At 69.5% G+C, this 57,671-nt stretch carries 45 protein-coding genes and 3 pseudogenes (2 of these 48 cut by a window edge); 35 read left to right on the plus strand and 13 right to left on the minus strand.

Annotated elements, in window-relative coordinates:
• The 5 genes from OOK07_RS35540 to OOK07_RS35560 form a co-directional block, all read left to right on the plus strand.
• A protein-coding gene (locus OOK07_RS35540) for an NAD(P)/FAD-dependent oxidoreductase (RefSeq protein WP_266800574.1) crosses the window boundary here: on the plus strand, nt 1-863 show its 3' end. The gene continues 973 nt to the left of window position 1, outside the view; only the last 863 of its 1,836 coding nucleotides appear in the window; its start codon lies off the left edge, out of view; its stop codon occupies nt 861-863.
• 118 nt (nt 864-981) lie between these two features.
• A complete protein-coding gene (locus OOK07_RS35545; protein WP_266800575.1) occupies nt 982-2,724 on the plus strand; it encodes an NAD(P)/FAD-dependent oxidoreductase in 1,743 nt (580 codons plus the stop codon).
• Nucleotides 2,725-2,805: 81 nt separating this feature from the next.
• Nucleotides 2,806-3,681: a thioesterase II family protein gene (locus tag OOK07_RS35550; RefSeq protein WP_266685919.1), complete on the plus strand. Its 876-nt coding sequence runs from the start codon at nt 2,806-2,808 to the stop codon at nt 3,679-3,681.
• Entirely contained in the window at nt 3,678-9,347 is a 5,670-nt protein-coding gene (locus OOK07_RS35555; protein WP_266802147.1) for a type I polyketide synthase, read from the plus strand. The genes OOK07_RS35550 and OOK07_RS35555 overlap by 4 nt, the downstream gene beginning before the upstream one ends.
• Nucleotides 9,348-9,439: 92 nt before the next feature.
• Nucleotides 9,440-9,715 (plus strand): 4Fe-4S dicluster domain-containing protein, encoded by a 276-nt coding sequence (locus OOK07_RS35560; protein WP_266685921.1) that lies wholly within the window; start codon nt 9,440-9,442, stop codon nt 9,713-9,715.
• Nucleotides 9,716-10,404: 689 nt separating this feature from the next.
• Here OOK07_RS35560 and OOK07_RS35565 read toward each other — a convergent pair.
• Nucleotides 10,405-11,031 carry a winged helix-turn-helix transcriptional regulator gene (locus tag OOK07_RS35565; RefSeq protein ID WP_266685922.1) on the minus strand — a complete coding sequence of 209 codons (627 nt, stop codon included), beginning with the start codon at nt 11,029-11,031 and terminating at the stop codon, nt 10,405-10,407.
• Between the two features lie 118 nt (nt 11,032-11,149).
• Here OOK07_RS35565 and OOK07_RS35570 point away from each other — a divergent pair, with 118 nt between their 5' ends.
• The 3 genes from OOK07_RS35570 (at nt 11,150) to OOK07_RS35580 (ending at nt 14,878) form a co-directional block, all read left to right on the plus strand.
• Nucleotides 11,150-12,007, plus strand: a complete 858-nt coding sequence (locus OOK07_RS35570; RefSeq protein ID WP_266800578.1) for an alpha/beta fold hydrolase — start codon at nt 11,150-11,152, stop codon at nt 12,005-12,007.
• Nucleotides 12,008-12,090: 83 nt separating this feature from the next.
• Entirely contained in the window at nt 12,091-12,558 is a 468-nt protein-coding gene (locus OOK07_RS35575) for a nuclear transport factor 2 family protein (RefSeq protein WP_266685924.1), read from the plus strand.
• A gap of 1,228 nt (nt 12,559-13,786) precedes the next feature.
• Nucleotides 13,787-14,878, plus strand: coding sequence for an IS110 family transposase (locus OOK07_RS35580; RefSeq protein ID WP_266800580.1), 1,092 nt, complete (start codon nt 13,787-13,789; stop codon nt 14,876-14,878).
• A gap of 66 nt (nt 14,879-14,944) precedes the next feature.
• On the opposite strand, the pseudogene OOK07_RS35585 reads toward OOK07_RS35580, so the two are convergent.
• A pseudogene (locus OOK07_RS35585) lies at nt 14,945-15,220 on the minus strand (PE-PGRS family protein); the annotation flags it as partial.
• A 187-nt stretch (nt 15,221-15,407) separates the two neighbouring features.
• On the opposite strand from OOK07_RS35585, the gene OOK07_RS35590 reads away from it, so the two are divergent.
• The 9 genes from OOK07_RS35590 to OOK07_RS35625 all read left to right on the plus strand — a co-directional run bounded on the left by OOK07_RS35590 (nt 15,408) and on the right by OOK07_RS35625 (nt 24,757).
• Nucleotides 15,408-19,130 carry an nSTAND1 domain-containing NTPase gene (locus OOK07_RS35590; protein WP_266800582.1) on the plus strand — a complete coding sequence of 1,241 codons (3,723 nt, stop codon included), beginning with the start codon at nt 15,408-15,410 and terminating at the stop codon, nt 19,128-19,130.
• 51 nt (nt 19,131-19,181) lie between these two features.
• The gene (locus OOK07_RS35595; protein ID WP_266685927.1) at nt 19,182-19,421 is read left to right on the plus strand and encodes a hypothetical protein; all 240 of its coding nucleotides are present in this window, start codon (nt 19,182-19,184) and stop codon (nt 19,419-19,421) included.
• A gap of 276 nt (nt 19,422-19,697) precedes the next feature.
• Nucleotides 19,698-19,874, plus strand: coding sequence for a hypothetical protein (locus OOK07_RS35600; protein ID WP_266685928.1), 177 nt, complete (start codon nt 19,698-19,700; stop codon nt 19,872-19,874).
• Between the two features lie 274 nt (nt 19,875-20,148).
• Entirely contained in the window at nt 20,149-20,865 is a 717-nt protein-coding gene (locus OOK07_RS35605) for a ribosome-inactivating family protein (protein ID WP_266800585.1), read from the plus strand.
• Nucleotides 20,866-21,026: 161 nt separating this feature from the next.
• Nucleotides 21,027-21,515: a tyrosine-type recombinase/integrase gene (locus OOK07_RS35610; protein ID WP_266800586.1), complete on the plus strand. Its 489-nt coding sequence runs from the start codon at nt 21,027-21,029 to the stop codon at nt 21,513-21,515.
• Nucleotides 21,460-21,879: an HNH endonuclease signature motif containing protein gene (locus tag OOK07_RS43520; protein WP_353962329.1), complete on the plus strand. Its 420-nt coding sequence runs from the start codon at nt 21,460-21,462 to the stop codon at nt 21,877-21,879. Before OOK07_RS35610 ends, OOK07_RS43520 begins: the two co-directional genes overlap by 56 nt.
• Nucleotides 21,880-21,909: 30 nt before the next feature.
• Nucleotides 21,910-23,220: a bifunctional 3-oxoadipate enol-lactonase/4-carboxymuconolactone decarboxylase PcaDC gene (pcaDC, locus tag OOK07_RS35615; RefSeq protein ID WP_266800588.1), complete on the plus strand. Its 1,311-nt coding sequence runs from the start codon at nt 21,910-21,912 to the stop codon at nt 23,218-23,220.
• A 71-nt stretch (nt 23,221-23,291) separates the two neighbouring features.
• The gene (locus OOK07_RS35620) at nt 23,292-23,927 is read left to right on the plus strand and encodes an MBL fold metallo-hydrolase (protein WP_266686228.1); all 636 of its coding nucleotides are present in this window, start codon (nt 23,292-23,294) and stop codon (nt 23,925-23,927) included.
• A gap of 50 nt (nt 23,928-23,977) precedes the next feature.
• Nucleotides 23,978-24,757: an exodeoxyribonuclease III gene (locus tag OOK07_RS35625; protein WP_266686230.1), complete on the plus strand. Its 780-nt coding sequence runs from the start codon at nt 23,978-23,980 to the stop codon at nt 24,755-24,757.
• A gap of 100 nt (nt 24,758-24,857) precedes the next feature.
• Here the strand turns inward: OOK07_RS35625 and OOK07_RS35630 are convergent, their stop codons facing one another.
• The gene (locus OOK07_RS35630; protein WP_266800591.1) at nt 24,858-26,624 is read right to left on the minus strand and encodes an SGNH/GDSL hydrolase family protein; all 1,767 of its coding nucleotides are present in this window, start codon (nt 26,622-26,624) and stop codon (nt 24,858-24,860) included.
• Nucleotides 26,625-26,789: 165 nt separating this feature from the next.
• Between OOK07_RS35630 and OOK07_RS35635 the strand changes: the two genes are divergently transcribed.
• Together OOK07_RS35635 and OOK07_RS35640 are read left to right on the plus strand one after the other, a co-directional pair.
• Nucleotides 26,790-27,197: a DUF6278 family protein gene (locus tag OOK07_RS35635; protein ID WP_266686232.1), complete on the plus strand. Its 408-nt coding sequence runs from the start codon at nt 26,790-26,792 to the stop codon at nt 27,195-27,197.
• A 142-nt stretch (nt 27,198-27,339) separates the two neighbouring features.
• Complete coding sequence (locus OOK07_RS35640) at nt 27,340-28,083, plus strand: amino acid ABC transporter ATP-binding protein (protein WP_266686234.1); 744 nt, start codon at nt 27,340-27,342, stop codon at nt 28,081-28,083.
• 36 nt (nt 28,084-28,119) lie between these two features.
• On the opposite strand, the gene OOK07_RS35645 is transcribed toward OOK07_RS35640, so the two are convergent.
• Nucleotides 28,120-29,685 (minus strand): CocE/NonD family hydrolase, encoded by a 1,566-nt coding sequence (locus tag OOK07_RS35645; RefSeq protein ID WP_266800594.1) that lies wholly within the window; start codon nt 29,683-29,685, stop codon nt 28,120-28,122.
• A gap of 116 nt (nt 29,686-29,801) precedes the next feature.
• Nucleotides 29,802-30,563 carry a hypothetical protein gene (locus OOK07_RS35650; RefSeq protein WP_266800596.1) on the minus strand — a complete coding sequence of 254 codons (762 nt, stop codon included), beginning with the start codon at nt 30,561-30,563 and terminating at the stop codon, nt 29,802-29,804.
• Nucleotides 30,564-30,668: 105 nt separating this feature from the next.
• On the opposite strand from OOK07_RS35650, the gene ggt reads away from it, so the two are divergent.
• Nucleotides 30,669-32,480, plus strand: a complete 1,812-nt coding sequence (gene ggt / locus OOK07_RS35655) for a gamma-glutamyltransferase (RefSeq protein WP_266800598.1) — start codon at nt 30,669-30,671, stop codon at nt 32,478-32,480.
• On the opposite strand, the gene OOK07_RS35660 is transcribed toward ggt, so the two are convergent.
• Nucleotides 32,481-35,015, minus strand: a complete 2,535-nt coding sequence (locus OOK07_RS35660; RefSeq protein WP_266686239.1) for an ATP-dependent Clp protease ATP-binding subunit — start codon at nt 35,013-35,015, stop codon at nt 32,481-32,483. It abuts the gene before it with no gap.
• 241 nt (nt 35,016-35,256) lie between these two features.
• Entirely contained in the window at nt 35,257-36,024 is a 768-nt protein-coding gene (map, locus tag OOK07_RS35665; protein ID WP_266800600.1) for a type I methionyl aminopeptidase, read from the minus strand.
• A gap of 32 nt (nt 36,025-36,056) precedes the next feature.
• On the opposite strand from map, the gene OOK07_RS35670 reads away from it, so the two are divergent.
• The 9 genes from OOK07_RS35670 (at nt 36,057) to OOK07_RS35710 (ending at nt 47,100) form a co-directional block, all read left to right on the plus strand.
• The gene (locus OOK07_RS35670; RefSeq protein WP_266686242.1) at nt 36,057-36,308 is read left to right on the plus strand and encodes a helix-turn-helix domain-containing protein; all 252 of its coding nucleotides are present in this window, start codon (nt 36,057-36,059) and stop codon (nt 36,306-36,308) included.
• Between the two features lie 126 nt (nt 36,309-36,434).
• On the plus strand, nt 36,435-38,048 hold the full coding sequence (locus tag OOK07_RS35675) for a hypothetical protein (protein WP_266800603.1): 1,614 nt from the start codon (nt 36,435-36,437) through the stop codon (nt 38,046-38,048).
• Between the two features lie 191 nt (nt 38,049-38,239).
• Nucleotides 38,240-39,082 carry a nitrilase-related carbon-nitrogen hydrolase gene (locus tag OOK07_RS35680; RefSeq protein ID WP_266686244.1) on the plus strand — a complete coding sequence of 281 codons (843 nt, stop codon included), beginning with the start codon at nt 38,240-38,242 and terminating at the stop codon, nt 39,080-39,082.
• Nucleotides 39,079-40,362 carry an aspartate aminotransferase family protein gene (locus OOK07_RS35685; protein ID WP_266686245.1) on the plus strand — a complete coding sequence of 428 codons (1,284 nt, stop codon included), beginning with the start codon at nt 39,079-39,081 and terminating at the stop codon, nt 40,360-40,362. The genes OOK07_RS35680 and OOK07_RS35685 overlap by 4 nt, the downstream gene beginning before the upstream one ends.
• 27 nt (nt 40,363-40,389) lie before the next feature.
• A complete protein-coding gene (locus OOK07_RS35690) occupies nt 40,390-41,955 on the plus strand; it encodes a PucR family transcriptional regulator (RefSeq protein WP_266800606.1) in 1,566 nt (521 codons plus the stop codon).
• 188 nt (nt 41,956-42,143) lie between these two features.
• Entirely contained in the window at nt 42,144-42,986 is an 843-nt protein-coding gene (locus tag OOK07_RS35695; protein ID WP_266686248.1) for a nitrilase-related carbon-nitrogen hydrolase, read from the plus strand.
• A 31-nt stretch (nt 42,987-43,017) separates the two neighbouring features.
• Entirely contained in the window at nt 43,018-44,421 is a 1,404-nt protein-coding gene (hydA, locus tag OOK07_RS35700) for a dihydropyrimidinase (RefSeq protein WP_266686249.1), read from the plus strand.
• Nucleotides 44,422-44,432: 11 nt separating this feature from the next.
• A complete protein-coding gene (locus OOK07_RS35705; RefSeq protein ID WP_266686251.1) occupies nt 44,433-45,455 on the plus strand; it encodes a TIGR03842 family LLM class F420-dependent oxidoreductase in 1,023 nt (340 codons plus the stop codon).
• 118 nt (nt 45,456-45,573) lie between these two features.
• Nucleotides 45,574-47,100 (plus strand): NCS1 family nucleobase:cation symporter-1, encoded by a 1,527-nt coding sequence (locus tag OOK07_RS35710; RefSeq protein ID WP_266686252.1) that lies wholly within the window; start codon nt 45,574-45,576, stop codon nt 47,098-47,100.
• Nucleotides 47,101-47,128: 28 nt separating this feature from the next.
• Here the strand turns inward: OOK07_RS35710 and OOK07_RS35715 are convergent, their stop codons facing one another.
• Nucleotides 47,129-47,794, minus strand: coding sequence for a hypothetical protein (locus tag OOK07_RS35715; RefSeq protein WP_266800610.1), 666 nt, complete (start codon nt 47,792-47,794; stop codon nt 47,129-47,131).
• Between the two features lie 253 nt (nt 47,795-48,047).
• On the opposite strand from OOK07_RS35715, the gene OOK07_RS35720 reads away from it, so the two are divergent.
• Both OOK07_RS35720 and OOK07_RS35725 read left to right on the plus strand, forming a co-directional pair.
• A complete protein-coding gene (locus OOK07_RS35720) occupies nt 48,048-49,016 on the plus strand; it encodes a sigma-70 family RNA polymerase sigma factor (RefSeq protein WP_406313403.1) in 969 nt (322 codons plus the stop codon).
• A 56-nt stretch (nt 49,017-49,072) separates the two neighbouring features.
• On the plus strand, nt 49,073-49,669 hold the full coding sequence (locus OOK07_RS35725; protein ID WP_266800613.1) for a dihydrofolate reductase family protein: 597 nt from the start codon (nt 49,073-49,075) through the stop codon (nt 49,667-49,669).
• A gap of 305 nt (nt 49,670-49,974) precedes the next feature.
• Here the strand turns inward: OOK07_RS35725 and OOK07_RS35730 are convergent, their stop codons facing one another.
• Complete coding sequence (locus tag OOK07_RS35730) at nt 49,975-50,178, minus strand: cold-shock protein (RefSeq protein WP_266686256.1); 204 nt, start codon at nt 50,176-50,178, stop codon at nt 49,975-49,977.
• A 718-nt stretch (nt 50,179-50,896) separates the two neighbouring features.
• On the opposite strand from OOK07_RS35730, the gene OOK07_RS35735 reads away from it, so the two are divergent.
• On the plus strand, nt 50,897-52,783 hold the full coding sequence (locus OOK07_RS35735; protein WP_266800616.1) for a gamma-glutamyltransferase family protein: 1,887 nt from the start codon (nt 50,897-50,899) through the stop codon (nt 52,781-52,783).
• Between the two features lie 57 nt (nt 52,784-52,840).
• Here OOK07_RS35735 and OOK07_RS43815 read toward each other — a convergent pair.
• A pseudogene (locus OOK07_RS43815) lies at nt 52,841-52,936 on the minus strand (inositol monophosphatase family protein); the annotation flags it as partial.
• Here OOK07_RS43815 and OOK07_RS43820 point away from each other — a divergent pair.
• From OOK07_RS43820 to OOK07_RS35745, 3 genes and pseudogenes are all read left to right on the plus strand, one after another.
• A pseudogene (locus OOK07_RS43820) lies at nt 52,929-53,084 on the plus strand (inositol monophosphatase family protein); the annotation flags it as partial. The pseudogenes OOK07_RS43815 and OOK07_RS43820 overlap by 8 nt on opposite strands.
• Nucleotides 53,085-53,174: 90 nt before the next feature.
• Nucleotides 53,175-54,584 (plus strand): phytoene desaturase family protein, encoded by a 1,410-nt coding sequence (locus OOK07_RS35740; RefSeq protein ID WP_266686258.1) that lies wholly within the window; start codon nt 53,175-53,177, stop codon nt 54,582-54,584.
• On the plus strand, nt 54,581-55,093 hold the full coding sequence (locus tag OOK07_RS35745; protein ID WP_266686259.1) for an O-acetyl-ADP-ribose deacetylase: 513 nt from the start codon (nt 54,581-54,583) through the stop codon (nt 55,091-55,093). The genes OOK07_RS35740 and OOK07_RS35745 overlap by 4 nt, the downstream gene beginning before the upstream one ends.
• A 10-nt stretch (nt 55,094-55,103) precedes the next feature.
• Here OOK07_RS35745 and OOK07_RS35750 read toward each other — a convergent pair whose 3' ends face one another.
• The 3 genes from OOK07_RS35750 to OOK07_RS35760 form a co-directional block, all read right to left on the minus strand.
• Nucleotides 55,104-56,147, minus strand: coding sequence for a LacI family DNA-binding transcriptional regulator (locus OOK07_RS35750; protein ID WP_266686261.1), 1,044 nt, complete (start codon nt 56,145-56,147; stop codon nt 55,104-55,106).
• 84 nt (nt 56,148-56,231) lie between these two features.
• On the minus strand, nt 56,232-57,077 hold the full coding sequence (locus OOK07_RS35755; RefSeq protein ID WP_266686262.1) for an ATP-binding cassette domain-containing protein: 846 nt from the start codon (nt 57,075-57,077) through the stop codon (nt 56,232-56,234).
• Nucleotides 57,074-57,671: the 3' portion of an ABC transporter permease gene (locus OOK07_RS35760; protein ID WP_266800619.1), read on the minus strand. 416 nt of this gene lie beyond the right edge of the window; 598 of the gene's 1,014 nt are visible here — the last part of the coding sequence; the start codon falls outside the window, past its right edge — the gene reads right to left on this strand; it ends in the stop codon at nt 57,074-57,076. Before OOK07_RS35760 ends, OOK07_RS35755 begins: the two co-directional genes overlap by 4 nt.

Below are 57,671 nucleotides of genomic sequence, written 5' to 3' on the forward strand. Positions count from 1 at the left end.
TCCAGGACTTCCGGGTGATGCGCAACTATTCCTACGGCTGTGAACAGGTCTTCTCGGGCGAGCAGCGATGGTGTCTCACCGGTGAGTCCGGTGTTTTCCTCGACCCGCTCTACTCGCCGGGCCTCGATCTGATCGCTATCGGCAACGGGTTGGTGGTCGACCTGGTCACCCGTTCGCTGGCTGGGGAGGACGTCGCCGCCCTGGGCGCGATCCACGACAGCCTGTTCCGCAGCGTCACCAGCATCTGGCTGGCGATCTACGAAAAGCAGTACAGCCTTATGGGAAACCCGCAGGTGATGACGTCGAAAGTCATCTGGGACACCGCATTCTACTGGGGCGTCTTCGGCCTGCTGTTCTTCCACGACAAGTTTCGCACCGCGGCCACCATCCCGTCGGTGGCCGCCGACCTGGGGCGTCTGACCCAGATCAGCAACCGGGTCCAGCAGTTCTTCCGTGAGTGGGCATCGATCGACAACTCCGAGCTGAGTCCACAGTTCGTCGACCTGTACGCACCGCTGAACTTCATGGTCAAGCTGCATGCCGGCATGGCCGATGAGCTGACCGCCGCGGAGTTCCAGACGCGGTTCAGCGAGAACACCCGTCTGTTCGCTCAGCTCGCCGGACAACTGGTCAGCACGGTCATCGCCACCTACGCCGAGCGGACCTACGACGACGATGTCGTCACCCGCATCCAGAACTGGCAGCGCGACCCGATCATCGCGGATCTGCTGGCCGCCTACCGGCGCGAACGACACCGCAACCCGACCAGCCCGCAGTGGATGACGATCGGGCGGCCTGACGCCGGACAGCCGGGACCCGCCACGCACGCGATCAACGCACTCGAGAGCCCGACCCCTAGGTAGGCAACATGTTCGAAGTCTTCCGTCCCGGCAATCGCCGGAGCACCACTTCCCAGCTGGCGCCCGGGTCCGTCCGCGGCACAGTGATGACCATGCCGATCGAGACGGCCCGGAGCCCGCGATGAACCGATCGTCGAACGACCCTGCCGGGGAGCAGGCAACCGAAACCGTTGATGTGGCCATCCTGGGGGGCGGCATCGCCGGACTCACCCTGGCCCTCCAGCTGAAGCAGTCCATGCCCGACCTCGCCGTAACCGTGATCGAGCGACAGGCGCACCCGGTTGCCGAGGCCGCCCACAAAGTCGGTGAGTCCAGCGTCGAGATGCAGGCCCACTACCTGCGCGACGTCCTCGGTCTGAAAGACCACCTCGAAAGCGAGCAGCTGCGCAAGTTCGGGCTGCGGATGTTCTTCCCCCACAACGGCAATCACGACATCGCGCGCCGGGTGGAGTTCGGGCAGATCGAAGAGGCGCCTCTGCCCACCTATCAGCTCGACCGCGGCCGCCTCGAGAACCACCTGGGCACCCGAGCCATCGCCGAGGGAGTACGGTTCCTTGACAACCATCGAGTCATTCGGGTCGACCTGCGCGGCGGCGAAGAGCAGCACCTGATCGAGGTGAGCGGCGGCAGCAAGCACCAGTTCATCCAAGCGCGTTGGGTGGTGGACGCGTCCGGGCGCGCGAGCCTGCTCAAGCGGCAACAGCAACTCGCCAAACCGAGTTCCCACCACGCGAACTCGTCCTGGCTGCGGGTGGCGCATCCAATCGACATCGGATCCTGGTCCAACGCCCCCGACTGGCGAGCACGCACTGAAGTCGAGCGCGGCCCCTACGGCCGCCGGGGCGGCGCCCGCCGGCTGTCGACGAACCACCTGATGGGCCACGGCTACTGGGTGTGGCTGATCCCACTCGCGTCGGGATCGACCAGCATCGGCATCGTCGCCGACGCCGATATCCATCCGTACGACGGATTCAACACGCTCGATCGTGCGCTCGAATGGCTCCGCAACCATGAACCGCAATGCGCGGCGGCCGTAGACGCGCACCGCGACAAGATCCAGGACTTCCGGGTCATGCGTGACTACGCCTACGGCTGCAAGCAGGTGTACTCGGAGGACCGGTGGTGCCTCACCGGTGAGGCCGGCGTCTCGATCGACCCGCTGTACTCGTCCGGCGGCGACCTCATGGGGATCAGTAACGGGCTGATCGTGGATCTGATCGAACGTGACCGCGCCGGTGACGACATCCGGGAGAAGGCCGTCGCGCACAATCAGGTCTACCTCGTGCTCAGCGAGATTTGGCTGGCTGCCTACGAGCAGCAGTACCCGCTGATGGGCAACCCGCAGGTGATGGTGGCCAAGGTCATCTGGGACACCATCATGTACTGGTCGGTGCCGGGCCTGCTGTTCTTCCACGGCAAGTTCCCACGGCTCGGTGACAGCCCCCAATCTCTGGCCAATCTGTTCCGCGCCTGGAAGATCCACAACCGGGTGCAGCAGTTCGCGCGCGAGTGGCACGCGGTGGACGATCGGCCGGCCGAGGGGGTCTTCGCCGATCCTTACACCCTGTTGCCCTTCATCGTCGACCTCCACGAAGGGATGGCTGCCGGGTTGCCGGACGACCAGCTGGACGAGCAATTCGCCAAGAACGTCACGCTGCTCGAGCAGGTCGCCGGACAGCTCGTCACCACCGTCATTGACCAACTGCGGGAGACACCGGAGCTGTCGGCCGGACCGCAGATCGAAGCCTGGCTCGCCGACCCCTTGCTGACCGAACTGCGCGCGAGGCACCAGCAGATGCAGGAAGCCAACCCGATCGACAGCGCGTGGATCACGTTGGGCCGACAGAGCCCCTCGATGGCCTGAGCGGGGAGACAGGGACATGAACCCAGCGATCCGATCGGCCGCCACGGTCGAGGACGAAGTCGCCCGGATACAGGACCGCCGATGACGGGACCGATCGGCACCGAACAGCGCCTCCGAGCACGACTTGCGGATCTGCCGCCCGAACGACGCGCCCGACTTGTCGAACGCCTGCGCCAAGGACGGGCGCAAACCCCGGGAGCCCCGGCGTGGTTCGTCCGGCATGGGAGCGCCGATCCGGCATTGCGGCTGTTCTGCTTCTCTTACGCCGGCGGCGGCACCACGGTCTTCCATGCCTGGAGCGGCCACCTGCCCGACCAGGTCGAGGTGTGCGCGATCCAATTGCCGGGGCGCGAGTCCCGGGCAGCCGAGCCCTCCTACCGGCGGCTGGCTCCGCTGGTGGCCGACCTCCACACGGCCATCACACCGTTGCTCGACCGGCCGTTCGCGCTGTTCGGGCACAGCATGGGTGCGCTCGTGGCATTCGAACTGGCCCGGCAGCTGCGGCGGGCCGGTGCACCGCAGCCAGAACGAATGCTCCTGGCCGCGTTCCGTGCGCCGCAGCTTCCCAACCCCAATATCAAGATCCATCATCTGCCCGATGAGGTGCTCAAAACGGTCCTCGCCAAGGAAGGCACGCCACAGAACGTGCTCGACAACGACGAGCTCATGCGAGCCTTGCTGCCGACGCTTCGCGCCGACTTCGAACTGTGCGACACCTACGAGTACGTGGCCGAAGCCCCGCTGTCCGTGCCGGTGTCGGTCTTCGGCGGCCGACACGACGTCCGGGTCGGGCGCGCGGACCTCGAGCAATGGAAAGTCCAGGCAGACAACGAGTTCGACCTCACCATGCTGCCCGGCTCGCACTTCTTCATCCACTCAAGCCAGGACCTGCTTTTGGCCCAGCTCGCCGCCGAACTCCAGTCCACGATGATCTCCGAGGGGGACGTACCCGCATGAGCGATCGACAGTACGGGCCTCCCGGGCGCGAACCCCTCGCGATCGTCGGGATCGGATGCCACTTCCCAGGCGGAGCCGTTACCCCCGACGCCTATTGGGACCTGCTCTGCTCAGGGGTGGACGCCACCCGCGAACTCCCGCAGGACCGCTGGGAGATCGGCAAATTCTACGATCCCGACCCCGCCAAACTCGGCAAGATGAGCACCTTTCGAGGCGGATTCCTCGATCGGGTCGACCAGTTCGACGCCCAGTTCTTCGGCATCTCACCGCGAGAGGCGATCTGGCTCGACCCCCAGCAGCGCCTGCTGCTGCGGGCCACCTGGGAAGCCCTCGAAGACGCCGGCCAGGACGCGGATCGTCTCGCCGGCAGCGACACCGGGGTATTCGTCGGCGGTTTCACCCTGGACTACAAGCTCTTGCAGAACTACGGGGTGCACAGCCGCTACGAACTCCAAGCGCACTCCGCTACGGGCATGATGATGACGATGCTGGCCAACCGGCTGTCGCACGCGTTCGACTTCCGCGGCCCCAGCCTCGCCGTGGACACCGCCTGCTCCGGATCGCTGGTGGCGCTTCACCTTGCGACGCAGGCCATCTGGAACGGCGAGTGCTCGCAAGCCGTGGTCGGCGGCGCCAATGTGATGCTGGCGCCGAACATGACGATCGCCGAATCCAAGGGCGGGTTCCTGAGCCCTGACGGCCGCTGCAAGACGTTCGACGCGTCGGCGAACGGGTACGCGCGCGGCGAAGGCGCAGGCGTGGTCCTGTTGAAGCCACTCGCCCAGGCGCAGGCCGACCGCGACTCGATCTACGCGCTCGTTCGTGGGACCGCCGTCAGGCAGGACGGCCGTACCAACGGCATCACTGTCCCCAACGGCGCCTCTCAAGAGGCCGCCATGCGCGCCGCCTACGCGTCGGCCGGGGTGTCACCCCACGAGGTGCAGTACGTCGAGGCACACGGAACGGGCACACCGGTCGGAGACCCGATCGAGGCCGCCGCGATCGGTCGGGTCCTGTCGACGAACCGGCCCGACAACGAGCCCATCTTCGTCGGGTCGGTCAAGACCAACATCGGACACCTCGAAGCCGCCGCCGGTGTGGCCGGATTGATCAAGGCGGCACTTTCCCTCAAGCACGGGCGCATTCCCGGCCACCTGCACCTCAAGGACCCCAACCCCGCCATCCCGTTCGCCGCCTACGGGCTGCGCGTGCCCACCCAGCTGATCGACTGGCCCACGAGCAACCGTCCCCGATACGCCGGGGTGAACTCCTTCGGCTTCGGCGGAACCAATGCCCACGCAGTGCTCCAGGAGCCGCCAGCCGAGGCCGCCGTTTCGACCCGCGGTGACGACCGGCGCCACGTCGTCACGTTGTCGGCTCGCAGCGCCGACGCACTGCACGACCTGGCCGAGTCGATGTGTACCATCCTCGACGAAACCGACCACGCCTTCTCCGATGTCGCGTACTCGTGCAACCTCCGCCGCACCCATCACGATCACCGCCTCGCCGTGATCGCGCAGAACTCGGACGAGGCTCGCGCGCGGCTGCGCGCCCACCTTGACGAGGAGAAAGCGGCCGGCGTGGTCGGAGGCCGAGCCCAGCCGGGAGGCAAGCCCAAGCTCGCGTTCGTCTTCTCCGGCATGGGCCCGCAATGGTGGGGCATGGGAAGGCAACTTTTTGCGACCGAGCCGGTATTCCGTGCAGCCGTCGAAGCCTGTGCCGCAGAACTGCGCAAGCACACCGGCTGGTCGCTCGTGGAGGAACTCCTCGCGGACGAGGACCGGTCACGGATGGCGGAGACCGAGGTGGCCCAACCGGCCAACTTCGCCCTGCAGGTTGGCCTCGCCGAACTCTGGCGCTCGTGGGGCATCGAACCCGACGCGATCATCGGTCACAGCGCCGGCGAGGTCGCCGCGCAATACGTGGCAGGGGTACTGACTCTGGCCGAGGCGGCCAAGGTCATCCACTACCGCAGCAGTCTGCAACAGCGCACGTCGGGCAGCGGCCGTATGCTTGCCGTCGGTATGACACCGGAAACCCTCAATCAGGCGGTCGCTGACGCAGGACCCCAGGTGTCGGTGGCGGCGATCAACAGCCCGAGCGCGGTAACGCTGTCCGGCGACGCCCAGATCCTGGAGAGCATGGCCGCGCAGCTGAAGACGTTCGGCGTCTTCCACCGCTTCCTGCCGGTCAAGGTTCCGTACCACAGCCACCTTATGGATCCGCTGCGGGCGGACCTGGAGACCGGTCTGGCCAACCTGAGCCCGAGCGCAGCCAAGCTGCCCCTGTACTCGACGGTCACCGGCAGTCGTATCGACGGCCGCGGAGCCGACGCCCACTACTGGTGGCAGAACGTGCGGGCCACAGTCCTATTCTCGGCAGCCTTCAGCGAGATGGTCGACGACGGCTGCACCCACTTCGTTGAACTCGCCCCACACCCGGTCCTGGCAAGCTCGATGCGGGAACTGCTCACCCAGCACGAGCGAGAAGGTCTGGTCGTCCCCTCGCTTCGGCGCGACGAACCCGACGACGAACTCCTGCTGCGGACCTTGGGCTCGCTGCACAGCCACGGCCACCCGGTGAAGTGGGAGACCTTCCATTCGGCCGACGCCAGGTTCGTCAAGCTGCCGAACTACCCGTGGCAGCTCAAGACCTATTGGAACGAATCGGCCGAGGCGCGCGAGGACCGCCACTACGAGCAGGTACACCCGTTGCTGGGGCAGCGCATGAACGCCCCACACCCCACCTGGGAGGTGGAACTGAACACCGGTCACCTGGCGTATCTGGTCGACCACCGCATTCAGGAGAACACATTGATGCCAGGTGCGGCGCTCATCGAGATGGCGTTGGCGGCTGCCCACCAGGTGTACGGCTCCGACCACTACAGCGTCGACGGTCTGCAGCTGCGCAAGGCGCTGGTTCTCTCACCGGTGTCGGACGCGCGGTTGCGGACGACGCTGTACCAGGAGCAGGCACGGGTCGAGATCGCCAGTTACCTGGCGCTGCCCAGCGGGGAAAGGCAGTGGACGGTCCACGCGACCGCTCAACTCGGTACGAGTGCCGCAGCGCCGGCACCGCGTGATGTCGCCGGCACGCGCGCCGGGTGCGGCAACCACATCTCCCAGGACGAGTTCTACACGCAGACGCGCGGCATGGGGTTTGAGTACGGGCCCGCGTTCCAGGGCGTCCGCAACATCGCCACCGGCGACCGAGTGGCAGTCGGCGCCGTCGCGATTCCCGACGAGATCCGTGCCGGTGTCGGCGACTACCTGTTCCATCCATGTCTGGTCGACGCCGCGTTCCAAGTCCTGCTGATCGCGGCCACCCCGCCCGACACGGATCAGGAGCGCGTCACACCGTATCTCCCGGTCCGGATCGACCGGATCCGCGTGCTGGCGCCGCCCACAGCGGAGATGGTCGTCGTCGCACATGTGGTGGCAGCCGATCGTGCGCAGATCGTCAGCGATATCGCCCTGTGCAACAGCACGGGGCGGGTTCTGGTGGAGATCGAAGGGTTCAGGGCACAGTCGCTCGCAGCTGCGGCAAGCCTGTCCCCAGAGCGCATCGACCGCGGCCTGTACGAGCTGGAGTGGCAGGAGACGCCCCGAAAGCCCACATTCACCGACGACGATGCGGCAGCGGAGGTCCCGGCACTCGGCGCGACCGGCACTGACGCCGCGTGGGTGATCTTCACCGACGCGACGGGCGTCGGCGCCGAAGCGGCGACCATCCTGCGAGCCGAAGGGCGTCGCGTCTTTTGTGTGACGCACGCCGACGTCGGGGAATTCGTCGACGGCAGCAACGACGCATACACAATCGACCCCGCCAACCAGGCACACTACCTGGAGTTGATACGAAGGCTGCGTGACCACGAGATAGGCAAAGTGGTGCACCTGTGGAGCCTCGACATCGACCTCGACGAAACCAGCTCGGCCGACGACCTGCAGGGTTCCCAGGAGATCGGTGTGCTGTCGGTCATGAGACTGATGCAGGCCCTGTCGGCCGAGCTCTCCCAGGTGCCGAAGGTGTGGCTGGCCACCAGCGGAGCGCAATCCCTCGGCGCAGACAACCACCGGCCGAACATCGCGCAGGCTCCCCTGTGGGGACTGGGCCGCGTCATCGGACACCAGGAATTCGCGACGCTCTGGGGTGGTCTGTGCGACCTCGACCCGCAGCATAGCGACTCCGAGCAAGCCCGCCTGCTGGTCGACGAGATCACCGGGGCCGATGTCGAGGACCAGATTGCGATGCGGGGGAGCGGACGCTACGTCGCCCGTCTCGCCGAGAGCACCGAACTCACGCCGCCGTTCCCGGCCCGCATGCGTGACGCCGGCAGCTACCTGGTCACCGGTGGCCTCGGCTCGCTCGGACTGCTCGTCGCGCAGTTCCTGGCCGAGCGAGGCGCGCGGGACGTAGTCCTGATGGGCCGCACGCCGGTCCCTCCCCGGCAGTCCTGGGACGAGCTGCCTGACGACCACCCACAGCTGGGCCTCGTCGGCAAGCTGCGTGAGCTCGAATCGTTCGGCGCCAGACTTCACCTCGCCGCCGTCGACGTGACCGATCCCGACCAAATGCGGCAATGGCTGAACGCGCACCACGAACAGGGCCTGCCGCCGATCGCCGGCGTGGTCCACACCGCCGGTGTCGTCGACGACGAACTCCTTGTACGGATGGACCAGGCGACATTCACGAAGGTTCTGCGGCCCAAACTGGTCGGCGGCTGGCTGCTGCATCGTCTTTTCCGGGATACAGCCCTGGACTTCTTCGTGCTGTTCTCGTCCACCGGCTCGGTGATCGCCTCTCCGGGCCAAGGCAACTACGCGGCCGGCAACGCCTTCCTGGACGCGCTGGCGGTCTACCGGCAAAGGCTCGGGCTGCCCGCACTCAGCATCGGGTGGGGGCCGTGGTCGGTCGGCATGGTCGAACAGCTCGATCTCGAGCAGATGTACGCCCGTCGCGGCATCGAGCTCATCACCCCCGAAGCCGGTATGCAGATCCTGGGCCGCGTTCTGCACCAACGCCCAGCCCACCTGGTGGCAATCACCGTCGACTGGGTGACGGCACGGGAGACCTCGCTGGCGGGCCAATTGCCACCGATGTTCACCCAACTCGAGGTCCGCGACCAGGGTGACCAGCCCGAAGGCGGCGGCGCAGACGTCCAATCTGTGCTCGCGGCTCTGCGGCAGGCCGCCGAAGGCGAGCGTGCCGCAGTTCTGGTCGGCCACCTGCGCGACGTGGCAGCACGGGTGCTTGGTCTGGAAGCCGAGAAAACCAGCACCGAAGAAACGCTCAGCAACCTCGGGCTGGACTCCATGATGGCGATCGAGATGAAACACCGCATCGAGGCCGTCCTTCAGATCGATGTCTCGGTCCTCGACCTGCTACAGGGCGCCACCATCTCCGGGCTCGCGGAAGGGCTGGTCGCACGGCTCGAACTCGGCGGAGCCGACACTGCTGCCGACGCGGACGAGTCGGTGCCCGCCGGGACCGGCAACGTCGACGATCAGCTCGATGAACTCGAACGGCTGCTCGCCGACACCGCTCCTGACGAACTTGAGGCGCTGCTGGGGGAGTTGGACGCCGGCCCGCTCGCCGACCACGAACACGATCAAGACAGCGCCTCGGTGGTCTCGTCGCCGGACGCGAAACACGGCGAGGGTGCCTGACCTGTCCGTACACGGTGTCCGCCGGGCCATACGAGTGGTCGCCGATCGGCGGAGATATCGATGTCTTGCCCACAGATCCCAAGGAGATGTGTATGCCGTACGTGATCACCGAGCCGTGCGTCGACAGCAAGGACTCGTCGTGCTACGACGTGTGCCCGGTCGATGCGATCCAGCCCTCGCCCGATGGGCCGGACTTCGACAAGCATGACCAGCTGTTCATCGACCCGGTGGCCTGTATCGACTGCGGTGCGTGCGAGGCGGTCTGCCCGGTCGAGGCGATTTACAGCGAAGACGATGTTCCGGAACAGTGGCGGTCGGCGATTGCGGCCAACAGGCAGTTCTTCGTTGACCAGGAGGCGCCGACGTAGTGGCCGACGTCCGCTGGCGACCGACCGTGAATGCTGGGCCGTCGTTGCGAAGGACCGCTGTGGCCCGGCCCCCTGGGGGCTTCGTAGGCCACGGTGCGTCTTTGACACGGCCGAGGCCAACGAGGAGCTATGTATCCCTCGGCGAACGGGCGGCTGCCCAGTCTGCCGCCGAGATCCTGGCCGCCGCGATCACGCTGCGGGCCCTGCATGGATTGTCGGACTTCGAGACGGTCCAGGAACTGCGGTGCGGCCTGTGGCGGAAAGCTGCGTGCGGAGTGCACCAAAGCCAGGACGGGGCGCATCCTGACCGTCTGCCCGCACCACCACCCTCAAGCGGCAGGCCGCCCCCAGGCTGCCACCAATCCCAACTGGCAAGCTGGCTATGGCCGTTGGTGGCTCAGTCCGAGTGCGCTGTACCTTGGCTCGTTGGCCACGGCACCCGAAAGCTCCACTGCCCTGTCACCATCACGAACGACACCTGGCCCCATACCCGCGCAGCCGCCCTCAACCTCCGCGGACTGCAACCTCGGTCTCACCCGCATCGAGGGCGCCCGGCAGTTCACCCTGACCCGCATGTGACCGAAGGGGCCGCCCGGCCTGACCGCCGTATCGGCCCTCCCCGAGACCTTCATCGGCCATCCAGGGGTGGTCGACATTCCGATGCTCAGGGGGATATGCATCCCTTCGGATCAGCTGCGCCCGAACGCGAGGGCGAGATCCTTTTCCTGTCCCTGCAGATCACCCCCGGATATGGCCTGCTCGACCGTCAGCATGCCCGATGCCAAGCCCAACACGACCGCAGGATCGCCGCGAAACACCGTCGCCGGTGCCTCTCCACGGCAGAGTTCGACGTGCACGCCTGTTTCTTCGACGCGCACCGTGACGATGGCGTCGTCGACGGCCAGCCCCACCGTCGTCGGCTCGTCGGATCGCATGTCCTTCAGCAGCGAATCCAGCGCCACCACCAGCCAATGCCCCCGGAAGCTATCGCCCTGCGGACCCGAGATCATCAGGGGAGTGCTCCAGTTCACCAGGGCGGCGACGGCGGGGCGAAGCTCGCTGCCCCATGGGGTGAGCATGTACGCGACGCTGTTGTTGTCGGTGTCGAGCGTGCGCTGGATGACGCCGGCTTCTTCCAGTTCTCGCAGGCGGTCGATGAGCAGGTTGGTGGCGATGCCCGGCAGCCCGGCCAGGAGTTCGCTGTAGCGAGCCGGGCCAACGAGCAGTTCCCGGACGATCAGCAGACTCCAGCGCCCGCCGATAACGTCGAGCGAACGGGCAAGACCGCAATATTGACCATAAGACCGTTTCGGCATTGCTCTCCTCGGCCCACTTGTGCTTGACTTTCTCATAGTAACTTGAGTATATGTCACCCGTAGCGAGGAGGCCCAGCAAGTGCCGACCCAGCAACCTGTAGGCACGCGCCCGTCTTGGGTGGACGACGACCTGTATCCCTTCAAGAGCCGCTTCGTCGAGCTGGATGGGCACGTCGTGCACTACATCGACGAGGGCTCGGGGCCGATCTTGCTGATGTTGCATGGCAACCCGACGTGGTCGTTCGTGTACCGGGACGTAATCGCCGGCCTGCGTGACCGGTTCCGCTGCATCGCCTTGGACTATCCCGGGTTCGGGCTCTCGGTCGCGGCGCCCGATTACGGCTACCAGCCTGACGACCACGCCGCAGTGGTTGTGGCGTTCCTCGATCACATGGAACTGTCGAACCTCACTCTGGTCGCACACGACTGGGGAGGTCCGATCGGCCTGTACGCAGCCGAGCAGCGGCCGGACAAGTTCGAGCGGCTCGTGTTGGCGAATACCTGGGCATGGCCGGTGAACGGCGAATTGCGCGCCGAAATGGCGTCGAGGGTGATGGGCGGCCCCATCGGACGTGAATTGATCAGGCGGGCCAACCTGTTTGTGAACGCGCTGATCCCCGCAGGTCACCGGCGCCGCAAGGTCTCCCAGCTTGAGATGACGCACTACAGGGAGGCGCTGGCAACGCGGGAACGTCGCAACGCCTGCGCGATCCTGCCGGGCGCCATTACCGGCAGCCGCGAGTTTCTCGCCGACATCGAGGAGCACTTGACGCTGATCGACCAGCTCCCGACGCTCATCGTATGGGCGGACGCCGACGTGGCCTTCGGCGACAAAGACCGTGCGCGCCTGGGGGAGAAGTTCCCGAACTCCACCACCGAGGTGGTTCATGGCGCCGGCCACTTCGTGCAGTCCGACGCCGCCGACGAGATGAGCGAAGCCATCCAGACCTGGTGGGGCAGTTCGGCGGCCAAGTAGCCACCGAACCCCCTGCGCTGGCAACGATTTCGAGGAAGCCGTACCCGGCTCTACCTGACGTCTCATAACTGGGGGTGCCCTTGATGGAGGAACTTGACGTTGCGTCCGAAGACGTTGGCGCTGAAGAGATGGCCACCGGCGACTTGGTGGCTCGATTCTGTGCCGCGGTTTCGGCTGGTGATGTGGACGCCGTGATCGAAACGATGGCCGAGGACGCCGAAATGGTGACCCCGCTGTCCAGCCGCACGGTGATCCGGGGCCACGATGATCTGCGCGTCGTGTTCGCTGCTTTTCTGCCGACTTTGTCGCGGGACCTGCACTGGCGTCTTCGAGTCGGAAATGCTGACACGACCGTCGCAGTGGCCGAAGCTCGACTCGGAGGCGTGCGCGTCGAGGACGCGATGCTGATCGAACAGGACGCAGACGGCCGCATCCGTCGAGTGACACCGCACGTCCGTCCGTGGCTGGGATTGACGGTATCCGCGTTCGTTCTGGGGCCCAAGCTGCTACGGCATCCTGGGGTCATGCGCCGTGCTATGCGACGCAAATGACGATCGGCGCAGCCACCCGAGCAGGGTCGAACTCTCGGTGATCGCGCTCTGGCTCGGACGCGTGTCCGCCCCATCGAAACGACTGGTGCTGCCCAGGCGGTGATCGCGGCAACCCGTACCGTACGAGTGGGCTCGTGTCGCAGCACCAGCCAGGGCCAGAAGGCGGCGTCGGTGGGGGAGTCGGCGTAGTCGCCGAACGGGGACACGGCGGCCAGGCCAGTCGGTCGTCGGTAGACGCGAGGCGAGTGACCGCAAGCCCGACCGGCGGCACGGCCTCAATTGGGTCGGGGGGCACCGCGGATCAGTGTGGCTCACCACTGCCCCTCGGCAGAGCAGCAACGCGGCCACTACGGCCTGTCGTTTGAGAGGCCCCAGGTCGAGTGGTGTTCCGCCACGCCATGCCTGTAACGGCCCCAGTACCTGATCCGAAGCAGTTCAGGAGATCCGCCGTCTACCTGAAGCCTCCGCCTCCGCGCATCAACGGAATTGCAGACATTGCATCACTTGCGCATGGCATCACGGGCAACGACTCCGTAGGGAGCGCGCACGGCGTCCCACGGCCCTCGTCGGTTAGGGTCGCCTCGTGGCGGACGAACCGGTTCCGTCGCGTGAACCTGACTGGCCTGCGGTAGATCGCGACTGTGGTGCAGCCTTCACTGTGCCCAAATGTGCCCACTCGATGGGTGGTCGGGGTAAAAGTGCAGGTCAGATGGCCATCTGGGGGTATTTCCGGGAGACCGTGACCAGGCCCCGGTTGTGCGGTGCCTGACAGGTGGTCTTGTAGGAGCTGGTCTCCCATACGCCGGCAGGGCACCCGGTCCCCACCCACTGCAACACGGAGAGCTGCCGCTCATTGACCTGCCGTTCCAAGGGTCCGCCTTCGACTCGAAGTGACGTACGACGGCGGCATGGTGTCAGTTCTGTTCGTCGGGGACGGCCAGTTCGAGTCGCTAGGCTCGAACGAGGGGGCTGACGTGGATGGAAGCCGGTTGACGGAGAGCAGTAGGCGGGTGCTGTTCTGCGGCGGGGGTCTGACTCCTGAGATCTCTGACCGGGGTGTCCTGCTCACACTGGGGCGACCACCGGCCGGGGACGGTGTGTTGCTGGTCTCGGGCTGACCGGGCGTGTCTCGATAGGGGCCTGCCGGAAAGGCGTCTTCACGATTCTGACCGTCCGCACGGCCCGGTGTCGGCTACGGGACAAGCCGTCGGCCTGAAAGGGAACGAGCGTGATCGGCACGTCCTCCGCGTCGCGTGCTCGTCGGCGCCGGCCGGCGGGGGAGGCGGTCCTGGGAGTGGACACGCACCGGGATGCCCATGTGGCCGCCGTGCTCTCCCTGGTGGGGGAAGTGATCGGCACCGAGGAGTTCCTAGCCACCGCGGCCGGCTACCGAGAGCTGTTGGGGTGGGCCAGGGCGTCGGGTACGGTGCGCCGGGCCGGAGTGGAAGGGACCGGTTCCTTCGGGGCGGCCCTGTCCCGCTACCTGCTGGCCCAGGGCGTGGACGTTTTCGATGTGAATCGGTTCGACCGGGCCGACCGCCGCCGACGCGGCAAGTCGGACCCGCTCGATGCCGAGAACGCGGCCCGGGCGGTGCTGAGCGGGCGGGCGCGCGCCCAGGCCAAGACGGGCGATGGGCCGGTGGAGATCGCCCGGATGTACAAGCTGGCCAAGGACTCGGCGGTCAAGGCCCGCACCCAGTCGATCAGCCAGCTCAAGGCCGTCCTCATCCGTGCCGATCCGCAGCTGAGGGAGGAACTGGCCGGGCTGGGCAACGCGGAGCTCTTGCGTACCTGTGCGGGGCTCGTCGACGACAGCCTGCACGACGAGGCCGACGAGACGGCGGTGCTCCACGCTACGCGGCTCGCGGTGGGCTGCGCCCTGGTCTTCTGCGCCATGAGCGTCCTGGTCGACTGGGACGCGGGAAGCCTGACGCCCCTCCGCACCGTGCTCTGGGTGACCCTGTCGGCCGGCCTGTGCGCCGTCCTGCTTCCGGCGCGCGTGACCGCGGGTTCCGGTTGGCTGGCAGCACGCGCCCCCTGGCGCCGGCGAGTGATCCACACGGACGCACTGACGTCCGTACGGCAGTTCGACGGCATCTCCTCCCACCTGGTCCTGCAGGACGTTCACGGTCACCGTCTGGAACTCGACCCCAGGATCCTCGCCGCCAACCCCCTGCTCTGGCACGAACTCGACACGGGCGTCCGCCGCTCCCTGGAACGCGGAACGCTCCGCCTCGGAGCGGATCTCATGGAGCGACTGGGGCAGCACATCGACGCCGAGACGGTCGAGGCGGTGCTTCGGGCATCGGGGCTTTCCTGACCGCACAGGGCATCCACCCCTGTCCATGAGGCACCTTCCTCTCGACTGAGATACAGAAAGGGCCGGGCGGCTGTAGGAGTACCAGGAGGGCTGGGGCACGCTCCTGCGCGATGTCCTGCTGCCTGCGGTCCACCTCCGGAAGGACCTCGTCGGCGTGGCGTCCGGCCACGTGGCGGGCGATGCGCTCGGAGACCGGCCAACCCGCCCGGCACATGCCGTGGCGGTTCTCGAACACCATGGTGTCGCCGCGGTGTTCGGCGGGTCCATTCCGGTGAGCGATGCCGTCTCATCGAGGCGGCTCAGCTCCAGGACCCCTGCGCCCGCCACCGTTCGACGCAGGCGGTGCTACCCCCGGACGTTGCGCGATACCTCTACCAGGAAGAGCCTGACAACGCCCGGCCACGCGTGGTCCGCGCGACAACCCCTCCGACGGACATCACAGTCGGAAAGGGTTCTCGCCCGAGGGGGACGAAAAGTACCTTGTGCTGCTGATCAGCTTTTTCTTCTTGTGTGCGAAAGAGGCTTCGCAGTGGGGCGTCCCGAACTACCGGTCGACCCGGCGGCCGGTCCGGTGCAGCGGCTCGCCCATGATCTTCGGGAGCTGCGCCGTTCGGCGGGTGGCGTGTCGTACCGGGCCATGGCGAAGAAGGCCGGCTTCTCGGCGACGACCCTGGCGAAGGCCGCGAGCGGCGAGCGACTGCCGTCGTTGGCCGTGCTCCAGGCGTACGTCCAGGCGTGCGGGGAGGACCCCGTTCCGTGGGAGGCCCGGTGGGCGGAGGCCGAGGCGCTGGCCGGGGAGGAGCGGCAGGAGGATGCCGACGCCGCCCCGCCCTACCGTGGCCTCGCGCGTTTCGAGCCGGATGACAGTGAGCTGTTCTTCGGCCGGGACCGGCTGATCGACGAGCTGAGCGAGCTGGGGTGCGGGTCCCCGTTCGCCGTGGTGTTCGGGGCGTCCGGCAGCGGCAAGTCCTCCCTGCTGCGGGCCGGTCTGATTCCCGTGCTGCGGGAGAAGATCGCGGAGCAGGGGCGTACGGCGGTCCTTCGGATCCTCACTCCGGGAGCCCGGCCCGCCACCACCTACGGCCCTCTGCTGACGCCGACGGCCGACGATCCGGAGAGCTGGGTGGTGGTGGATCAGTTCGAGGAGGTCTTCACCCTCTGCCGCGAGCGCGCCGAGCGGGACCGCTTCCTCGACCTTCTGCTCGCCGCACGCGACCCGGGCAGCCGACTGCGCGTGCTCATCGCCGTACGCTCCGACTTCTATGCGCGGTGCGCCGAGCACCCGCGACTGGCGGAGGCACTGCACGGGAGCGGGTTCCTGGTCAGGCCCATGACCGCGGACGAGCTGCGCGAGGCGGTGATCGGTCCCGCGCAGGCGGCCGGGCTCATCGTGGAGCGGACCCTCACCGCACGGATCGTCGAGGACGTGCTCGACGAGCCCGGCGGACTGCCGATGCTGTCGCACGCCCTGCTGGAAACCTGGCGGCGGCGCAAGGGACGGATGCTGACCCTGGCCTCGTACGAAGCGGCCGGCGGGGTGCACGGCGCGATCGCGGCCAGCGCCGAGGAGGCGTACGGGGACCTCTCACCGGCGCAGGCGCACGCCGCCCGGCACCTGCTCCTGCGGATGGTCGAGCCCGGCCAGGGCAACGCCGACACGCGCCGCCCGCTCGGCTGGGAGGAAATGGCCGGCTGGGAGGACCCCGAAGTGCGAGCCGTCGCCGGGCGGCTGACCCGGGCCCGGCTGCTGACCACCGACGACGACGGAGTGCAGCTCGCCCACGAGGCGCTCATCACCTGCTGGCCGAGGCTGCGCGAGTGGATCGACGCGGATCGGGAGCGGCTGCGCCACCACCGGCAGCTGACCGACGCCGCCCGCACCTGGCTGGAGCACGACCGCGACCCGGGCACGCTCTACCGGGGCACCCGCCTGGCGCGGGCCGAGGAGCTGTTCGTGGGCGACGACCGCGGCTACGACGGCCTGACGTCCGAGGAGACGGCCTTCCTGGTCGCCGCGGCGGAGCAGCGGGCGACGGAGGAGCGGGCCGCCACCCGGGCCCGGCGCCGCAGCCGCACGCTCACGGCCTCGCTCTGCGCCGTGCTGGTGGTGGCCCTGGTCGTCGGCCTGACCGCGCTGCGACTGCGTCAGGACAGCGAGAGGCAGACCACCGACACGGCGGCCCGCCGGGTGGCCGCGGTCGCCGACGCGCTGCGCACCACCGACCCGCGCACCGCGATGCTGCTCGGCGTCGCCGCATGGCGCATGTCCCCGCTGCCGGAGTCCCGCCGAGCCCTGCTGGGCGCGCTGGCCCAGCCCGAACTGGACAACTTCACCGACCCGGCGCCCGGTGACGAACCGACGCGCCTCCTCGACAGCTCCGGGCGCACTCTGCTCAGCATCGGCGACAACACCTGGCGGACGTGGGATGTGAGCACCCACCGCCCTATCGCCTCGGGGCCGGTACCTCACGGGGCGATACTCGGTGCGGGTCCGGGCGGCCGGGTGCTCGTCATCCGGACCGCCCAGCAGACCCAGCGGCTGTGGGACACGCGAACGAGGCGCTGGATCGGGGGTCCCCTGCCGTTCAGGGGCACCGTGCGCTTCGGGGCGAGTGGCCGCAATTACCTGGTGACGAGCATGTTCGACGACCGGGCTGGGCTCTACTCCCTCACCGACGGCCATCTGGTCTTCCGGACTCCGTCAGCCGGCAGGGGGGAGCTCGCCGCCGCGGCGGCCGACGACGACCGGCTGCTGGCTGTCTGCCCGCGCGGCCGGTCCCCGCAGGTCTGGGACACCTCCGCGCGCAGCGTCCGGTCCGGCGTCTGGACGAGCGCTCGCGGCGTCTGTGGTGACGGCACCTTCCTCGGCCTCACCGGCGGCCGGCTCCTCGCTCTCACCGGGGGCCGGGTGCGCGTATGGGACACCACGTCGGGACGAAAGCTCGCCGACGTCGCCCACCCGGGTGCCCTTTCGGCCGTCGTGAGCGCGGACGGCTCGTTTCTGGCAACCGGCGGCAGCCAGGAGATCCGAGTGTGGCGTCTGTCCAAGGGCGGCAACCCCGTTTTCCGGCACTCCCTGGACAACGAGTCGCTCTCCGGTCTCGCCTGGGACTCCTCACAGCCCCTGCTGCGGTACCTCGAAGGAGGCACGGTCCACACCCTCGACCTCACCACGACGCTCACCCGCGCCTGGCGCAAGAGTCCGCTCGCCGGGGTCCGGCTCAGCCCCGACGGCAGGACGCTCGCCACCGCCGAACGTATCGGTGACCGCTACGTCTTCCAGCTGCGGAACACGCGCGACGGCCGTCTGCTGCGAACCCTGCCGCCCCCGTCACGTCCCTTCTTCCGCCCCGGCAACCGGACGGTCCCCGGGGAGGTCACCGAGCCTTTGCTGTCCTTCAGCCCCGACGGAGGCATCTTTGCGTACGGAGTCTCCGCCCCCTGGGACACGGCGCCCCAGCGTATGACGGTGTGGGACGTGGCCGGAGGACACGCGAAGACCACTGTGGACCTGGCGACGGCGTCCACGACGTCTACGGACGCGATCGCCCTGGGACCGGGCGGTCGTACGCTCCTCACCGCACGTTTGACCGAGGACGGCTACTTCAACGAGACATGGGACACCACGCGGCAGCGCAGGACGGCGCTCCTCCCCGGCCCGGGCGGCCGTCGTCCGGCCGTCAGCCGGGACGGCCGGCTCCTCGTGACCGACAACCGCGTCGTCCGAGCGGGCCGGTCCCACGTCCAGCCCCTCGTCCAGCACGACGACATCGAAGAAATCGCCTTCGCCCCCGACGGCTCCCGCTTGGCGGCCGGCGACGGGACCGGGCGGGTGGCCATCTGGGACGGCGACCTCCGGCACCGAGCGGGCATCCTGAGGAACCTCTTTCCGGCGCCCGTCGATCCGTCCTCCGACTCGGCCGAGACGATCAAGGCTCTCGCGTTCAGCCCGGACGGCAGCACGCTTGCCGTGGGCGGCGACGCGGGCACCGTCCAGCTCTGGGACATCGCAACCCAACAACCTCTCGGTCCTCCTCCGCCCACCCACGGTGAGAGCATCGACACGCTCGCCTTCAGCCCGGACAGCAGCATGCTGTACCTGGGCGGCAAGCACGTCCCGCTCCAGCGGTACGTCGTGGATCCCGACCGAGCGGTATCCCTTGTCTGCTCCCGTGCCGGGAACACGGAGCTGACCCGGGCGCAGTGGCGCACCTACGTTCCGGACCGGCCGTACCGGCGGGTCTGCCCCTGACCGTCTGCGTGGGCAATACCGGACGTAGTGGCCCCTCTTGCGCTTGCCGTAGTGGACCTCGACCCAGCCCTGGGACTTGCGCCGGTAGGGGGCGAACCAGTACCCGCCCGCCTCACCTTCCTTACCGTCGGCTCGGTCAGGGCGCTGGTGGAGAAGCGGGTCGGGCGGTCCGCTCCTCCACCGCCCGGCCCGGCCGTCCGGCGCGACCGTGCCACCGTGCTCGCCGCCACGGCAGGCATCCTCTCCCGCGGAGCAGTGCGCCAGCGGCGCAAGCTGGGCCGGGTCGGGTGAACGCGGATCCCACAACAGCCTCGGCACGGCGGATGCTGCGGATCGTGGCCGCCGGGTTCTGTCTGCTGTCGGCCGTCCTCGTACCCCTCACACTGCCGCTCGGCTGGGACGAGATGGTGTACTGGACACCTACAACCCCGGATGGACCGTCGTCGTGCGTCCATGACAGCGGCGCCGCAGGCCCGGCAGGGCGATGCGGCCCCCGAGGTCCACTGCGGCGCCGGCTGCACCCGAGGTGCCTTCACGTCGGGACCCGAGTAGTGCAGCGCCCGGCGCATGCCCCACACCACGTACGGCATCGAAGTCCTGCTGGGTATGAGACGAAGACCAGCCGCTCCAGCGCGGTTCCGGGACTCGAACGCCATCACCGCCCACATCCAGGTGAGCCCGGCGACGTGGGAGACGACCGGACGGATCCTCCTGGGCATCCCCACCGACACAACGCGGCTATGACGCCATGGCCTCTCGTCTTGCCGCAAGGCGCCGCCATCGCTCCGGGAAACATGCGCGGGGCTGTTGCTCGACGGTGTCGATACCGAGTCGCGCGGTGGGAACGAAGGCCCAGTGAGGTAGACACGTGGAGCAACGACAGCATTACGTTCGGACAAGTAATGTGGAACTCGATCCTCCGGAATTGTCTGCGGCGGCAAAAGGGGCCTGCCAAACAACCTCCCGGCTGTGAGCGTCGGTCGTGACATCGCTGCACGTCGAACAACCGGAGCACACCATGCCCACCAGCGTCCTCATGGTGGTCGCCTTGTCCGTCCTTCTCGGATTCCTGGTGATCATGCTGCCCAGGGAGGACACCGACACATCCGCCTCGAAACACATGGGCTTCCCACAGGTCCGCTGGAACATCAACCGCGGCTCGGGCGCCTATCTGACAATGCTCGACCAACTGCGTAACCTCGCCGAGACCTCGGCCGACGGCCGCGTCATGCCCAACGTCGACACCGGGGCGAACGTCGCCATCACCGGCAACACGGAGACCCAGAGTTTCGCCGACATCGTGATCAGCAGCGACAACCACCTCCCCGCGGTGCATGCGATCGTGCGGCTCAGCGACTTCTGCGTCGCGCGGTTCTTCTCCCGCGACACCCCGCACAACTTCGTCCTGAACCTCGTCTCCGACGTCTCCAACCAGGAGGACGCCACCGACGACAACTGGTTCCTCGGCAAGGAGGGCTACGACGCCCTCGCCCGCATCGCGAACCAGTCGCTGACCGAAGTCAACCTGAGCGAGGCCAGCCTCGAGAACAGCCTCAGGGACCTCGGCGTCCGCGGCACGGACCGCACGGCCCAGGCCCGCTGCATGCTGCGCTACATCATGGCCATCACCGAGGCCTCCCGGTTCCGCCCCATCGCCAACCGCATCGCGAACGGCATGGACAACGGATCCAACGTCTTCGTCACCGCACAGCAGGTCGGCCTGATGCGTGACTAGACCGCATCAGCCATGCCTTCGCCGACCGCTCCGACCTCTGCGCCGGCACAAGCGTCGCCGGCAACACCATCGCGGCCATCCGCGTCGCCACGGACTTACTCGCGGTCGCTCTCAACGACGACCCCAAACCCAGCAAAATAAGGGCCGAACTCGCCCGCACGATGATCTTGCCGGCTCCGGTGCTGGCTGCACTGAGGTCGTTCAAGGTCCTTCAGGCCAAGGAGAAGCTGGCCCTTGGTGAGGCATACGCAGAGGCCGGCTACGTCTTGGTGCACGAGACCGGAGCAGCCTTCACGATCAAGCAGCTCCGCCGACGCGTGTATCGACTCATGGCAATCCTCGGTCTCCGCCGAGTCCGTCTCTACGACGCTCGTTCGTCGTGCCTCACGTACCTGGCCAACAACGGCGTGCCGGATCACATCCTTGCGCGGTGGGCCGGACACACGAATGTGAAGACCACGAAGAAGTGGTACGTGAAGCCGGACGTCGAAGACCTTCGGGAAGCCGCACAACGTGGGATGGCCTGCACGGTGCTCCGACGGAGGGGCAAGTGTGAGTCTGGCGGTTTACCGACCGAGCGACCTGCCCAGCGACATGTCTGCCAAGATCGAGGTGGACGCGGAGGCCGACTGTTGGCTGTGGACCGGTAGCTGCAACGGGAAGGGGCAGTCAGGCTACGGCCAAGTCTCCTACGAGGGAAAGACACAGCTTGTCCACCGTGTGGTGTTCACGTTGTTGGTCGGTGAGATCCCGGAGGGCTTCCAGGTGCGTCATGCCGATCCTTGGGGACGGCACTTTACGCTTTGCTGCAACCCGGACCACCTGGAAGCCGTGCCGAAGAAGGAAGCTCTGCGGCGCAGGGACTGGGAGAGCGCGCGAGCCAGGAGGACGCACTGTCCCCATGGCCGCGGGTACACGCCGGAGAACTCGTATCTGGATCCCCGAGGGTTCCGGCAGTGCCGGACGCGCCGCGCCGAGAGGGTCAAGAGCCGCCGGGATCCCCGGGCTGTGTGAGATTTCGTGATACGTGAGAGGGTCTGAGGCGTGAGTGAGACACCGCCGAACACCTTGCAATACCGCTTTGACGGGCCAGAAGACGCCCCGGTCCTGATCCTCGGTCCCTCACTGGGTACCACATGGCACATGTGGGATCGCCAGGTGCCCGAGCTGGCCAAGCAGTGGCGTGTCTTCCGCTTCGACCTGCCGGGGCACGGCGGTGCGCCGGCCTACCCGGTGGGCGCGGTGGACGAGATCGCCACCCGGCTGCTGGCCACGCTCGACGCGCTCGGCGTGCAGCGCTTCGGTTACGCGGGCTGCGCGCTCGGCGGCGCGATCGGCCTCGAACTTGCGCTGCGCCACCCGGAGCGGATCGCCTCGCTCACGCTGATCGCCGCATCGCCCCGCTTCGGTACGGCGGACGAGTTCCGGCAGCGCGGAGTGATAGTGCGGACGCACGGGCTCGACCCCATCGCCCGTACCTCTCCGGACCGCTGGTTCACCGGCGGTTTCGCCTCCGCGCAGCCCGCGATCACCGAGTGGGCCGTGCAGATGGTGCGCACCACGGACCCCGGCTGCTACATCTCCGCCTGCGAGGCGCTGGCCTCGTTCGACGTACGGGGCGAACTCGGCAGCGTCGGTGTGCCGACCCTGGTCCTGGTCGGCTCCGAGGACCGGGTCACCGGGCCTGCCGAGGCACGCACCCTGGTCGCCGGCATCCCCGACGCCCGTCTCGCCGTCGTGCCCGGCGCCTCCCACCTGGTGCCGGTCGAGCAGCCCGCGGCCGTCACCGACCTGCTCGTCCGGCACTTCTCCACGGCCTGGCAGCCCGCGTTCGACTCGGCCACCGGCCAGATCGCCATCCCCGCAGCACCGGTCAATCCGGTCCTGGCCGCCCCTGTGCAGCCTGTCCGCATGGCCGCCCCCATCGCCGAGATCGCGCCCGCCGTTGCCGTACCCGTGCAGATGACGGGACGGCCCGACCCCTACGACGCAGGGCTCAAGGTGCGCCGTGAGGTGCTCGGCGACGCGCACGTCGACCGGACGCTGGCACAGGCGGACGAGTTCTCCGGGGACTTCCAGGAGTTCATCACCCGGTATGCCTGGGGCGAGATCTGGGACCGTCCCGGCCTCGACCGGCGCTCACGCAGCTGTGTGACCCTCACCGCCCTGGTCGCGAGCGGACACCTGGAGGAACTCGCCTCCCACACGCGCGCCGCCCTGCGCAACGGCCTCACCCCCGGCGAGATCAAGGAGGTGCTGCTGCAGGCGGCCGTCTACTGCGGCGTACCGGCGGCGAACAGCGCCTTCAAGGTGGCCCAGCAGGTCATAGCAGAGGAGACGACTCCCACGGAGTGATCGTCAGCCGGGCAGTGGAAGCACCCGTCTCAGCTTGCCCGGGCCGCCGTGGACCGCGGCAGGATGGAGCCATGAAGCTCACGAAGAAGTCGCACGCCTGCGTCCGCATCGAGAAGGACGGCCGGACCCTCGTCCTCGATCCCGGTGGATTCAGCGAGGAGGAGGCCGCCGTCGGCGCGGATGCCATCCTCGTCACGCACGAGCACCCCGACCACTTCGACGAGGGGCGGCTGCGGGCGGCCATGGAGGCCAACCCGGCCGCCGGGATCTGGACCCTCGCCTCCGTCGCGGAGCAGCTCGCGGCCGCCTTCCCGGGCCGGGTGCACACCGTTGGCCACGGCGACACGTTCACCGCCGCGGGCTTCGACATCCAGGTCCACGGCGAGCTGCACGCCGTCATCCACCCGGACATTCCCCGCGTCACGAACGTCGGCTACCTCGTCGACGGCGGCAAGGTCTTCCACCCCGGCGACGCGCTCACCGTCCCCGACCAGCCGGTCGAGACGCTGATGCTCCCGGTCATGGCCCCCTGGAACAAGATCTCCGAGGTCATCGAGTACGTCCGCGAGGTCAAGCCGCAACGCGCCTACGACATCCACGACGCCCTGTTGACCGACCTCGCCCGCCCGATCTACGACCGCCAGATCGGCTCGCTCGGCGGCTCGCAGCACCTGCGCCTGACCCCGGGGGAGTCGGCGGAGGTCTGAGCGACCCGGGCGGGGCCGGGTTGTCAGACCCGCCCGGTAGGTTGTGAGACATGCGCATCGCGACCTGGAACGTGAACTCGATCACCGCCCGCCTGCCGAGGCTCCTGGCCTGGCTGGAGAGCAGCGGCACGGACGTGCTCTGCCTCCAGGAGGCCAAGCTGGCCGAGGAGCAGTTCCCGTTCGACCAGCTGCGCGAACTGGGCTACGAGGCGGCGGTGAACGCAACAGGCAGGTGGAACGGCGTGGCGGTGCTCTCCCGCGTCGGCCTGAAAGACGTGGTCAAGGGCCTGCCCGGCGACCCCGGATACGAGGGCAGCGAGGAGCCCCGCGCCATCTCGGCGACCTGCGGCCCGGTCCGCGTCTGGTCGGTGTACGTGCCCAACGGACGCGAGGTGGGCCACCCCCACTACGCCTACAAGCTCCAGTGGTTCGAGGCCCTCAGGGCGGCCGTCGCGGGCGACGCGGCCGACGGCCGCCCGTTCGCGATCCTGGGCGACTACAACGTGGCGCCGACCGACGACGACGTCTTCGACACGGCCGCTTTCGAGGGCCTCACCCACGTCACCCCGGCCGAGCGCGCCGCCCTGGCGTCCCTGCGCGAGGCCGGCCTCTCGGACGTCGTTCCGCGCCCCCTGAAGTACGACCACCCCTTCACGTACTGGGATTACCGCCAGCTCGCCTTCCCCAAGAACCGCGGCATGCGCATCGACCTGGTGTACGGCAACGAACCGTTCGCCAAGGCGGTCACCGACGCATACGTGGACCGCGAGGAGCGCAAGGGCAAGGGCGCCTCGGACCACGCGCCCGTAGTGGTGGATCTGGACGTGTAGCAGATTCGGCCCGTCCGGCGTTCGCGGATTCGGCCCGTCCGGAGTTGGAGGACGAGGCCGCAGGCCGGCGGGGGCCCGAGGGCGCAGCCCCCCCAGTGGCTCACGGCACCAGCATCCGCAGATCCACCGACCCGGCCATCGCGGCAAGCCCCGCATCACCGGGATGCAGATGGTCCCCGCTGTCGTACCGGGGCAGCATCCGCGTCGGGTGAGCGGGGTCGCGCACCACGCTGTCGAAGTCGAGCAGCCCGTCGAACACCCCGCCGCTCCGGATCCACGCGTTCACCGCGGAGCGCTCCGCGTCGACGGCAGCCGTGCACCGTGCCTCGCCCTCGCAGGGCAGGATCGTCGCGGCCAGCATCCGAAGGCCCCGCGCGTGCCCGCGGTCCGCGATCTCCCGCAGTCCCGCGATGACCCGCTCCGCCGTGTTCTGCCACCGCACGTCGTTCACGCCCTCGAGGACGATCGCCGTATGCGCCGAGGTCTGGGCGAGGACATCGCGGTCGAGCCGGTGCAGGGCGCTCACACCGGCGGTGTTCGTGGACACCCCGTCACCGGGGTAGGCGTCGGTGACCACCTGGTTGCCCGAGATGCCCTGGTTGAGCACGCCGTAGCGCGGGACCGCGTCCTGCCGCAGAAGACGGGTGGCCAGCGCGTTGGGCCACCGCCGGTTCGCGTCCTGCGTCGACATGGTGCCGTCGGTGATCGAGTCCCCGAGCACCACCACCGACCCCGGCCCGCCTCCCACGTCCACACCGGTCAGCAGCGGCCAGCTCGTCAGGGTTGTGGTGTACGCCGCCGAGGAGCCGTCCGCCGCATGGTCGCCCGGCTCGCTCACATACGACCGCTGCACCGCGAGCCGGTGCATGGGCGCCGCCGCCACCGTGTCCGGCAGATGGAAACTCACCAGCAGGTTCGTGTCCGCGGGCACCGCGAAGGTGAGCGGATCGCTGAACGCCTCGGCCCCTGCCGGGATCTCGACGCCGGCCGCCTTCCCGAAGGACAGCGCGACCGGCACGTCCCGAGCCGTCGCCCCAGCCGCCTGCACGGCCACCGTCGCGCTCGCGATCCGCACCGGTGCCGCCGCGAACGTGTTGCCGAACCGTAGCCGCACCCGCGGCCCGCCCACCGACGTGTGCACCACCAGCCGCAACGTCCGGTCGCTCCACGGCCCCACGGTCGCATGACCGGCGGTCGACGCGGCCCAACTGCCGCTCCAGCCCCGGGCCGGCCCTCGTACGGCGAGGGCGAACACATGCAGACCGGCGGCCCGGGGCAGCCGCACCGAGGCGACCTGGCGTCCCGGCGTGAGCGGCACCGTCACGACGTACAGCTTGGCCTGCTCGGCGAGGCGGCCGGTGGGGGTGTTGATGTGCGGCAGCGCCACCGCCTTCATGGCGAGCGAGCCGGTGCGCCAGTCGGGGGCGGTGAGCCGGTAGGCGGACCGGGCGCCGTTCAGGTACGACACCGAGCCGGTGCCGCTCACGTCGGCGCCGCCGGTGCCCGCCACCAGGAAGGCGAGCGCGTCACCGCGCCCGCCGACGCGCACGGACTGTCCGTCGGCCCGTACGTTGTCCGTCTCGCCCGGCTGCCGGTGCGGCCAGGTCAGCCGCGCCCCCTGGACGGTGACCGCGCGGCCGGAGGTCCAGCCCGCGGCCGTCAGGTCCTGAGCGGAGAGGGAGGCACCGGATCCGTCGAAGTCCGCGGCGCCCGGACGGGCGTCGTCGCTGACCGCCGTGTTGTCGAAGAGCCGCTCCAGCGGCAGCGGTTGCCCGCTGCCGCCGGCGCTCGCCCGTGCCGATGCGGCCGGCACCAGGAACGCCAGCGAGACGACGACAACCGCGAATCCCCGGACCTGTCGACGCACGGCCGACTCCTCCCGCTCACCGGTGGGACGAAAGACGCACCGCGAAGCTAGAGAGACGGCAGGGACTCGTCAACGAGCCATGCGCGGGCCCGGCGCGAAATAGCCCCGAATTGACCGCCCGCGCGCCTGTGGTGCGCACGGTGGTGCGAATGACACGCTGGGGGTATGAAGATCCCTTTTCTGGGCCACCGGCATGAGAAGCACGGCATCCCCGACCCGGAGGGCATCGCCGAACTTCTTTCCGAGTGTGAACTGCTCCGTTCCCAGGCGTCCCGGGCGGGCGTACAACTCGACGATTCCGCCGCCTCGTTGGAGGCGCTCGACCAGTTGCTGCCGCGCTGGCGGGACGACGCCGAGGTGCTGCACTGGCTCGGCAACGACGCGGGCCTTTACCTGGGAACCGTCATCGTGCGTACCGTGCCCGGGGCCGCCTGGGAGATCTGGCCGAGCGGCCAGCCCGTCGTACGGCTGGCCTCCGGCCGTGAGTTCGACGTGGTGACCTCCGGACACGAGTGGGCCGTCAGCGGGGTGCCCGAGCTCTCGCAGCTGTACGGCGAGGTCGCGGAGGTGTGAGGGAATCACCCCACCGGAGAAGGGCGACCTAAGATCGACGTAAATACGGCTTATGCCCGAAAAGTGCGTGTCGTGCCTGAAGTCCACTCTCGTCCGGATAGTTTTCGGCAACCGACACAGCTGAGAGTGGGTAGGGCTGCGTATGGCCGTCGATCCGTTGATCGAACTGCGTGACGTCAACAAGTACTACGGGGAGTTGCATGTCCTGCAGGACATCGACCTCGCCGTCGGCAAGGGGGAGGTGGTCGTGGTCATCGGCCCCTCCGGGTCGGGAAAGTCGACGCTGTGCAGGACGATCAACCGGCTGGAGACCATCCGTTCCGGCACGATCCTGCTCGACGGACAGCCGCTGCCTGAGGAGGGCAAGGCACTCGCACGACTCCGCGCCGACGTCGGCATGGTCTTCCAGTCGTTCAACCTGTTCGCCCACAAGACCGTCCTGCAGAACGTCTCGCTGGGGCAGATCAAGGTCCGTGGACGCAAGAAGGAGGACGCCGACAGGCGCTCGCGCCGGCTTCTCGACCGCGTCGGACTCGCCGACCAGGCGCCCAAGTTCCCGGCGCAGCTCTCCGGTGGCCAGCAGCAGCGCGTGGCCATCGCCCGCGCACTCGCCATGGAGCCCAAGGCTCTCCTGTTCGACGAGCCCACCTCCGCCCTCGACCCAGAGATGATCAACGAGGTTCTCGAGGTGATGCGGCAACTGGCCCGCGACGGCATGACGATGGTCGTCGTCACCCACGAGATGGGTTTCGCGCGCTCCGCCGCGAACCGCGTCGTCTTCATGTCCGACGGCCGGATCGTCGAGGACCGTGCCCCCGACGAGTTCTTCACCGACCCGCGCAGCGAGCGCGCCAAGGACTTCCTGTCCAAGATCCTCAAGCACTGAGCCGCAGAGCCGAACCCGCCCGGCGGCAGCCGGAGATCACTGCTCGCGCAGCGGAATCGACACGTACGACGGGTCGTTCGCCGGCGAGGAGAAGGTCAGCTGAGCGCCGGACGGGTTGTGCTCGATGTAGAGCGGGTCGACCGTGTCGACCACCAGGGCGAGCCGATGCCCTGCCGGGACGTCGTAGGCGGTGGAGAACAGCTCCAGGCCGAGACTGAACGGCTTTCCGGGCGTGAGCCCGTGGAAGGTGTACGGCGCGTTGCTGACCAGCTTGCCGAGGCCGAGCGGCCCCACGTCGTAGAGGTAGGCGACGAGGGTGCCGCTCTCCTTGGTCGGCGTGACCGTGGTGTGCAACTCGGCCGTACCGCGGATCTGTTGGGCCGTGGGGTACTTCTCCGACTGCCATACGGCGGCCCAGCGGCGGGGCAGCAGGGGGATCGAGGCGACCGGGGGCACTTGGGCCACCTGGTCGAGGATGCTGGACAGGAAGACGATGCCGCCGTCCGCCCCCGAGTCGACGTTCGTGTGGATCGTGGTCGTGCCGGCGAGGGCGATCTTCCGCTCGGTCGCGGCGACCGACTTCCAGTCCGGGTAGCCCTCGTAGCCGCCCGTGGAACGGGACTTGAGCCGGACCGGCTCCTCACGGTCGATGCCGTTGTCCTCGCCCTTGAGGTAGTGGTCGAACCAGCGCTCGGTGTCCGTCCAGACGTCGTTGGGCAGACCGAACAGCCCGGTCAGCTCGGCGGTCGCGTGATCGCCGGGACGGAACTCCAGCCGCTTGGGCCCGGTCAGCTTCTCGTAGAAGTCCGCGTACTGGTTGGGCGGGAAGACCGTGTCGCCCCAGGCGTTGGCCATCATGACCGCGGCGCCGTTCTTGTTGAGTTGGTCCACGTATGTAGCGGCCGAACGTTTCTTCCCCCAGTTGATGAGGTCCTGCTCCTTGGCCAGGTTGGAGGCGTAGAAGTCGTTGAAGACCTGGCGGGCCTCGGGGCTCTGGCGGCCGGTGACCAGGCTCACGCCGTCCAGCAGTGCGGCCGCCTGGACGTGCTGGGTGCGGCCGGAGTAGATCGAGCCGATCAGGTCGGCCCAGCCGCTGAGGGACGCGACCGCCTTGATGCGCTTGTCGTGTGCGGCGGCGATCAGGCTGATGCCGGCGCCGTACGAGACACCCGCCATGCCGATGTGCCGCGCGTCCGCCGGGGTGTGGTCCAGCGCCCAGTCGATGACCTTGGAGGCGTCGGCTGTGTCGGGCGGTCCCGCCACTTCTATCTCGCCGCCGGACTGCCAGAATCCGCGGACGTTGTAACTGACCACGATGTAACCGGAGTTCGCGAGTTTCTGGGCCTGGGCCAGATACTCGACCTGGGGAAAGCCCCAGCTCGTGGGGAGCACGAGCAGCGGGTAGCGGCGCGTGCCGTCGGCGCCCTCGGGCGTGATGACGTTCGCCTTGAGGGTGATGCCGCCGTCGCCGGTGATGTCGACGAAGCGGACGGCGCTCGCCGCCTGCGCCGTGGGCGTGAGCCCGAGGATGCCTCCGGCGACCAGGGTCGCGGAGACGGCGCCCACGGCGGTCGTACGCAGGGCCTTGCGATGGTGTCCCACAGGTCACTCCTCACTCGTGCCAGTGCAAAGTGACCAGACGGTAACCGTGGCCGCTTACCGGAAGTAACCCGTCGGTAAGTTACGTGGCAGTAACGATTGTTGTGGTGTGAATGAATTCAGGAGGCGCGGTGGGAGTTGCGCGCGGTTGTGGGGGTCGCGGGCAACTCCGTCTGCGCCGCCCGCGTCACGTCCGCGACCAGCTCGACGACATCCGGCCCGTACGCCTGCGAGTTGACGACCTTCAGCAGCAGGACGAAGGAGCTGTTGCCGTGCTTGCGGGCCAGGCGCTCGTGGTTGCGGGCGAGGTAGCGGGTCGCGGCCTGGTTGCTGATCGCGGTCTGGCCGCAGAAGAGGAAGACGGGACGGGCGTTCGGGCTCTGGTCCACCGTCAGCCGGGCGAGGAGCGCGTACTCCTGCCTGCCCTGTTCCACGCGGTGGCGCTCGGTGCCCACCTGGAAGGCGCCGCGGTCTGGGCCCGGCTCTGCGTCCACGTTCACCAGCACCCCCGGCAGCAGCGAGGCCAGATGAGCCGTCATACGCCGGTTCGACGCCGGGCCACCCACGCAGAACTCGGTGCGCTCGCCGAAGCCCTGACGTGCCGCGTCGTGCGGGAGTATCTGCGCGTGGGCGTTGCAGTCCTTGATCAGGGCGGCCAGTTCGAGCAGCGCGAACACGTCGTACCGCATCACCGTGAGCTCGGGCCCGCCGGCGCCCCGGTTCACCACCAGCAGCGACTCGGAGTTGTCCGGCAGTCCGAAGAAGGCCTGCTTGCGCCGTAGTTTTCGCCGCCACAGATAGGTGCGGGCCACCCAGCCAAGGCCGGCACTGATGCCGGCCGCGACCAGGCCCAGGACGATGTTGCGCACGTCGTCATTCATGGGCGCGCATGCTAGCGGGCCATGGGAAACCCGTGTTCGAGTCGTTCCTGACGGGAACATGCCGTTGGATTAAGCTGCGCGGACGGTCCCTCACAGGAGGTGCGCATGCGTCGTTCCGTCGCACGGAAACTGTCGGTTCTGGCCGTCTCCGTCGCCGTCGTCTCAGTGGGCGCCGCAGCGCCGCCCGGCGCCGCGGTCAGACCCGTCGAAAAGACTCCCGTCGCCGTCGGCTACGGCGGTGCGGTCTCGAGCGTCGACGCGGACGCCTCCGCGGCCGGCATCGAGGTACTGAAGAAGGGCGGCAACGCGGTCGACGCGGCCGTCGCCACCGCCGCGGCTCTCGGAGTCACCGAGCCCTACTCGTCCGGCGTCGGCGGAGGCGGCTACTTCGTCTACTACGACGCCAAGTCCCGTACGGTGCACACCATCGACGGCCGGGAGACCGCGCCCCTGAGCGCGGATTCCCGCCTCTTCGTCGAGGACGGCAAACCGCTCGCCTTCGCCGACGCCGTCACCAGCGGTCTGAGCGTCGGCGCGCCGGGCACGCCCGCCACCTGGCAGACCGCGCTCGACACATGGGGGAGCAGAAGACTCGGTACGGTCCTCAAGCCCGCCGAGCGAATCGCCCGCGACGGCTTCACCGTCGACGACACCTTCCGCTCGCAGACGGCCTCGAACGAGACCCGGTTCCGCTACTTCCCCGACACGGCCAGGCTGTTCCTGCCCGGCGGGCAGCTGCCGGCGGTCGGCTCCACCTTCAAGAACCCCGATCTCGCCCGCACCTACGAGGAGTTGGCCAAGAACGGCGTCGGCGCGATCTACCACGGGGATCTGGGCAAGGACATCGTCCGCACCGTGAACAAGCCGCCCGTGGACGCGAGTTCGGGCTGGAACGCCCGCCCGGGAAAGCTGTCCGACAAGGATCTCGCGGTCTACCGCGCGCGGCTCCAGGCGCCCACCAGGACCTCGTACCGCGGTCTCGGCGTCTACTCCATCGCGCCCTCCTCCTCCGGCGGCACGACCGTCGGCGAGGCGCTCAACATCCTGGAGAGGACGGACCTTTCGAAGGCGAGTGAGGTCCAGTACCTGCACCATTACCTGGAGGCCAGCCGCATCGCGTTCGCGGACCGCGGGCGCTGGGTCGGCGACCCGGCCTTCGAGGACGTACCGACGAAGGAACTGCTGTCGCAGAAGTACGCCGACGCGCGGGCGTGCCTCATCAAGGACGACGCGGTTCTCACCAGCCCGGTCGCGCCCGGTGACCCCCGGCATCCCGCGGCCTGCAACTCGGGCGGCACGGCGGCCCCGACGACCTATGAGGGCGAGAACACGACGCATCTCACGGTCGCCGACAGGTGGGGCAACGTCGTCTCCTACACGCTCACCATCGAGCAGACCGGCGGCAGCGCGATCACCGTGCCCGGCCGGGGATTCCTCCTCAACAACGAGCTGACCGACTTCTCCTTCACCCCGGCGAACCCGGCCGTCCACGACCCGAACCTGCCCGGACCGGGCAAGCGGCCGCGGTCCTCGATCTCACCGACGATCGTGCTCGACCAGCACAACAAGCCTGTGGTGGCGCTCGGTTCGCCCGGTGGCGCGACCATCATCACCACCGTGCTGCAGACGCTCACCGAGTTCCTCGACCGTCACCTGCCGCTCGTCGACGCGATCGCCGCGCCGCGCGCCAGCCAGCGCAACGCGGCCAGGACGGAACTCGAACCCGCGCTCTACAACGACACCGGCGCGAGCGGCCTGAGGGCCCGGCTGGAGGCCATCGGGCACTCCTTCAGCCTCAACCCCGAGATCGGCGCGGCCACGGGCGTCCAGCGGCTGCCCAACGGGAAGTGGCTGGCCGCCGCCGAGAGGGTACGACGGGGCGGCGGCTCGGCGATGGTGGTGGACCCGGCTCCGTGATCAGAGTTCGGGGGCGGTCGGCAGGTCCTCCGTGCGGAGGGCCAGCCGGCCGTCCTCGACGTCCACCGTCACCCGGCCGCCCTCGCCGACCCGGCCGTCGAGCAGCAGCCGCGACAGCCGGTTGTCGACCTCGCGCTGGATGGTGCGGCGCAGCGGACGGGCACCGTACTCGGGCTGGTAGCCGCGCTGGGCGAGCCAGTCGACAGCCGGGTCGGTGAACTCCACCGTGATGCCCTGCGCATGCAGCAGACGGCGGGTCCGGTCCAGCAACAGGCTGGTGATCCGGCGCAGTTGGTCGCCGGTGAGTTGACGGAAGACGACGATCTCGTCGATGCGGTTGAGGAACTCGGGGCGGAAGTGTTCGCGCAGGGGGCGGAGGATCTGTTCGCGCCGTGCCTCCTCGTCGGCCTCGGCGCCGCCCGCTCCGAAGCCGATGCCGGCGCCGCGCCGGGTGATCGCCTCGGAGCCGAGGTTGCTGGTCATCACGATGACCGTGTTGGTGAAGTCGACCGTGCGGCCCTGGGAGTCGGTGAGCCGCCCGTCGTCGAGCACCTGGAGGAGGATGTTGAAGACGTCCGGGTGCGCCTTCTCGACCTCGTCGAGCAGGAGGAGTGAGTACGGGTGGCGGCGTACGACCTCGGTGAGCTGGCCGGCCTCCTCGTGGCCGACGTAGCCGGGCGGGGCGCCGACCAGGCGGCTGACGGTGTGCCGTTCCTGGTACTCGCTCATGTCCAGGCGGACCATGCGCTCCTCGCTGCCGAACAGGGCCTCGGCGAGTGCGCGGGCCAGCTCGGTCTTGCCGACGCCGGTCGGACCGAGGAAGAGGAAGCTGCCGATCGGCCGGTCGGGGCTCGCGAGTCCGGCGCGGGAGCGCATGACCGCCTCGGCGACCACTGCGACGGCCTCCTCCTGTCCCACCACCCGCTCGTGCAGGTGCTCCGCCAGGCCGAGCAGCTTCTCCTTCTCCTCCTGGGTGAGGCTGCTGACCGGGATGCCCGTCTGCCGGGACACCACCTCGGCGATCGCCTCGGCGGTCACCTCCAACTGCCCCTCGTCGGCCTCGTCACCACCCGAGGTGTCCGCGATCCGTACTTTCAACTCGGCGATGCGGTCGCGCAGTTGGGTCGCCGTCTCATACTTCTCGTCGGCGACCGCCTGGTCCTTGTCGCAGGTCAGCTGCTCGATCTCGCGCTCCAGGGCCCGTACGTCCGTGCCCTTCGTGCGTGCCCGCAGCCGTACCCGGGCGCCGGCCTGGTCGATCAGGTCGATGGCCTTGTCGGGCAGCCGGCGGTCGCTGAGGTAGCGGTCGGACAGCTCGACCGCCGCCACCAGGGCCTCGTCGGCGTAGCGGACCTGGTGGTGGGCCTCGTAGCGGTCGCGCAGCCCGCGCAGGATCTCGATGGTGTCCGGCACGGACGGTTCGGGCACCAGGATCGGCTGGAAGCGGCGGGCCAGCGCCGCGTCCTTCTCGATCCGGCGGAACTCCTCCAGCGTGGTGGCGCCGACGATGTGCAGCTCGCCGCGGGCGAGGGCCGGCTTCAGGATGTTCCCGGCGTCCATCGCCCCGCCCTCGCCGCCGCCTCCGGCGCCGACGACGGTGTGCACCTCGTCGATGAAGACGATCAACTGGTCGGAGTGGGCCCGGATTTCGCCGACGATGTTGTTCAGGCGTTCCTCGAAGTCACCCCGGTAGCGGGTGCCGGCGACGACCCCCGTCAGGTCGAGGGCGACGACCCGCCGCCCGGTCAGCACGTCGGGCACGTCCCCGTCGGCGATGCGCTGCGCGAGCCCCTCCACGATCGCGGTCTTGCCGACGCCCGCGTCACCGATGAGCACCGGGTTGTTCTTGCCGCGTCGCGACAGCACCTCGATGGTCTGCTCGATCTCCTCGTCCCGCCCGATCACCGGGTCGATACGCCCCTGCCGGGCCAGCTCGGTGAGGTCGCGGCCGTACTTGTCCAGGGTGGGCGTGCCCGTGGGGCGGGAGTGCTCGGCACGGCTCTGGGCGGTGTCCGCCGCCTCGGGTGGCCCGGTGGGCGCGAAACGGGCCGAGTTGAGGATGTGCCCGGCGGCCGAGTCGGGGTTCGCGGCCAGGGCGCTGAGGACGTGCTCGGGACCGATGTAGCCGGCCCCGCTCGCCCGCGCCAGGTCGTGGGCGTCGAGCAGGGCACGCTTGACGGCGGGGGTGAGGGAGAGCGAGGTGGGCGCAGGCGCCTCCTCCGGCGTGTGCTGGACCGGGCCGGAACGCTCGTCGATCTCCGACGCCAGCGAGTCGGGGTCCGCGCCGGCCCGGCTGAGCAGACTCCGGGTCGGCTCGCTGGCCAGCGCGGCACGCAGCAGATGCTGGGTGTCGAGGTCCCGGCTGCCGTGCTCGGCCGCGTACTGGGCGGCGCCGCGGACGAGTTCCCGGGCGGGCTGGCTCAGCAGCCTCCCTATGTCGATCTGCCGGGGGCCCTGACGCGGGCCGCCGAAGAAGCGGGCGAGGAATTCTCCGAAGGGGTCGTAGCCTTCTGGTCCGCTGAAGCCGCTGGTCATGGCGTTCCCATCCGGCGTCCCTGCGCGGGCCGGGGACGCCCTCGCTGATCGACGTGCCGGGGTCGGGTAACCCGGGCGGGAGCCGGTTACACCCAGGGGCGCGCGTTCGTAGAACACCTTCGCACGGATGGGGGAGGGGAGCACCTTCGGCGACCGTCCGGCAGCGGGGGTTCACCGCGCGCCCCGCGCGCACGTGCGGATGCCGGCGGCGGCCCCGCCCCACAGCGGGCCCGGTCCCGGATCAGCGGGCCGTCAGGATGCGAGGCCCCGTCTCCGTGATCGCCACGGTGTGTTCCACATGGGCCGCGCGCGAGCCGTCGTTCGTGCGCAGGGTCCAGCCGTCCGCCGCCGCGTGGTAGTCGTCCCTGCCGCCGGCCAGCAGCATCGGCTCGATGGCCAGCACCATGCCGCGCCGCAGCGCAAGGCCGCGTCCCGGGCGGCCCTCGTTCGGGACCGGCGGGTCCTCGTGCATACGTCGCCCGATGCCATGGCCCCCGAAATCGTCCATGATGCCGTACCCCGCCGCGCGGCAGACCGAGCCGATCGCGTGCGCGATGTCGCCGATGCGGTTGCCGACGACCGCCGCCTCGATGCCGGCCGCCAGCGCGTGCTCGGCCGTCTCGATGAGCCGTACGTCGGCCGGGCGCGGCTCGCCCACGATGAAGCTGATCGCCGAGTCGCCGGCCCAGCCGCCCAGTTCGGCGCCGAAGTCGGCGGAGACCAGGTCGCCGTCGCGCAGCCGGTAACTCGTCGGGATGCCGTGCACGATCGCGTCGTTCACCGAGATGCAGACGACGGCCGGGAAGGGGACCGGGGCGAAGGAGGGGCGGTAGCCGAGGAAGGGGGAGGACGCCCCCGCGGCGCGCAGCACCCCGTGCGCCACCTCGTCCAGCTCCAGCAGCGAAACGCCCACCTCGGCCGCCTGCCGTACGGCCGTCAGGGCCTGCCCGACCACCTGTCCGGCCTCGTACATGGCGTCGATCGATGTGTCTGTCTTCAGTTCCACCATGCCAATTACTATACCGGTATTAGAATGACGGCATGGTGCGCACCCCTCTCACCCCGGAAGAACACGAACGCGGCGAGCGGCTGGGCCGGCTCCTTCGCGAGGCCCGCGGCGGACGGAGCATGGCAGACGTCGCGGCTCAGGCCGGAATCTCCGCGGAGACGCTCCGCAAGATCGAGACGGGGCGTGCCCCGACCCCGGCCTTCTTCACCGTGGCCGCGCTCGCCCGGGTGCTCGCCCTGTCGATGGACGAACTGGTCGAACTCTGCGCCGTGGTGCCCGTGTGACGCTCACCGGGCAAGATCGCGCAATGAGCAGTCTGCATGCCCGTCGAAAACTTCTCGTAGCACGTCTGTAACGCAACTGGTGTTGCCTACGGAACCGGAGTGCTCCGGTCTGGCGGGAGTTGAGCGATGGCTGTGGATCAACTCCCGGGCAGAGTACGGGAGTTCGCGAACTACCTGAACGGACTGCTGGCGCGCCTGGACCAGGGTGGCGGCTGGTGCGCGGTGTTCTGGCAGCGCGACCCCGACGGGATGCGGGCCTGTCTCGAGGGGCGTGAAGTGCCGCCCTGGGACGTGGTGGAGGCGGTCCTGCAGGACCTCGCCGCCGTGGCCGGTCCGGTCGCCGCGAACCAGGAAAAGGAGCAGGCCCGCGGGATGCACGCCGCCGCGCTCGCCGCGTACGACGCCCGGCCCGGCGGCCGGGACGACCTCGGGGACCGGCTCGACGTCATGCTCCGCGAACAGCGGTACGCCGCCGAACGCCAGGCGGAACTGGGCCGTCAGCTCGCCTTCGCCGCCACCCGGCAGGAGGCCGAAACCTGCCGTCTCGACCTGGCCTGGGCCCGCGACGACCATGACCGTGCGACGGCCCGGTGCGCCGAACTCCGGTCACGCATGGCCGAGTTGGACCGCCGCGAGACAGGCGCCCGGGCGGCGGCGGTCCGCCGGGGCCGCGCCGGGGACGGGGCCGTGTTCCGCACCGAAAGCGCAGACGCAGGATTCCCGCGGCGGCAGGGGCAGTTCGGCGCCTCGGCCACGGGTGCGCAGCAGGGCGCGTACGACCCCACGGCGGCGGGCGCACAGCAGTCGGGCGACTCCTACGGCTACGACGCCGACGGCTTCTCCGGTGCCCCGGGCGCCGCACCGAGCCGTGCCGATTTCGACGCCGTGGGCCCGAGTGCACCCGCACGGGAACACGCCGCCCCGGCATGGACCGCCTCCGAGCGGCAGGCACCCACTCCCGAAATCGCCCCCTGGGAACCTCCTGTCTCCGAGCCTCCCGCCCCCAAGCAGCGCAAGCGCCGTCGGGGCAGTGCCCGCTTCGCCGGGATGGCCGAGGAGGCGGCCGCGCCCGTCGTGGTACCGACCACCGCCGTGCCGCCCGTGCCCGCTCCGGCCGCTGCCGGTGGCCGCACCCCGCGCGGCGCCCGGTTCGCCGGCGGTGCCGATGAGGTGCAGCGGCCGCAGGAACCCAAGCGCGAGCCGCTGGACGAGGCAGGGGTGCGCGAGGTCGCCGGGGCCGTCGAGGGGCTCGTTCGGCTGCGTGCCGAGGGCCGCAGCGGTGAGGCGCATGCGCTGCTCGTCGAGGCCGCCCACTGGCCCGCCGGCCGGTTCCCGTCGCTCGCCGAGCAGCTGCAGCGCGCCGGGCTCGCCGCCGACTGGGCGAGCCTGCTGTGGGAGGCCGCCTCGCTGCCCGCCCCACGGCTGGTCGCGGCGGCGGACGCGCTGGTCGCCGCCGGGCGCGGGTCCGACGGGGAACAGATCCTGCGCCAGGGTGTTGCCCGGCCCGCCACCGAGATAGGACAGGCCGTCCTGGCACTGGCCGCGCAGGGCCGTAGCCGGGAGGTGCGGGCCCTGCTCGACGCGTACGTCCGCGTCCGCACCCCCGAGGAGGCGGCCCGCAGCGCAGAGCCGGACCCGCAGACGCTCGTACCGCTCCTGCTGGGGGCTGCGCAGGGCGTTTCGGACGAGCGACACTGGGATCTGGTGCACGCCCTCCGGGTCGCCGGTTTCACCGCCTGACACAGCTCCCCACTCGCCCCTCCACCCCCTCCCACCGGCCGCTCCGCTCACCCAGAGGAGTGCGAAACGTGATCGACTCCGCGGGTTAACGGCGATGGTCTTGGCAAGGCCCTCCCGGAGGCTTACGTTCATCCCTCTACGGCCTCATCTACGGGCGTAGAGGCTCTGACGTCCCGCCGAAGGAGCAGCTCATGGCCAACGTCGTACGCGCCGCTCTGGTCCAGGCCACCTGGACCGGCGACACCGAGTCAATGGTGGCGAAACACGAGGAGCACGCCCGCGAGGCGGCCCGCCAGGGTGCGAAGGTCATCGGATTCCAGGAAGTCTTCAACGCGCCCTACTTCTGTCAGGTCCAGGAACCGGAGCACTACCGCTGGGCCGAGCCGGTGCCCGAGGGCCCGACCGTGAGTCGTATGCAGGAGCTCGCGCGGGAAACCGGCATGGTGATCGTCGTGCCGGTCTTCGAGGTCGAGCAGTCCGGCTTCTACTACAACACCGCGGCCGTGATCGACGCCGACGGCACCTTCCTCGGCAAGTACCGCAAACACCACATCCCGCAGGTCAAGGGCTTCTGGGAGAAGTACTACTTCAAGCCCGGCAACGTCGGCTGGCCCGTCTTCGACACGGCGGTCGGCAAGGTCGGCGTCTACATCTGCTACGACCGCCACTTCCCCGAGGGCTGGCGGCAACTCGGCCTCAACGGCGCCCAGTTGGTGTACAACCCGTCGGCAACGCACCGCGGACTCTCCTCCTACCTCTGGCGGCTGGAGCAGCCCGCCGCGGCCGTCGCCAACGAGTACTTCATCGCCGCGATCAACCGCGTCGGCCAGGAGGAGTACGGCGACAACGACTTCTACGGGACGTCGTACTTCGTCGACCCGCGCGGCCAGTTCGTAGGCGAGACCGCCAGCGACAGCAAAGAGGAACTCGTCGTCCGCGACCTCGACTTCGACGTGATCGAGGAAGTGCGCCAGCAGTGGGCGTTCTACCGGGACCGACGACCCGACGCCTACGAGGGGCTGGTGCAGCCGTGAGCGACCTCTACGGACGTCACAAGGCCGTCCTGCCCGACTGGCTCGCCCTCTACTACGAGGACCCGCTCGAGATCACGCACGGCGAGGGCCGCCACGTCTGGGACGCCGAGGGCAACAAGTACCTCGACTTCTTCGGCGGCATCCTGACCACCATGACCGCGCACGCGTTGCCCGAGATCACCAAGGCGGTGAGCGAGCAGGCAGGCCGGATCCTGCACTCGTCCACGCTCTACCTCAACCGGCAGATGGTCGAACTGGCCGAGCGCATCGCGCAGTTGAGCGGCATCCCGGACGCACGGGTCTTCTTCACCACCTCCGGCACCGAGGCCAACGACACCGCCCTGCTGCTCGCCACCACCTACCGGCAGAGCAACACCGTCCTGGCGATGCGCAACAGCTACCACGGCCGCTCCTTCAGCGCGGTCGGCATCACCGGCAACCGCGGCTGGTCGCCCACCTCCCTGTCGCCGCTGCAGACCCTGTACGTCCACGGGGGCGTCCGCACCCGCGGCCCGTACGCCTCGCTCGGCGACGACGACTTCATCGCGGCCTGCGTCGACGACCTCAGGGACCTCCTTGGCCACACCCGCCCGCCCGCCGCCCTGATCGCCGAGCCCATCCAGGGCGTCGGCGGCTTCACCTCCCCGCCCGACGGCCTGTACGCCGCCTTCCGCGAGGTACTCGCCGAGCGCGGCATCCTCTGGATCGCCGACGAGGTGCAGACCGGCTGGGGCCGCACCGGCGACAACTTCTGGGGGTGGCAGGCACACGGCGCGGCCGGCCCTCCCGACCTGCTCACCTTCGCCAAGGGCATCGGCAACGGCAGCTCCATCGGAGGTGTCGTCGCCCGCGCCGAGATCATGAACTGCCTCGACTCCAACAGCATCTCGACCTTCGGCGGCACCCAGATCACCATGGCCGCGGGCCTCGCCAACCTCAACTACCTGCTCGAACACGACCTCCAGGGCAACGCCCGACGCGTCGGCGGACTGCTCATCGAGCGGCTGCGGGCGGTCGCCGCACAGGTACCGCACGTTCGGGAGGTGCGCGGGCGTGGCCTGATGCTCGGCGTCGAGCTGGTCAGGCCGGGGACGGATGAAGCCGATCCGGAGGCGGCGAGCGCCGTGCTGGAGGCCACCCGCGCGGACGGTCTGCTCATCGGCAAGGGCGGCGGCCACAACACCAGCGCGCTGCGTATCGCCCCACCGCTGTCCCTCACGGTCGCGGAGGCCGAGGAGGGCGCCGCGATCCTCGAACGCGCTCTGAGGAGCCTCACGTAGCAGCCGGCCCAGCAAGGGAAGTCCGCCATGACCACCACCTTCGGGACCCTCGAACCCGCCCTGTCGGTGCGCCAGGTGCTGGGCCTGGAACGGGTCCTCGCCGGTGAGCCCGAGGTGGTGGCCGGAGCGGGCCAGCTCGACCGGCCGGTGCGCTGGGTGCACGTGGCCGAGGCCCCCGACGTGGGCGTGATGCTCAGCGGCGGCGAGATGGTGCTCACCACCGGCGTGCTGCTCGCCGGCGGCGAGGAGAAGCAGGCCGAGTACATCCGGTCGCTGCACCGCGCGGAGGCCGCGGCCGTCGTGCTCGGCCTCGGACGGGCCTTTCCCTCCCCGCCGGACGCGATGCGGCGGGCCGCCGAGCGGTGCGGGCTGCCCATGGTGGTCCTCCACCGGCCCTTCCCCTTCGCGGAGTTGACCGAAGAGGTGCAAGCCCGGCTGGTGCGGCGGAAGTTCGCCGCTGTCAGCCTCTCCGAGTCCGTGCGCACGGCCCTGACCGGGCTCATCACCGCGGGCGCCCCGCTGCAGAGCCTCCTCGACGAGGTCGCCCAGCACAGTGCCTGCCCGGTCGTCGTCACCAACCTCGCCCACCGCGTCCTCGCCACGGCGGGGGAGCGGCCCGCCGTGGACGATGTGCTGCGCGACTGGGAGCGCATCTCCCGGCAGGCCGGGGGCAACGAGGGCGCCGGCTGGATCCGCGCCGAGCTCGGCGGGCGTGGCGAGCGGTGGGGCCAGATCATGCTGTGCGGCTACCGGGGGGACACGGCCACCGGGCGCCTGCTCGCCGACCGGGCCGCCGAGGCCCTCGTCCTGCACCGCATGCTCGGCGGCAACTCGGCCCACACCTGGGAGGAGCAGTCCGCCCAGAGCCTGCTCACCGACCTGGCCAGCGGGGTCGTACCGGCGCGGCAGCTGCTGCCCCGCGCGCGGGCCGCCGGACTGCCCGTCAACCGGCGGACGTTCGTGCCCCTGGTCGTGCGGGCCGGCGAACCGGCCCAACTGGACCGTGTGCTGCGGCTGGTGGGCCTGCCGGGTCTGGTCGCCGAGCTGGCCGACGGCGCCACCGCCGTGCTGCTCAGCCTCGCCCGCGACCAGGACGCCCCCTCGCTCACCGCGCACTTCGCGGCCAGGCTCCGAACCGAGTCCGGGTCGCCGAAGGCCGTCGTGGCCGCCGCCGACCCGCGCATCGCCTGGGACGACGTGCCGGCCGGGCTCCGTGAGGCCCAGCACGTCGCCGACGCTGTCGCGGATTCCTCGGCCGCCCTCGAACTCCCGGCCGTCGTACGCCTCAAGGACGTACATCTGCGTGGCCTGATCCGGCTGTTGCGGGACGATCCGCAGGTGCAGTCCTTCGCCGAGCGGGAGCTGGACGGGCTGCTGTGCGCGGCCGACGAGGACCTGCTGTCCGTGCTGCGCACCTACCTCGCCACCGGTCGCAACAAGTCCCGCACCGCCCAGCTCCACCACGTCTCGCGGCCCGCGCTGTATCGCCGCCTGGAGGCCATACAGGGCCGGCTCGGGGTCGACCTCGACGACTTCGAACAAGCAGCCTCGGTCCACATCGCACTCCTCGCGCACGACGCGCAACAGGGCTGAAACATGCCACGACCTGGGAAAACGGTGGTGAAACATGCGTCTAGGAAAGGGTGACACCGTGGCACGCCCAAGGCCCGTATGCGTGACACCGTGCAACTCAAAGCCCGTTTTCGGACTTCCTAGTCTTCTGGGGCGGACGACGGCACCGCCGACGCCCGCCCCAGCACACCGAGCGACCGGAGGTCCCGATGAGCCGAGTGATTCGTGCCGCCCTCTTCCAGACCGCGTGGACGGGCGACAAGGAGTCGATGATCCAGGTGCACGAGCAGGCGGCCCGCGACGCGGCCGCGCAGGGTGCTCAGGTCCTGTGCTTCCAGGAGCTGTTCTACGGGCCCTACTTCTGCCAGGTCCAGGACAAGGCGTTCTACGAGTACGCCGAGCAGATCCCGGACGGCCCGATCGTCAAGCGCTTCCAGGCGCTGGCCAAGGAACTGGGCATCGTCCTGATCCTGCCGATGTACGAGGAGGAGCAGCCCGGCGTCCTCTACAACACTGCCGCCGTGATCGACGCGGACGGCTCGTACCTCGGCAAGTACCGCAAGCACCACATCCCCCAAGTGCCCGGATTCTGGGAGAAGTTCTACTTCCGCCCGGGCAACGCCGGCTGGCCCGTCTTCGACACGGCCGTCGGCAGGATCGGCGTCTACATCTGCTACGACCGCCACTTCCCGGAAGGCTGGCGGGCGTTGGGGCTGGAGGGCGCCGAGATCGTCTTCAACCCGTCCGCCACGTCCAGGGGTCTGTCCGGCTACCTCTGGCAGCTGGAGCAGCCCGCGGCGGCCGTCGCCAACGAGTACTTCGTCGGTGCGATCAACCGGGTCGGGGTCGAGGAGCTGGGCGACAACGACTTCTACGGGACCTCGTACTTCGTGGACCCGGAGGCCCAGTTCGTGGGCGAGGTCGCCAGCGACAAGGAGACCGAACTCGTCGTCCGCGACCTGGACCTGGCCAAGCTGCGGGAGGTCCGCGACCGCTGGCAGTTCTTCCGCGACCGCCGTCCCGACGCGTACTCCCCGCTGACCGCACCCTGACCACACCACTCACCCCGGCAGGAGAGGGACCATGAGCAGCCGTACCGTCATCCGCGGTGGCCTCGTCATCACCGCGTCCGACGAGATCCACGCCGACGTGCTGATCGAGGACGGCCGCGTCGCCGCCCTCGCCGCCTCCGGCACGCCCGCAGCCGAGACGTTCAGCGCCGAGCGGGTCGTGGACGCCACCGGGAAGTACGTCATCCCCGGTGGTGTCGACGCCCACACCCACATGGAGCTGCCGTTCGGCGGCACCTTCGCCTCCGACACGTTCGAGACCGGCACCCGGGCGGCCGCCTGGGGCGGTACGACGACGATCGTCGACTTCGCGGTGCAGAGCGTCGGCCGCTCACTGCGCGAGGGCCTCGACGCCTGGCACGCCAAGGCGGAGGGCAACTGCGCGATCGACTACGGCTTCCACATGATCGTCTCGGATGTGAACCAGGAGACGCTCAAGGAGATGGACCTGCTGGTCGAGGAAGGCGTGACCAGCTTCAAGCAGTTCATGGCCTACCCGGGCGTCTTCTACTCCGACGACGGCCAGATCCTGCGCGCCATGCAGCGCTCCGCCGAGAACGGCGGGCTGATCATGATGCACGCCGAGAACGGCATCGCGATCGACGTACTGGTGGAGCAGGCGCTGGCGCGCGGGGAGACCGATCCGCGCTACCACGGTGAGGTCCGCAAGGCCCTGCTGGAGGCCGAGGCCACCCACCGCGCCATCAAGCTCGCACAGGTGGCGGGCGCCCCGCTCTACGTCGTGCACGTCTCGGCCATGGAGGCGGTCGCCGAGCTGGCACGCGCGCGCGACGAGGGCCTGCCCGTCTTCGGCGAGACCTGCCCGCAGTACCTGTTCCTGTCCACCGACAACCTCGCCGAACCGGAATTCGAGGGCTCGAAGTACGTGTGCAGCACGCCGCTTCGCCCCAAGGAGCACCAGGCCAAGCTGTGGCAGGGGCTCAGGACGAACGATCTCCAGGTCGTCTCCACCGACCACTGCCCCTTCTGTTTCGTGGGCCAGAAGGAACTGGGGCGAGGGGACTTCTCGAAGATCCCCAACGGCCTGCCGGGCGTCGAGAACCGTATGGACCTGCTCCACCAGGCCGTCGTCGACGGACACATCTCGCGCCGTCGCTGGATCGAGATCGCCTGCGCAGCCCCGGCCCGGATGTTCGGCATGTACCCGAAGAAGGGCACCATCGCCCCGGGCGCCGACGCCGACATCGTCATCTACGACCCGAACGCCGAGCAGGTCATGTCCGTCGAGACGCACCACATGAACGTCGACTACTCGGCCTACGAGGGCAAACGCACCACCGGCCGGGTCGAGACGGTCCTCTCGCGCGGCGAAGTCGTCATCAACGAGCGGGAGTACACCGGACACGCCGGCCACGGCGTATACACCCCGCGCTCCACCTGTCAGTACCTCAACTAGGAGTGGCGCCCATGGACTTCGGACTCGTCCTGCAGACCGACCCGCCGGCCTCGAAGGTCGTCAGCCTGATGAAGCGGGCCGAGCGCAACGGCTTCACGCACGGCTGGACCTTCGACTCCGCCGTGCTCTGGCAGGAGCCGTTCGTGATCTACAGTCAGATCCTGTCGAACACCACGAAGTTGACGGTCGGCCCGATGGTCACCAACCCGGGCACCCGCACCTGGGAGGTCACCGCCTCCACCTTCGCCACCCTGAACGACATGTTCGGCAACCGCACCGTCTGCGGCATCGGCCGCGGCGACTCCGCGATGCGTGTCGCCGGCCGCAAGCCCAACACGCTGGCCCGCATCAGCGACGCGATGAGGGTGATCCGCGCCCTCGGTCGCGGCGAGGAGGCCGACCTCGGCGGCGGTACCGTCGTCAGGTTCCCGTGGATCAAGCAGGGCGCCGAACTCCCCGTATGGATGGCGGCGTACGGCCCGAAGGCCCTGAAGATGACGGGCGAGGAGGCCGACGGCTTCATCCTCCAGTTGTCCGACCTCTACCTCACCGAGTACATGGTCAAGGCGGTCAAGGAGGCGGCCGTCGCCGCCGGACGCAACCCCGACGACGTCAGGATCTGCGTCGCCGCCCCCGCCTACGTCACCGAGGACGACTCGCCCGAGGCACTGGCGCACGCCCGTGACCAGTGCCGCTGGTTCGGCGGCATGGTCGGCAACCACGTCGCCGACCTCGTCTCCAAGTACGGCGAGCACTCCGCCCAGGTCCCCGAGGAACTCACCGACTACATCAAGGCCCGCGAGGGGTACGACTACTCGCACCACGGGCGGGCGGACAACCCCGACACCCAGTTCGTGCCCGACGAGATCGTCGACCGGTTCTGCGTCATCGGGCCTGTCGAGAAGCACGTGGAGAAGCTGAACGCGCTGCGCGAGCTGGGCGTCGACCAGTTCGCCGTGTACGACATGCACGACGCGCAGGAGGCCGTGATCGACGCGTACGGCGCGAAGGTCATCCCCGCGGTCAACTCCTGACCCGCACCGCTCAGTTCACTCCCCACCCCCCACTCCAGTTCTCCCCTCCCCTCCCCGGGGAGGGGCCGGAGACCCCGCACGGCCTTTCCGGACCCACCCTTCATTGATTGGCCTGCCCATGACCGACACCGCTCCCACGGCCATACCGCCGACAGCCCAAGTCACCCTCGCCGACGGACGCGTGGAGATCGCGCCGGGGTCCCCGCTGCCCAGCGGCCCGTACGCCAACGAGGACCTGCTACCGGTCCCCGTCGAGAAGCGCACCTGGACCACGTACAACTTCTCCGCACTCTGGGTCGGCATGGCCCACAACACGGCTTCCTGGACGCTCGCCTCCGGTCTGATCGCCGTCGGCATGGACTGGAAGCAGGCGGTGTTCACCATCGGCCTGGCCAATGTGATCGTGCTGGTCCCGATGCTGCTCACCGGGCACGCGGGACCGAAGTACGGCATCCCCTTCCCGGTCTTCGCCCGCGCCTCCTTCGGCATCCGGGGCGCCAACCTTCCCGCTGTCGTACGGGCGTTGGTGGCGTGCGGCTGGTTCGGCATCCAGACGTGGATCGGCGGTGAGGCGATCTACTTCCTGGCCGGCAAGCTCATCGGCGACAGCTGGGCCAACGCCTCGCACGTGGGCGGATACGCCTGGACGATGTGGCTGTCGTTCGCGATCTTCTGGGTGATCCAGGTCGCCATCATCTACCGGGGCATGGAGACGATCCGCCGCTTCGAGAACTGGGCGGCGCCCTTCGTCATCGTCGGTGCCGTCGTGATGCTGATCTGGATGAGCAACAAGGCCGGCGGCTTCGGTCCGCTGCTCGACCAGCCTTCCAAGCTCGGCTGGGGCGGCGCCTTCTGGAAGCTGTTCTGGCCCTCCCTCATGGGCATGATCGGCTTCTGGTCGACGCTGTCGCTGAACATCCCGGACTTCACCCGGTACGGGAAGTCGCAGAAGGCACAGACCTGGGGGCAGGCGCTCGGTCTTCCCACCACGATGACCCTCTTCGCGCTGCTCTCCGTGCTCGTCACCTCCGGTTCGCAGGCCGTGTACGGCGAGACGGTCTGGGACCCGGTACAGCTCGCCGCCAAGACGGACAACGTCTTCGGGCTGCTGTTCGCACTGGTGACCGTGCTGGTCGCGACCCTGTCCGTGAACATCGCGGCCAACCTGGTCTCGCCGGCCTTCGACTTCTCCAACGTCGCGCCGCGGAAGGTCAGTTTCCGCGCCGGAGCCCTCGTCACCTGCGTCCTCGGTGTGCTGATCTTCCCGTGGAAGCTGTACTCCGACCCGCAGGGCTACATCTTCACCTGGCTCGGACTGGTCGGCGGTCTGCTGGGCACGGTCGCCGGCATCCTCATCGCGGACTACTGGATCCTGCGCCGCGGCAAGCTGGACCTCGTCGACCTGTACCGTGCGGGCGGCCGCTACTGGTACGAGGGCGGCTGGAACTGGCGGGCGGTCGTCGCCTTCGTGGCCGGCGGCGTCCTGGCCGTCGGCGGCGCCACCTTCAAGCCGCTGGTCGACGGACGGCCGATCCCGGCGCTGAAGCCGCTCGCCGACTACGGCTGGGCGGTCGGCCTCGGCACCTCGATGGTGCTGTACCTGGTGCTGATGCTGCTGCGCGGCAAGGACCGTATCGACGCCTGAGCGGATCCTGGCAGGGCTGGGAGGACGGTCAGCTCTTCTGGCCGTCCTCCAAGGCCGCCACCGCTTCCTTCGCGGCCTTGATGGCGCCCTTGTTGATCTCGTCCGTGCCGGGCGCCTTCTTCGACTCGAAGTCGCTGCCGTTGTAGGTGATGACCACCAGCACATTGGACGCCTGGGCGATCACCACGCCCTCGCGCGTCTGCTGCTTGTCCTCGGTGGTGAGATTCACGACCGAGTAGGCCGCGTCACCCAGTCCGGGAACGACCCCTCCGCCACTCTTGTCCGTAATCCGATCCTTGTACGACTTCTGTGCCGCTGTGTCCGAGTTCATCACTTCGTAGGACACGTCGAGCCAGCGGTAGTCGTAGCCCTTGAGCGCGTTCCAGGAGCAGGTGCGGCGGAGTTTCGCGTCCGTCGACCTGATCTCCTTGCCCGCCGTCTTGGCGCCCGGAACCAGCGAGTTGAGCGTCTTCACGGCGATGCTGCCGCACGGCGCGGGGGCGGCGGCGTACGACTTGGACTCCGCGGCCGTCGACGGGGCGGTGGCCGACTGCGTGCCGGTCTTCGGCGCCTCCTTGTGCCCGGCATCCGATGTCGCCGCCGGACCGGACGACAATGCCCAGCCGGCCGCGGCCAGCACGATGACCGGGGACAGACGAGCGGTCAGAGCGAGCGGCAGAGGAAAATCGCGCACGGCACACTTTTCGGTGGGGGACGGTGTGCGGAGGGGGTCCGCACTGCGGACGGGGCGCCAGTCTCACATGAGTCCCCGTGAGACGGAAGTGTCAACTCGCTCCGTGCCCGCACGGTTACCGGACACGAACCCGACCGCGTCCCGGCCCCCTACCGTCCTCACGGTGACCGGCTCGGTCTCGAGCCTTCCCAGCCCTCCGGGCCACGGCATTGGCGAGCGGGACTGCCCAGGCATCGCCGAGTTTCTGGAGCGGGTGAGGCGGCCGGTGCGCCAAGATGAGCCCGTGGATTTGGAGCCGTACCGCGGTGAGCTGGTGGCGTACTGCTACAGGATGCTGGGCTCGTACCACGAGGCCGAGGACCTGGTGCAGGAGACGATGCTGCGCGCCTGGAAGGCCCGGGACCGGTACGACCGCACGCGCGCCTCCGTGCGGACCTGGCTGTACCGGATCGCGACCAACGCCTGCCTGACCGCGTTGGAAGGGCGGGCGCGGCGCCCGTTGCCGTCCGGGCTGGGCGCACCGAGCGACGATCCAGGGGAGCCGCTCACCCCGGTTCTGGACATTTCCTGGCTGCAGCCGTTCCCCGACGCGCGGTTCGATGTGGAGGTACGGGCCGACATGCGGCTGGCGCTGGTGGCGGCGATGCAGGTTCTGCCGCCGCGGCAGCGTGCCGTGCTGGTGCTGCGGGAGGTACTCGAGTTCACCGCTGCCGAGGTGGCCGGGCAGCTGGGTACCACGACCGCGGCGGTCAACAGCGCGCTCCAGCGGGCTCGTGCCGGCCTCGCGGAGGCGGGCGGCATGGAGGAGGTCGCGGAGCCGGACGATCCCGAGGCACGGGCAGTGCTTCAGCTATATGTGCGGGCGTTCGAGGCGGCGGACGTCCCCGCGCTCGTGCGACTCCTCACGGATGAGGCGATCCTGGAGATGCCGCCGGTTCCGCTGTGGTTCCGGGGCAGCCGTGACTACGGCCTGTTCATGGAGCGGGTGTTCGCGATGCGCGGGACGGGCTGGCGCATGAGGCACCTGACAGCCAACGGGCAGCCCGCGCTCGCGGCGTACGCGCCGGAGCCCGGCGGCGGGCATCGGCTGCACACGCTGCAGGTCTTCACGGTCACCGGCGGCCGAATCGCGCACAACGTGGTCTTCGCCGATCCGCACGTCTTCGAGGCGTTCGAACTGCCCCGGCAGATTTCCTCCGACGAGCTTCGCCGGCCGCGATGAGTGGAGCCGGTGCCGCCGGTACGTACCGGTGAGCATCGATCGAGGGGATACCCACCATGAGCGTCATCGTCATCGAGTTCGTCACCCTGGACGGAATCGTGTCCGACCCGGACGGCTCCGGAGGAACGCCGGCCGGCGGCTGGGCGTTCCGGCATGGCCCCGAGGCGGTCGCCGGGGACAAGTTCCGGCTCGGCAGCACGCTGGACGACGGGGTCATGCTGCTGGGACGTACGACGTGGCAGTTGTTCTCGCGCATCTGGCCCGGACGAGACGACCCGTTCGCTACGCGGATGAACGCCGCGCCGAAGCTGGTCGCCTCCCGTTCGTTGACCGACGTCTCGGCGTGGGCGAACTCCCGGGTCATCGACGGCGACCTCGTCGACATCGTCAAGCGCGAGGAACGCGAGGTGATCGTCACCGGCAGCTTGAGCGTCGTACGCACACTGATGGCCGAGGAACTCATCGATGAGTACCGGCTGTTGACCATCCCCACGGTCCTCGGCACCGGCCAACGGCTCTTCCCCGACGGCGTCCCGCACACCGACCTGGAGTGCCTGTCGGCCGAGCGGGCCGGCGCCGCCGTCCTCGTGCAGTACCGGAGGGCGGTGGCGACGCCTGCTGCCGGGGCTGCGCCGGTACACGGCCGGCCATGACGTCGCGGCGGTAGGCGGCGCGGCACCGGTCTCCCGGGACGGCACACCTATGGGCGAGCGACGAGCGAGCGGGTCCGGATGAAAACCCCACGAGGCTCGTGCCGCGGGCGGGCCTCGCCCCACCCCGGGCTCAGGGGGTCCCGGCCACGCCTGCGTCATCTCGCATCTGCAGCCTTACCGGGCCTCGGCCGCACCCGGTGACGGAGCAGGTTCGGCCTCGGACACCGGCCTGCTGCCCGGCTCCGGCAGACGGCAAGGCCCGGCGCCCGCAAGTCGGTGCACCGGGCCTTGCCGCAGCGGGGCGATCAGACGGGGCGGATGTTCTCCGCCTGCGGGCCCTTCTGGCCCTGGGTGACGTCGAACTCGACCTGCTGGCCCTCCTGCAGCTCGCGGAAGCCCTGGGCGGCGATGTTGGAGTAGTGGGCGAAGACGTCGGGGCCGCCGCCCTCCTGCTCAATGAAGCCGAAGCCCTTCTCGCTGTTGAACCACTTGACAGTGCCCTTGGCCATAGCCGTCTCCTTCTAGGAAACCGGGCCCGCACCCTGCGTGCCCGGGAGGTGATCGCCCTGGTCCGGAGAGGCGCTGAAACGCAAGAACGCCCGTGATGGCGATCACGGGCGAACGGGACTTCGGAACCACGACTGCTGGATCACGAAACTACACCCACAGAGTGCCGCCCGCTAGCGAGAACGCACCCGGCACGTCGGTGTGCCCCCCAGCTGTCGGTCATCCTCGTCTCGGTGCATTGGCAAGAGCTTGATCGGCGGCTCGGAATCCGTGAACCCTTTTGCCCCGGATACCCCGGATACCTCGGATACCCCGGATACCTCGGATACCTCGGATACCCCGGATACCCCGGATACCCCGGATACCCCGGATACCCCGACCGGTTCGGTGACAGACGGCTCGGAGCGGGGAGGCCACGCCCGGCCGGACGGGAGACTGCCGCGAGCCGCTGCGGCAACCTCGGGGCGGCCAATCGCCCGGTGCCTGCTCCTCCGACCATCACCCTCGACCCCTACGCCCACTACGCCCACGTCATGCCAGAGGCAGGGAACAAGGGGTACAGGGCGATCGATAGCCTGCTGGGGGGACCGGACGGAGGAGGGCCCTGGCCCGAACTCTCCAGGTTGTCCCCTCAGGTGGTCCCCCAGGCTTTCCCCCCGGGCCGACCCTGAGCGACCATCAGGCTGGCTGATGCGCGTACACAGCGAGGTGAGAGGCCGTATGTTCACCACCCGACCCACCCTCCAGGGCACCTTCGGCATGGTGTCCTCCACCCACTGGCTGGCATCGCAGTCCGCGATGGCCGTGCTGGAGGACGGCGGCAACGCGTACGACGCGGCCGTGGCGGGTGCGTTCGTGCTGCACGTCGTCGAGCCGCACCTCAACGGCCCGGCCGGCGAGGTGCCGATCCTGCTCGCCCCGGCGGGCGGCGAGGTGCGGGTGCTGTGCGGCCAGGGAGTCGCGCCCGCCGGAGCCACCGTCGCCCACTACCGGGCGCTCGGCCTGGACCTCGTCCCCGGCACCGGACCGCTCGCCGCCGCCGTGCCCGGCGCGTTCGACGCATGGATGCTCCTGCTGCGCGACCACGGCACCAAGCCCCTCGCCGACGTCCTCAGGTACGCCGTCGGATACGCCGAGCACGGGCACGCGCCCGTGGAGAACGTCGGCGCGACGATCGAGGCGGTTCGGGAACTCTTCGAGACGGAGTGGACCTCGTCCGCGGAGGTCTACCTGCCGGGCGGGAAGGCTCCACGCCCCGGCGAACTGCTGCGCAATCCCGCCCTCGCCGCCACCTGGAAGCGACTGCTCGCCGAGACCACCGGGGCCGGGGACCGCATCGCGCAGATCGAGGCCGCACGGCAGGTCTGGCGTCGCGGGTTCATCGCCGAGGCCCTGGTGCGGCAGGCGCGGCGGCCGACGTTGGACACCAGCGGCGAGCGCCACACCGGCACGCTCACGGCCGCCGACCTCGCCGGCTGGTCCGCGACCTACGAGAGGCCGGCGACATACGACTGGAACGGCTGGACCCTGTGCAAGGCCGGCCCCTGGAGCCAGGGCCCGGCCTTCCTCCAGCAACTCGCCCTTCTCCCGCCCGAACTGCCCGCATACGGTGGCGCCGACTACGTCCACCTGCTGATCGAGGGCTGCAAGCTCGCCATGGCCGACCGGGAGGCCTGGTACGGGGACGCCGGGTCCAGGGATACCGGTTCCGAGGATGCCGGTTCCGAGGATGCCGGTTCCGAGGATGCCGTAGAGGTCCCGCTCGGCGAGCTGCTGTCGGCGGACTACAACGCGGCCCGGCGCGCACTCGTCGGCGACAAGGCCTCACACGAGCTGCGCCCCGGCAGCCCCGGCGGACGCACCCCGCGGCTCAGCAGGCACGCGCGCGTGGTCGCCACCGACGACCCAGGCTTCAACCCGATGGGCGCCGGTGAGCCGACCGTCGCGGGGCCGCCGACCTCCCGGGTGCCGGGCGAGCCGCCCGTCGCCGCGGACGGCGCCACCCGCGGCGCCACCTGCCACCTGGACATCGTCGACCGCTGGGGCAACATGGTCGCGGCCACGCCCAGCGGCGGCTGGCTGCAGTCCAACCCGGTCGTGCCCGAACTGGGCTTCCCGCTCGGCACCCGGCTGCAGATGACCTGGCTGGAGGAGGGCCTGCCGAACTCGCTCACGCCCGGCCGCCGGCCCCGCACCACCCTCACGCCGTCCCTCGCCCTGCGCGACGGAGTCCCCGTCATGGCCTTCGGCACACCTGGCGGAGACCAGCAGGACCAGTGGCAGCTGCACTTCTTCCTGGCCGTCGCCCTGCGCGGACAGGTCCGCGGCGGCCTCGACCTCCAGGGCGCGATCGACGCCCCGAACTGGCACAACGACAGCTTCCCGGGCTCGTTCCACCCGCGCGGCATGCGGCCGGGGAGTGTCACCATGGAGGCCCGCATGGACCCCGATGTCGTCGAAGAGCTGCGGCGCCGAGGCCACGAGGTGACCGTGGGCGACGCCTGGTCGGAAGGCCGGCTGTGCGTGGTGGCCCGGGACCCGGAGACCGGCGTCCTGTCGGCGGCAGCGAACCCGCGGGGCATGCAGGGATACGCGGTCGGACGCTGATCGCACGCACCTGGCCGCTGATCGCGCGCGCCGGCCCCCGACCGCCGATCGCACGTACCCAGCCGCTGAGCGCAGATACTCCAGGCCCGCCGAGCCGCAGGACCGGGGAGCGACGCCATCGGTCCACAGGCCGAGCAGTTCGCTCTTCTGCTGGGAGGCATCCTGGGATCACGCGGCGGGCATCCTGCTGGTCGAGGAGGCGGGCGGCGCGCACCTGACGCGCACGGGGGAGCCGTTCCGCATCACCGGAGGCAATGCCCTGCCGTTCACCGCGGCCCGCGACGCGGCCACGGCCCGCCGGGGCGGCACCCGCGGCCGGAGACCGTCGGAGCCCCGTCATATCCTGATCTCAGTGGCCGTCTGGCTGACGAAGGGGTCCGAGGTGCCGTCGATGCTTGATGCTGTCGTGGTGGGTGCGGGGCCGAACGGACTGACGGCCGCCGTGGAGCTGGCCCGTCGCGGCTTCTCCGTGGCCGTGTTCGAGGCCCGTGACACCGTCGGCGGGGGAGCCCGCACCGAAGAGCTCACCCTGCCCGGCTTCCGGCACGACCCGTGCTCCGCGGCCCACCCGCTGGGCATCAACTCCCCGGCGTTCCGCGCCCTGCCCCTGGAGCGGTACGGCCTGGAGTGGCTGCACGCCGAGCTGCCCATGGCGCACCCCTTCCCCGACGGCAGCGCCGCCGTGCTGTCACGGTCCGTCGCCGAGACGGCCGCCTCCTTCGGCCCCCGGGACGCGGGCGCGTACCGCAGGCTGGTCGAGCCCTTCCTCCCCAAGTGGGACACCCTGGCCCGCGACTTCATGTCCCTGCCGCTCACCGCGCTCCCGCGCGACCCGGTGACGCTCGCCCGCTTCGGCCTGGTCGGCCTGCCTCCGTCGACCTGGCTGACCCGCCGCTTCCACGACGAGCCGGCCAAGGCGCTGTTCGCCGGACTCGTCGCGCACGTGATGGCCCCGCTCAGCGGCTTGGCGACGGGCGCCATCGGCCTGGTCTTCGCCCTCGCCGCCCACGCCCGCGGCTGGCCCGTGGCCCGCGGCGGCTCCCAGTCCATCTCCGACGCGCTCACCGCGTATCTCAAGGACCTGGGCGGCCTGGTCCACACGGACTACGAGGTCAAGCGCCTCGACGACCTGCCGCCCGCCCGCGCGTACGTCTTCGACACCTCACCCACCGCCCTGGCCCGCATCGCCGGCTTCGGCCGCTACTACGAGGGCTACAAGTACGGCCCCGGAGTCTTCAAGGTCGACTACGCGCTGGACGGCCCGGTGCCGTGGACAGCCGAGGAGGCCCGCGCCGCCGGCACCGTCCAGATCGGCGCGGACAGCGCGGAGATCGGCGCCGCCCTGCGCGCGGCCTCCCGGGAGGGCCGCGCCCCCGACAAGCCGTTCATGATCACGGTCCAGCCCAGTGTCGTCGACCCCACCCGAGCACCCGAGGGCAAGCACGTCTTCTGGGCATACGGCCATGTCCCCAGCGGCTGGACCGGAGACCTCACGGACGTCATGGAGCGCCAACTGGAGCGCTTCGCACCGGGGTTCCGCGACCGCGTCCTCGCCCGCGCCACTGCCGGCCCACTGGAACTCGCCGCCCGCAACGCCAACTACGTCGGCGGCGACATCGGCACCGGCGCGGTCTGCGGACTCCAGACCCTGCTGCGCCCCAGACTTTCCCTGTCTCCGTACACCACCCCCCACCCCGCGGTCTTCATCTGCTCGTCGGCCACCCCGCCGGGCCCCGGCGTGCACGGCATGTCGGGGCACAACGCGGCGAAGGCCGTCTGGAAGAGGCTGCGACAGACATGACGACCACCATCACCCTCACCCAGGGCGACATCACCCGCGAGAGCGCCGACGCGATCGTCAACGCGGCGAACTCCTCCCTGCTCGGCGGCGGAGGCGTCGACGGCGCCATCCACCGCCGCGGCGGCCCCGCGATCCTCGACGAGTGCCGCAAACTCCGCGCCTCTCACCACGGCAAGGGCCTGCCCACCGGCCAGGCGGTCGCCACCACAGCGGGCAACCTGGACGCACAGTGGGTGATCCACACCGTCGGCCCGGTCTGGTCGCCCACCGAGGACCGCTCCGAGCTGCTCGCCTCCTGCTACCACGAGTCGCTGCGTGTCGCCGACGAACTGGGTGCCCGGACGGTCGCGTTCCCGGCGATCTCGACGGGTGTGTACCGGTGGCCGATGGAGGACGCGGCGCGGATCGCGGTGGGGGCGGTGAGGGACACGCCGACCACCGTCGACGAGGTGCGGTTCGTCCTGTTCGATGACAGGGCGTACGAGGTGTTCGCGCGGCGACTCGGCTGACCCGAGGAACTCACGTCTGGTGACGAGTCTTGCGGGCGGCACGGGCGGGGAGTTCGCCCGAGCCTCGGACGATCAGCCGGGTGGGAACGGTGATGGTGCGGGCGCGGGTGCGGTCGCCGTCGAGGCGTGCCAGGGCCGTGGTCGCCGCTGTTGTGCCGATCTCCTCCGGGTCCTGGGCGACGACGGTGAGGGCCGGTTCCAGGGCCTCGGCGAGCGGTACGTCGTCGAAGCTGACGACGGCGATGTGCTTGCGTCCGCTGCGGGCGAGTTCGGCCACTATGCCCATCGCGACGATGTTGTTGCCGGCGAAGATGGCGGTGGGGGGATCCTTCACATCGAGCAGCCGGGTGGTGGCGACGGAGGCCCCGTGCGGGTCGTGGGCGCTGGCGAGCAGGGAGCGGTCGTAGGGGATGCCGGCGCTCTGCAGGGCCGCGCGGTAGCCGGCGAGGCGCTCACGGCGGGTGTGGAGTGTGGTGGGCAGGTCGCCGAGGAAGCCGATGCGCCGGTGGCCGTGGGCGATGAGGTGGGCGACTCCGTCCTGCGCGCCCGTGCGGTTGGAGCTGACGACGCTGTCCGCGGCCAGTCCCGTTCCCGGGCGGTCGAGGAAGATGACGGGCAGGCCCGCGGTGCGGTGGGTCTTGAGGTGGGAGTGGTCGGCGCCGACCGACGGTACGACCATCAGGATGCTGATGCGGCGGGCCAGGAACTTGTCGGTCAGGGCGCGTTCGCGGTCGGGATCGTCCGTGGAGGAGCCCATGAGCAGGGTCAGTCCGCGGTCGCGGACGGTGTCCTCGATGCTGCGGGCCACCGCCCCGAAGAAGGGGTTGCCGAGGTCGGGGATGACCAGGCCGATGGTGGTGTCGGGTCCGCCGACCCGGATGTTGCGGGCCATGAGGTTCGGCTGGAAGCCGAGTTTGGCAACGGCGGCGAGCACCTGTTCTCTGGTCCGGGCTGAGGCCGGCCCGTCCTCGTTGAGGACCCGGGAGACCGTCTTGGCGCTGACACCCACTTCGCGTGCGACGTCTGCCAGGGTGGGGCGGCGGTTCGCTGCCATGGAGGAAACCGTCTCCTGTGCTCGTCGGTTCCGGCCGCGGCCTCGGCCGGATTCCGTCGAGTGTCGAGTGTCGAGGGGTGGTGGTCAGGTGGCCTGGACTCCCGCGGCCTTCGCCGCCGCGGAATCCGCTACGACAGTATCTCCGGCCTCGTCGAGGGTGAGCGCGCCGGTCATGATGGCGACGACCTCCGCCATCGAGTAGTCGGACGGCCTGATCACAGCGGCTCGCCGGCCGAGGCGGTGGACGTGGATCCGGTCGGCGATCTCGAAGACGTGGGGCATGTTGTGGCTGATCAGGACGACCGGCATGCCCTTGTCCCGGACCCGGCGGATGAGATCCAGGACCTGCCCGGACTCCTTGACCCCGAGGGCGGCGGTCGGCTCGTCCATGACGACGACACTGCTGGCCCAGGCGACGGAACGGGCCACCGCGACCGCCTGCCGCTGTCCGCCGGAGAGCGTCTCGACCGACTGGGTCAGCGAGCGCAGACCGATCTTGAGGTCGGCCATGTGCTCGGCGGCCTCCTGGCGCATCCGCTTCTTGTCCAGCATGCGGAAGACACTGCCGAGGACACCGGGACGGCGCAGCTCGCGCCCCAGGAACATGTTCGAGGCGATGTCCATGGAAGCGGCCACGGCGAGGTCCTGGTAGACCGTCTCGATGCCGTGGGCGCGTGCGCTCTGCGGGCCGGAGAAGGTGATGGGCTCGCCGTTGAGACGTATCTCGCCCGCGTCGGGGGCCACCGCGCCGGTGAGGGCCTTGATCAGGCTGGTCTTGCCGGCGCCGTTGTCGCCGATGACGGCGAGCACCTCGCCCGGCAGCAGGTCGAAGTCGGCGCCGTCGATCGCGGTGACATGGCCGTAGCGCTTGACCAGACCGCGGGCCTGCAGCACGGGTGTCACGGGTGTGGGGGAGGAGTTGGCGGTCATCGGGCCTTCTTCCGGGAGATCTGGTCGACGGTCACCGCGAGGATCACCAGGACTCCGGTGATCAGCGTCTGGTAGATGGACGCGACGCCCATCAGCTGCAGACCGTTGCGGAAGACGCCGACGATGAGGACGCCGATGAAGGTGCCCAGGACCGATCCGCGTCCGCCGAAGAGGCTGGTGCCGCCGAGGACCACGGCCGTGATGCTGTCGAGGTTGTCCGTCTGGCCGGCCTGCGGGTCGCCGACCCCGGTGCGGGAGATGAGCAGCAGGGCGGCGATGCCGTACAGCAGGCCCGCCACGGTGTAGATGCCGATCGTCAGCCGGGAGGTACGGATGCCGTTCAGGCGTGCCGCTTCCTGGCTGTTGCCGAGCGCGTAGACGTGCCGGCCCCAGCCGGTGCTGCTCAGCGTGTAGGCGAGGAGGAGGAACAGGCCGATGGTGACCAGGGAACCGTAGGTGATGTCGGTGTGGCCGAGCGGGAAGGTCTGCCCGAGCGCCGTCAACGGGCCGGGCAGGTTGGTGACCGTCTGCTCCGCGGAGTAGATGTGCGTGAGCGCGAACGCCACGTTCAGCATGCCCAGGGTGACGATGAAC

The sequence above is a fragment of the Streptomyces sp. NBC_00078 genome (assembly GCF_026343335.1).
GTDB lineage: Bacteria > Actinomycetota > Actinomycetes > Streptomycetales > Streptomycetaceae > Streptomyces.

Bases quoted from the DNA above. Each gene is read 5' to 3' on its own strand.
- OOK07_RS35545 (WP_266800575.1), top strand. From the start codon at position 982: ATGAACCGATCGTCGAACGACCCTGCCGGGGAGCAGGCAACCGAAACC.
- OOK07_RS35550 (WP_266685919.1), top strand. From the start codon at position 2,806: ATGACGGGACCGATCGGCACCGAACAGCGCCTCCGAGCACGACTTGCG.
- OOK07_RS35555 (WP_266802147.1), top strand. From the start codon at position 3,678: ATGAGCGATCGACAGTACGGGCCTCCCGGGCGCGAACCCCTCGCGATC.
- OOK07_RS35560 (WP_266685921.1), top strand. From the start codon at position 9,440: ATGCCGTACGTGATCACCGAGCCGTGCGTCGACAGCAAGGACTCGTCG.
- OOK07_RS35565 (WP_266685922.1), bottom strand. From the start codon at position 11,031: ATGCCGAAACGGTCTTATGGTCAATATTGCGGTCTTGCCCGTTCGCTC.
- OOK07_RS35575 (WP_266685924.1), top strand. From the start codon at position 12,091: ATGGAGGAACTTGACGTTGCGTCCGAAGACGTTGGCGCTGAAGAGATG.
- OOK07_RS35600 (WP_266685928.1), top strand. From the start codon at position 19,698: ATGCCCCACACCACGTACGGCATCGAAGTCCTGCTGGGTATGAGACGA.
- OOK07_RS35605 (WP_266800585.1), top strand. From the start codon at position 20,149: ATGCCCACCAGCGTCCTCATGGTGGTCGCCTTGTCCGTCCTTCTCGGA.
- OOK07_RS35610 (WP_266800586.1), top strand. From the start codon at position 21,027: ATGATCTTGCCGGCTCCGGTGCTGGCTGCACTGAGGTCGTTCAAGGTC.
- OOK07_RS43520 (WP_353962329.1), top strand. From the start codon at position 21,460: ATGTCTGCCAAGATCGAGGTGGACGCGGAGGCCGACTGTTGGCTGTGG.
- OOK07_RS35620 (WP_266686228.1), top strand. From the start codon at position 23,292: ATGAAGCTCACGAAGAAGTCGCACGCCTGCGTCCGCATCGAGAAGGAC.
- OOK07_RS35625 (WP_266686230.1), top strand. From the start codon at position 23,978: ATGCGCATCGCGACCTGGAACGTGAACTCGATCACCGCCCGCCTGCCG.
- OOK07_RS35635 (WP_266686232.1), top strand. From the start codon at position 26,790: ATGAAGATCCCTTTTCTGGGCCACCGGCATGAGAAGCACGGCATCCCC.
- OOK07_RS35640 (WP_266686234.1), top strand. From the start codon at position 27,340: ATGGCCGTCGATCCGTTGATCGAACTGCGTGACGTCAACAAGTACTAC.
- OOK07_RS35650 (WP_266800596.1), bottom strand. From the start codon at position 30,563: ATGAATGACGACGTGCGCAACATCGTCCTGGGCCTGGTCGCGGCCGGC.
- ggt (WP_266800598.1), top strand. From the start codon at position 30,669: ATGCGTCGTTCCGTCGCACGGAAACTGTCGGTTCTGGCCGTCTCCGTC.
- OOK07_RS35660 (WP_266686239.1), bottom strand. From the start codon at position 35,015: ATGACCAGCGGCTTCAGCGGACCAGAAGGCTACGACCCCTTCGGAGAA.
- map (WP_266800600.1), bottom strand. From the start codon at position 36,024: ATGGTGGAACTGAAGACAGACACATCGATCGACGCCATGTACGAGGCC.
- OOK07_RS35670 (WP_266686242.1), top strand. From the start codon at position 36,057: ATGGTGCGCACCCCTCTCACCCCGGAAGAACACGAACGCGGCGAGCGG.
- OOK07_RS35675 (WP_266800603.1), top strand. From the start codon at position 36,435: ATGGCTGTGGATCAACTCCCGGGCAGAGTACGGGAGTTCGCGAACTAC.
- OOK07_RS35680 (WP_266686244.1), top strand. From the start codon at position 38,240: ATGGCCAACGTCGTACGCGCCGCTCTGGTCCAGGCCACCTGGACCGGC.
- OOK07_RS35690 (WP_266800606.1), top strand. From the start codon at position 40,390: ATGACCACCACCTTCGGGACCCTCGAACCCGCCCTGTCGGTGCGCCAG.
- OOK07_RS35695 (WP_266686248.1), top strand. From the start codon at position 42,144: ATGAGCCGAGTGATTCGTGCCGCCCTCTTCCAGACCGCGTGGACGGGC.
- hydA (WP_266686249.1), top strand. From the start codon at position 43,018: ATGAGCAGCCGTACCGTCATCCGCGGTGGCCTCGTCATCACCGCGTCC.
- OOK07_RS35705 (WP_266686251.1), top strand. From the start codon at position 44,433: ATGGACTTCGGACTCGTCCTGCAGACCGACCCGCCGGCCTCGAAGGTC.
- OOK07_RS35710 (WP_266686252.1), top strand. From the start codon at position 45,574: ATGACCGACACCGCTCCCACGGCCATACCGCCGACAGCCCAAGTCACC.
- OOK07_RS35725 (WP_266800613.1), top strand. From the start codon at position 49,073: ATGAGCGTCATCGTCATCGAGTTCGTCACCCTGGACGGAATCGTGTCC.
- OOK07_RS35730 (WP_266686256.1), bottom strand. From the start codon at position 50,178: ATGGCCAAGGGCACTGTCAAGTGGTTCAACAGCGAGAAGGGCTTCGGC.
- OOK07_RS35735 (WP_266800616.1), top strand. From the start codon at position 50,897: ATGTTCACCACCCGACCCACCCTCCAGGGCACCTTCGGCATGGTGTCC.
- OOK07_RS35740 (WP_266686258.1), top strand. From the start codon at position 53,175: ATGCTTGATGCTGTCGTGGTGGGTGCGGGGCCGAACGGACTGACGGCC.
- OOK07_RS35745 (WP_266686259.1), top strand. From the start codon at position 54,581: ATGACGACCACCATCACCCTCACCCAGGGCGACATCACCCGCGAGAGC.
- OOK07_RS35750 (WP_266686261.1), bottom strand. From the start codon at position 56,147: ATGGCAGCGAACCGCCGCCCCACCCTGGCAGACGTCGCACGCGAAGTG.
- OOK07_RS35755 (WP_266686262.1), bottom strand. From the start codon at position 57,077: ATGACCGCCAACTCCTCCCCCACACCCGTGACACCCGTGCTGCAGGCC.